The organism is Atopobium fossor DSM 15642 (genome assembly GCF_000483125.1).
In the GTDB taxonomy this organism is placed as follows: domain Bacteria; phylum Actinomycetota; class Coriobacteriia; order Coriobacteriales; family Atopobiaceae; genus Atopobium; species Atopobium fossor.
Window position 1 is genome coordinate 1 of the sequence record NZ_KI519553.1, and the last position, 57,671, is coordinate 57,671.

General features: G+C 45.8%; 45 protein-coding genes, 2 rRNA genes, 1 other RNA gene and 1 pseudogene (1 of these 49 running past the window's edge). 46 read left to right on the forward strand and 3 right to left on the reverse strand.

Annotated features, from left to right (window positions below; all coding sequences use genetic code 11):
• The 33 genes and pseudogenes from G469_RS0102730 to G469_RS0102890 form a co-directional block, all read left to right on the forward strand.
• Positions 1-1,843: ribosomal RNA gene (locus G469_RS0102730) — 23S ribosomal RNA — on the forward strand; the annotation flags it as partial.
• Positions 1,844-1,961: 118 nt separating this feature from the next.
• Positions 1,962-2,077, forward strand: a 5S ribosomal RNA gene (rrf, locus tag G469_RS0102740).
• Positions 2,078-2,468: 391 nt separating this feature from the next.
• Positions 2,469-5,711, forward strand: coding sequence for an AfsR/SARP family transcriptional regulator (locus G469_RS0102745; RefSeq protein WP_028263739.1), 3,243 nt, complete (start codon positions 2,469-2,471; stop codon positions 5,709-5,711).
• 137 nt (positions 5,712-5,848) lie between these two features.
• Positions 5,849-8,408 (forward strand): annotated as a pseudogene (gene secA, locus G469_RS0102750) (preprotein translocase subunit SecA); the annotation flags it as partial.
• Between the two features lie 11 nt (positions 8,409-8,419).
• The gene (locus G469_RS09205) at positions 8,420-8,611 is read left to right on the forward strand and encodes an SEC-C metal-binding domain-containing protein (RefSeq protein ID WP_407637653.1); all 192 of its coding nucleotides are present in this window, start codon (positions 8,420-8,422) and stop codon (positions 8,609-8,611) included.
• 13 nt (positions 8,612-8,624) lie between these two features.
• Entirely contained in the window at positions 8,625-9,758 is a 1,134-nt protein-coding gene (prfB, locus tag G469_RS0102755) for a peptide chain release factor 2 (protein ID WP_028263741.1), read from the forward strand.
• Between the two features lie 44 nt (positions 9,759-9,802).
• Complete coding sequence (locus tag G469_RS0102760) at positions 9,803-10,681, forward strand: YitT family protein (RefSeq protein ID WP_028263742.1); 879 nt, start codon at positions 9,803-9,805, stop codon at positions 10,679-10,681.
• A 130-nt stretch (positions 10,682-10,811) separates the two neighbouring features.
• On the forward strand, positions 10,812-11,891 hold the full coding sequence (gene ftsE, locus G469_RS0102765) for a cell division ATP-binding protein FtsE (protein ID WP_028263743.1): 1,080 nt from the start codon (positions 10,812-10,814) through the stop codon (positions 11,889-11,891).
• Positions 11,839-12,801: a permease-like cell division protein FtsX gene (ftsX, locus tag G469_RS0102770; protein WP_245579113.1), complete on the forward strand. Its 963-nt coding sequence runs from the start codon at positions 11,839-11,841 to the stop codon at positions 12,799-12,801. The genes ftsE and ftsX overlap by 53 nt, the downstream gene beginning before the upstream one ends.
• A gap of 117 nt (positions 12,802-12,918) precedes the next feature.
• Entirely contained in the window at positions 12,919-15,048 is a 2,130-nt protein-coding gene (locus tag G469_RS0102775; protein WP_028263745.1) for a ribonuclease R family protein, read from the forward strand.
• Between the two features lie 38 nt (positions 15,049-15,086).
• Positions 15,087-15,953 carry a tetratricopeptide repeat protein gene (locus tag G469_RS08135; protein WP_051353726.1) on the forward strand — a complete coding sequence of 289 codons (867 nt, stop codon included), beginning with the start codon at positions 15,087-15,089 and terminating at the stop codon, positions 15,951-15,953.
• Positions 15,946-16,416, forward strand: a complete 471-nt coding sequence (smpB, locus tag G469_RS0102785; protein WP_028263746.1) for an SsrA-binding protein SmpB — start codon at positions 15,946-15,948, stop codon at positions 16,414-16,416. Before G469_RS08135 ends, smpB begins: the two co-directional genes overlap by 8 nt.
• Positions 16,417-16,573: 157 nt before the next feature.
• Positions 16,574-16,714: a rubredoxin-like domain-containing protein gene (locus G469_RS0102790; protein ID WP_028263747.1), complete on the forward strand. Its 141-nt coding sequence runs from the start codon at positions 16,574-16,576 to the stop codon at positions 16,712-16,714.
• A gap of 119 nt (positions 16,715-16,833) precedes the next feature.
• Positions 16,834-17,199: a transfer-messenger RNA gene (ssrA, locus tag G469_RS09025) on the forward strand.
• A 165-nt stretch (positions 17,200-17,364) separates the two neighbouring features.
• Positions 17,365-19,569 carry a DUF7604 domain-containing protein gene (locus tag G469_RS0102795; RefSeq protein ID WP_084522281.1) on the forward strand — a complete coding sequence of 735 codons (2,205 nt, stop codon included), beginning with the start codon at positions 17,365-17,367 and terminating at the stop codon, positions 19,567-19,569.
• 106 nt (positions 19,570-19,675) lie between these two features.
• Positions 19,676-21,100, forward strand: coding sequence for a SpaH/EbpB family LPXTG-anchored major pilin (locus G469_RS0102800; protein WP_028263749.1), 1,425 nt, complete (start codon positions 19,676-19,678; stop codon positions 21,098-21,100).
• A gap of 104 nt (positions 21,101-21,204) precedes the next feature.
• A complete protein-coding gene (locus tag G469_RS08140) occupies positions 21,205-22,122 on the forward strand; it encodes a class C sortase (protein WP_035425356.1) in 918 nt (305 codons plus the stop codon).
• Positions 22,115-23,095 (forward strand): class C sortase, encoded by a 981-nt coding sequence (locus tag G469_RS08870; RefSeq protein ID WP_051353727.1) that lies wholly within the window; start codon positions 22,115-22,117, stop codon positions 23,093-23,095. The genes G469_RS08140 and G469_RS08870 overlap by 8 nt, the downstream gene beginning before the upstream one ends.
• A gap of 308 nt (positions 23,096-23,403) precedes the next feature.
• Positions 23,404-24,093, forward strand: coding sequence for a prepilin peptidase (locus tag G469_RS08875; RefSeq protein ID WP_051353728.1), 690 nt, complete (start codon positions 23,404-23,406; stop codon positions 24,091-24,093).
• 278 nt (positions 24,094-24,371) lie between these two features.
• Positions 24,372-24,533, forward strand: coding sequence for a Flp family type IVb pilin (locus tag G469_RS09030; protein WP_084522282.1), 162 nt, complete (start codon positions 24,372-24,374; stop codon positions 24,531-24,533).
• 72 nt (positions 24,534-24,605) lie between these two features.
• A complete protein-coding gene (locus G469_RS09035; protein WP_084522283.1) occupies positions 24,606-24,770 on the forward strand; it encodes a Flp family type IVb pilin in 165 nt (54 codons plus the stop codon).
• Positions 24,771-24,873: 103 nt separating this feature from the next.
• Positions 24,874-25,683 carry a Flp pilus assembly protein CpaB gene (gene cpaB / locus G469_RS0102835; RefSeq protein WP_028263751.1) on the forward strand — a complete coding sequence of 270 codons (810 nt, stop codon included), beginning with the start codon at positions 24,874-24,876 and terminating at the stop codon, positions 25,681-25,683.
• 12 nt (positions 25,684-25,695) lie between these two features.
• Positions 25,696-26,964, forward strand: coding sequence for an AAA family ATPase (locus G469_RS0102840; protein WP_028263752.1), 1,269 nt, complete (start codon positions 25,696-25,698; stop codon positions 26,962-26,964).
• Entirely contained in the window at positions 26,965-28,320 is a 1,356-nt protein-coding gene (locus tag G469_RS0102845) for a CpaF family protein (protein ID WP_028263753.1), read from the forward strand.
• Between the two features lie 9 nt (positions 28,321-28,329).
• Positions 28,330-29,256 (forward strand): type II secretion system F family protein, encoded by a 927-nt coding sequence (locus G469_RS0102850; RefSeq protein WP_051353729.1) that lies wholly within the window; start codon positions 28,330-28,332, stop codon positions 29,254-29,256.
• 10 nt (positions 29,257-29,266) lie between these two features.
• Positions 29,267-30,163 (forward strand): type II secretion system F family protein, encoded by an 897-nt coding sequence (locus tag G469_RS0102855; protein ID WP_028263755.1) that lies wholly within the window; start codon positions 29,267-29,269, stop codon positions 30,161-30,163.
• Between the two features lie 27 nt (positions 30,164-30,190).
• On the forward strand, positions 30,191-30,556 hold the full coding sequence (locus G469_RS08155) for a DUF192 domain-containing protein (RefSeq protein WP_035425358.1): 366 nt from the start codon (positions 30,191-30,193) through the stop codon (positions 30,554-30,556).
• Between the two features lie 13 nt (positions 30,557-30,569).
• Positions 30,570-32,642, forward strand: a complete 2,073-nt coding sequence (locus G469_RS08880; protein WP_028263756.1) for a coiled-coil domain-containing protein — start codon at positions 30,570-30,572, stop codon at positions 32,640-32,642.
• A 56-nt stretch (positions 32,643-32,698) separates the two neighbouring features.
• A complete protein-coding gene (locus G469_RS0102870; protein ID WP_028263757.1) occupies positions 32,699-33,268 on the forward strand; it encodes a TadE/TadG family type IV pilus assembly protein in 570 nt (189 codons plus the stop codon).
• 4 nt (positions 33,269-33,272) lie between these two features.
• Entirely contained in the window at positions 33,273-33,824 is a 552-nt protein-coding gene (locus G469_RS0102875) for a TadE/TadG family type IV pilus assembly protein (protein WP_028263758.1), read from the forward strand.
• Positions 33,824-34,420, forward strand: a complete 597-nt coding sequence (locus tag G469_RS0102880) for a TadE/TadG family type IV pilus assembly protein (protein WP_028263759.1) — start codon at positions 33,824-33,826, stop codon at positions 34,418-34,420. The genes G469_RS0102875 and G469_RS0102880 overlap by 1 nt, the downstream gene beginning before the upstream one ends.
• Positions 34,417-35,916, forward strand: coding sequence for an extracellular solute-binding protein (locus G469_RS0102885; RefSeq protein WP_028263760.1), 1,500 nt, complete (start codon positions 34,417-34,419; stop codon positions 35,914-35,916). Before G469_RS0102880 ends, G469_RS0102885 begins: the two co-directional genes overlap by 4 nt.
• Complete coding sequence (locus tag G469_RS0102890) at positions 35,916-38,054, forward strand: DUF7604 domain-containing protein (protein WP_028263761.1); 2,139 nt, start codon at positions 35,916-35,918, stop codon at positions 38,052-38,054. The genes G469_RS0102885 and G469_RS0102890 overlap by 1 nt, the downstream gene beginning before the upstream one ends.
• A gap of 130 nt (positions 38,055-38,184) precedes the next feature.
• Here G469_RS0102890 and G469_RS0102895 read toward each other — a convergent pair whose 3' ends face one another.
• Positions 38,185-39,804 carry a glucosyltransferase domain-containing protein gene (locus tag G469_RS0102895; RefSeq protein WP_028263762.1) on the reverse strand — a complete coding sequence of 540 codons (1,620 nt, stop codon included), beginning with the start codon at positions 39,802-39,804 and terminating at the stop codon, positions 38,185-38,187.
• Positions 39,805-40,055: 251 nt separating this feature from the next.
• On the opposite strand from G469_RS0102895, the gene G469_RS0102900 reads away from it, so the two are divergent.
• Positions 40,056-42,584, forward strand: a complete 2,529-nt coding sequence (locus G469_RS0102900; protein ID WP_028263763.1) for a ribonucleoside-diphosphate reductase subunit alpha — start codon at positions 40,056-40,058, stop codon at positions 42,582-42,584.
• A gap of 69 nt (positions 42,585-42,653) precedes the next feature.
• Entirely contained in the window at positions 42,654-43,712 is a 1,059-nt protein-coding gene (locus tag G469_RS0102905) for a ribonucleotide-diphosphate reductase subunit beta (RefSeq protein ID WP_028263764.1), read from the forward strand.
• Positions 43,713-43,760: 48 nt separating this feature from the next.
• Here the strand turns inward: G469_RS0102905 and G469_RS0102910 are convergent, their stop codons facing one another.
• Positions 43,761-44,753 carry a Fic family protein gene (locus tag G469_RS0102910; RefSeq protein ID WP_028263765.1) on the reverse strand — a complete coding sequence of 331 codons (993 nt, stop codon included), beginning with the start codon at positions 44,751-44,753 and terminating at the stop codon, positions 43,761-43,763.
• A gap of 247 nt (positions 44,754-45,000) precedes the next feature.
• Here G469_RS0102910 and G469_RS0102915 point away from each other — a divergent pair, with 247 nt between their 5' ends.
• From G469_RS0102915 to G469_RS0102935, 5 genes are all read left to right on the forward strand, one after another.
• Positions 45,001-45,456: a PTS fructose transporter subunit IIA gene (locus G469_RS0102915; RefSeq protein WP_028263766.1), complete on the forward strand. Its 456-nt coding sequence runs from the start codon at positions 45,001-45,003 to the stop codon at positions 45,454-45,456.
• 74 nt (positions 45,457-45,530) lie between these two features.
• The gene (locus tag G469_RS0102920) at positions 45,531-46,973 is read left to right on the forward strand and encodes a fructose-specific PTS transporter subunit EIIC (protein WP_028263767.1); all 1,443 of its coding nucleotides are present in this window, start codon (positions 45,531-45,533) and stop codon (positions 46,971-46,973) included.
• 120 nt (positions 46,974-47,093) lie between these two features.
• On the forward strand, positions 47,094-48,275 hold the full coding sequence (locus G469_RS0102925) for a MalY/PatB family protein (protein ID WP_211225398.1): 1,182 nt from the start codon (positions 47,094-47,096) through the stop codon (positions 48,273-48,275).
• Positions 48,272-50,002: an HTH domain-containing protein gene (locus G469_RS0102930; protein WP_028263769.1), complete on the forward strand. Its 1,731-nt coding sequence runs from the start codon at positions 48,272-48,274 to the stop codon at positions 50,000-50,002. Before G469_RS0102925 ends, G469_RS0102930 begins: the two co-directional genes overlap by 4 nt.
• Position 50,003: 1 nt before the next feature.
• Complete coding sequence (locus G469_RS0102935; protein WP_051353730.1) at positions 50,004-51,488, forward strand: Sapep family Mn(2+)-dependent dipeptidase; 1,485 nt, start codon at positions 50,004-50,006, stop codon at positions 51,486-51,488.
• A gap of 17 nt (positions 51,489-51,505) precedes the next feature.
• Here the strand turns inward: G469_RS0102935 and G469_RS0102940 are convergent, their stop codons facing one another.
• Complete coding sequence (locus G469_RS0102940; protein WP_028263771.1) at positions 51,506-52,504, reverse strand: lipid II:glycine glycyltransferase FemX; 999 nt, start codon at positions 52,502-52,504, stop codon at positions 51,506-51,508.
• A gap of 254 nt (positions 52,505-52,758) precedes the next feature.
• On the opposite strand from G469_RS0102940, the gene rplM reads away from it, so the two are divergent.
• The 6 genes from rplM to G469_RS0102970 form a co-directional block, all read left to right on the forward strand.
• The gene (rplM, locus tag G469_RS0102945; protein WP_028263772.1) at positions 52,759-53,199 is read left to right on the forward strand and encodes a 50S ribosomal protein L13; all 441 of its coding nucleotides are present in this window, start codon (positions 52,759-52,761) and stop codon (positions 53,197-53,199) included.
• Between the two features lie 3 nt (positions 53,200-53,202).
• Entirely contained in the window at positions 53,203-53,598 is a 396-nt protein-coding gene (gene rpsI, locus G469_RS0102950; protein WP_028263773.1) for a 30S ribosomal protein S9, read from the forward strand.
• A gap of 100 nt (positions 53,599-53,698) precedes the next feature.
• Positions 53,699-55,036, forward strand: coding sequence for a phosphoglucosamine mutase (gene glmM, locus G469_RS0102955; RefSeq protein ID WP_028263774.1), 1,338 nt, complete (start codon positions 53,699-53,701; stop codon positions 55,034-55,036).
• A gap of 15 nt (positions 55,037-55,051) precedes the next feature.
• Entirely contained in the window at positions 55,052-56,899 is a 1,848-nt protein-coding gene (glmS, locus tag G469_RS0102960; protein ID WP_028263775.1) for a glutamine--fructose-6-phosphate transaminase (isomerizing), read from the forward strand.
• 18 nt (positions 56,900-56,917) lie between these two features.
• Positions 56,918-57,427, forward strand: a complete 510-nt coding sequence (gene acpS, locus G469_RS0102965; protein WP_028263776.1) for a holo-ACP synthase — start codon at positions 56,918-56,920, stop codon at positions 57,425-57,427.
• Between the two features lie 9 nt (positions 57,428-57,436).
• Positions 57,437-57,671: the 5' end (the start) of a bifunctional ADP-dependent NAD(P)H-hydrate dehydratase/NAD(P)H-hydrate epimerase gene (locus tag G469_RS0102970; protein ID WP_028263777.1), read on the forward strand. It continues 1,424 nt past the right edge of the window; only the first 235 of its 1,659 coding nucleotides appear in the window; it begins with the start codon at positions 57,437-57,439; its stop codon lies beyond the right edge, outside the window.

A 57,671-nucleotide genomic window follows, 5' to 3' on the forward strand; every position in this document is an offset into this window, starting at 1 on the left:
AGACAACCAGGATGTTGGCTTAGAAGCAGCCATTCATTTAAAGAGTGCGTAATAGCTCACTGGTCGAGTGGACATGCGCCGATAATATACGGGGCTAAGCATAGTACCGAAGCGACGGACTAATCTAATTAGTGGTAGGGGAGCTTTCTATTTGGGTTGAAGCTGTGGGATAACCCATGGTGGACTGACTAGAAGTGAGAATGCTGGCATGAGTAACGAGAGAGGTGTGAAAAACACCTCCGCCGTAAATCCAAGGTTTCCTGGGCAAGGCTAATCCTCCCAGGGTCAGTCGGGAGCTAAGGCGAGGCCGGAAGGCGTAGTCGATGCACAGCAGGTAGACATTCCTGCACCACCGAAAGTACGTTATTACCGATGGGGTGACGGAGAAGGGTAGCTTGGCGGGGTTCTGGACGTCCCCGTGAAACCGCGTAGGCTTGAGTGTAGTTAAATGCGCACTCAATTGTGGCTGAGGCGGCCGACGAAGCAATTGTGTGAAGTGAGTAAGCCCATACTTCCAAGAAAAACCTCTAGGGAGCACTGAGGTGCCCGTACCGCAAACCGACACAGGTGGATGGGTAGAACATACCAAGGCGATCGAGAGAACTATGGTTAAGGAACTCGGCAAAATTGCCCCGTAACTTCGGGAGAAGGGGTGCCGAATTTGGTGATGGAATTTACTTCCTGAGCTGAGTTCGGTCTCAGTAAAGAGGTCCAAACGACTGTTTATCAAAAACACAGGACTCTGCTGAAGTCGTAAGACGACGTATAGGGTCTGACGCCTGCCCGGTGCCGGAAGGTCACGAGGAGTTGTCAGGAATTTTTTCCGAAGCAGCAAATCTAAGCCCCGGTAAACGGCGGCCGTAACTATAACGGTCCTAAGGTAGCGAAATTCCTTGTCGGGTAAGTTCCGACCTGCACGAAAGGCGTAACGATTTGGACGCTGTCTCAACCATAGACTCGGTGAAATTGCACTAGTCGTGAAGATGCGACTTACCCGCGGAAGGACGGAAAGACCCCGTGAACCTTTACTGCAGCTAGACATTGGCTGCCGGTTCGTCGTGTAGAGGATAGGTGGGAGACTATGAAGTGGAAACGCCAGTTTTCATGGAGTCACCCTTGGAATACCACCCTCGACGTTCTGGCATCCTAACTTGCGACCATAATCTGGCGTGAGGACCGTGTCTGGTGGGTAGTTTGACTGGGGCGGTCGCCTCCTAAAATGTAACGGAGGCGCACGTAAGGTCTGCTCAGGATGGTCGGCAACCATCCTTTTGAGTGCAAGAGCATAAGCAGGCTTGACTGTGAGACCTACAAGTCGAGCAGATGGGAAACCAGGTTCTAGTGATCCGGCGGCTCAGCGTGGAATGGCCGTCGCTCAACGGATAAAAGGTACTCCGGGGATAACAGGCTGATCTTCCCCAAGAGTCCACATCGACGGGAAGGTTTGGCACCTCGATGTCGGCTCATCGCATCCTGGGGCTGGAGCAGGTCCCAAGGGTATGGCTGTTCGCCATTTAAAGCGGTACGCGAGCTGGGTTCAGAACGTCGTGAGACAGTTCGGTCCCTATCCTCCGTGGGCGTAGGAAAATTGAGGGAGGCTGCCCCTAGTACGAGAGGACCGGGGTGGACGGACCTCCGGTGTATGGGTTGTCAACCAATGGCATTGCCCAGTAGCCGCGTCCGGTGTGGATAACCGCTGAAAGCATCTAAGCGGGAAGCCCGTCCCAAGATGAGTTTTCCTGATTACTAAGACCCCTTGTAGACCACGAGGTGATAGGCTGCAGATGTAAGTGCGGCAACGCATTCAGTCGAGCAGTACTAATAGGTCGAGCTCTTCTTTTTACTTACGTTGTACTAATTGGTATGCGAACTTCTTATATGACACATGATTATCGCGCTGTGCGGTTGTAAGGGTATGCGCACCAGCAAACCTCTTATTGATAACAGAATGCTCTTTGTTGGTCAGCGATTATGGCTAAGGAGGTACACCTGGTCCCATTCCGAACCCAGAAGTTAAGCCCTTAAGCGCCGATGGTACTGCGGAGTAAGTCCGTGGGAGATAAGGACGTCGCTGACCAACAAAGGGTATTTTGCTTTATAAGGACAGTTGCAGCTTTGCAACTGTCCTTTTTTGTTAGAGGGAGGAAGAATTGTTGTTTAAAACTACTCTATCCCTTGTAAGCGGTTGATTTTTGGCTTTAAGTGGTCGTTTATTTTGTTTGAACTTCCGTTCACGGAATTATTTCAATATTAAAAAAATCGCATCTTTATTCATTTTTGGACCACTTGCTGTGGTTGTTTCTATTTTAGACCACAATATATAGTTTTTGACTTTGATTTTATACAAAAATTTAGAAAATGTTGGGTTTTATTCAGAAAAATAAGGCTTATCAAGTCGTAATTTTTTGTTATTTTAATAATGCATTGTCTTCAGGTTGTTTTATATAACTAGTTTGGAGGGATATCTCATGCGTAGGAGGCCCCTGGCTACCCGTGCAGAGCATAGAGGTGCGTATGTAAGTGAAAAGATCAATATTTCTGAGTGCCTTAATAGTGTTCAAATTTTAGAAGGCATTCATATTGGTCAAAGCAAGTTTACAAGTCCAGTTGTGGTGTTCCTTGCGGAGCCAAGTTGTGACTGTGATACATATGCACATCAACTATTATGCGTATGGAATGCCAAAGGTCATCCTACGTATGAGATTAATTGCTTAGAGCTGTCTAAAGATGATTTACTTTCTCAAATAAGACATTATTGCAACGAAGTTGAGTCTGGCAATGAAATTCAACCTTTGATTGTTATTAAAGATCTAATGCCCTGTGACGAGACTCTTGCTAAACGTCTTGGTAAGCTTATTTCTCGTTTAAGTGAGTATCACTACAATTTTGTGATTACAGTCGCTCCAGAGGCCTCTCAGGCTATTTCGCATATCAATAATCCTGCTATTATCCATGGTAGTGATTTAGTAATTAATCGTTCTTGTTTGGGATCATTTTTATCTTTTGCGAGTCACTCACAGCTTGAATCCTTGTTTGCCTGTACTTGTGGAGTGCCGCAATTAATGCGTCCATCTTTGGAATATTTGAGCCACCATGTTCATCAGAACTTACCTGCTGAATCCATATATTGCCTACGCGATGCAACCAAAAAATTTGTACGCGATGGTTTTAGAGAGTCTCTGATTACCGATGATAAGAACATGCGGCTCGCTATGTTTCTTTTGGGATCAGGTACAGTAGAAGACTTAGATAAGGTTATTGGTAGGCCTTGCGGAGATTTGTTTGCAACGCTTTGTGATGCGTCACCATTTTATAATGCTTCGATTGTGAATAAGACTTTTTGCTGTGCGTACTTATCCAGTCACAAGGCTCTTGATGGTATAAGGCATGAATTGAGTTTGCAAGCAGAGCTTGAACCGCAAATTACCAGGCGTTGTATTGAAATTTTACTGGAGCATGGGAAGTATGTTCGTGCGGCTAAAGTAGCATGCTTGTTTTTTGATGAGAAAACATGGCTAGATGTTGCAATGAGTTGGCCGCTGGAGCTTATAAACTCTGGAGAAGGTCAGATAATTCGTAAAGCAGTTCAAAAAAGTTCAGATAGTCTATATGTATTTGAGAAAAGCTGTGCTCAGGTGGCGCTTTATGCAATTGATGGACAATATGAGATTGCGCAGCAGGCGTTTACCCAAGTTCCTATCCCCTTAGGCTCTCGCCAAACAGAGATGTACTACCAGCTGATTTGGATGTTGGAAGCCTTGAAACCTATTTCGGTTTTCAATAATGGAGTATTAGATAAACAAAGTGAAGAGAGTGAAAGTGCATCAAGTACTCCGATGGCAAGACAGCACTCCTTGGACGGTGTTCGGGAATTTTGTAATCTTCCACCCAAGCTTGCAATGGATGGAACATATGGATTAGCACATGAATTTTATGTTCATTGGCGCGTAAAAAACTACCTTTTATGTGGTGATATAAAGAAGGCATTTGCAGAATTATTGCTTCAGGGTGTGCCTTCAAAAATTAGTTCCTTGACGGATGCGCTGCTGGCAATTGATTTTGCAATGGTTCAACGTTTTGCCTCCGATCATGTGTTGAGTGCCGGGTTTATATTGCAAGAGCGCGTAGAAGAGTTTATGAATCAGACGGAGTATGCATTTTTATCGGATCGTCTTAAGGCGTTTTGCTTAGGACTTGATGCATTGGCAGGAGCGTTAAATCAGCTTTCTGAGCTTGAGCGCCTAGTGAATAAAATGGTTGCTGCAAACTTGTTGGTGGAATCTTCAGTTTTGCTAATCTGTGCTTCTATGCAAAGTATGTATGAAGGCTCTCGACTACAAGCATATGTATTGATAGAGCGCGCAAAAAAACTTCTGTCAGGAGCAGATCCATTTTTGATCTTAAAGCATATTAATCACTTAAAAAAGGCGCTAGACGTTTGCATGAATTCGGGTGATATAGATGATGAGAAAATGTTGGAATCAGTGGGATTGGCAAACCATGTAAATGCACTGAACATGGCAGAGACTGAGCTATTGGCAGAGGAGAATTGTGCAGAGTGGCTTCTCGCAAAAGCCTATTTGGGAGAGAAGTCAAAGCTTGTGATTGCAGCAAATAGACTCAAAAAATATGAGTTGCCCGAGATAATGGTGCCCTTGATGGCCGTACTTGTTAAAACTTGTGGAAAATTGTCTCAAACGCTCGCCGATGCAATGCCCACTGCTTGGAAAAACAAGATTGATCGGTTTGGGATTGACCGTCGAGATATGTTAGAAAAGCATAAAAGCGATATTCTGCTTGCGGACATTAAGCCTCATGAATTGAATATTCGAGTCTTGGGTGAACTATCGGTATATATTGATGATATTCCAATTGCTGAGACATCGTGGAAGCGTCATATGGCAAAAAATCTTATTGCTTTATTGGCGGTAACGCCAGGTCATGCGCTTACACGTTTTCAGTTGACTTCTGCTCTATGGCCAGACTGTAGCTATAACCAAGCACGTGACCGTTTGTATGTCACACTTACGGCTGCTCGGAGAGCTTTGAGCGTAGAAGGAGGAGGCTGCCCGTTTATCCGTACGGGTAACGGTAGGGTTTGGTTAGCACCCGATTGTGTAAAAGTAGACGTTGATGAATTTATCCATGCTTGTCAGAAGGTTTTTTCGGCAGAGTATTCAAACAAGCGGGTATTACAAGAAGTCATAAGGGTTTCGGCGTTGTATACCGGAGCGGTGAGTGCTTTGGACGATGCGTTGGGTATAACGCTGGCGGCTCGACAGGATACATCAAAGCGTTTTATTGATTTGTGTTTGCTGGGGGCTCGAGCGGCGCTGACAGAAGATGAGTTATCTCATGCAGAATGGTTGGCAGACATGGCGTATCGTACAGATGACTTGCGCGAAGATGTGCTGAAAGTGTTGTTAGAGGTATATGTAGCGCAAAGCCGGATGGTGGATGCCAAGGCTCTGTTTACCAAGTATGCGCGTAGACTTTCTGAAGTTACGGGTCTCTCACCATCTCGTGAGCTTAAGAGATTATTGCAGTCCATGTACAAGGACTTAGGTGTTGAAGGTAGTGCAGACGAGCCTGACAAGGGAAGTCATGACACTAGGTCAAATGGAATACTTGGAGCATGTAAGAATGATCAGCAGGATAAGAAGGGTAAGAAGGATAAGAAGGGTAAAACGCCTAGGAAAGCTGCTTCGTAAGCTTATATGACGGTCTGCGTATTTATAGTGATGGGTTCTATCTTGCACAAGGCTTTGCTTGAGGATTGATAAAGTTACAGATTGAAGAACTATGTGTAAAGAATTATCCAAAGGTTGTACTCAGGCAAGGAAGTAACATGCCAGGTTTCTTTTCTAAACTACTCTCAATTGGCTCCGATAAGGAATTGAAGGAATTTGAGAAGGTCGCAGCACGTGTTGAGGATTTGAGCAATCAGTTTGCGGTTTTAAGTGAAGCTGAACTTAAAGGGAAGACAGCTGAGTTTCGTGAGCGTTATACCAATGGTGAGTCACTTGATGACATGATGCCTGAGGCATTTGCTGCGGTACGTGAAGCGTCCGGACGAGTTTTGGGTATGCGTCACTTTCCTGTTCAGCTTATTGGCGGCGCAGCCTTACATCGTGGTATGATTGCCGAGATGAAGACAGGTGAAGGCAAGACACTTGTCTCGACACTTGCAGGTTATCTCAATGCAATTTCTGGTGATGGCGTACATATTGTTACCGTAAATGATTACTTGGCTAAGCGAGATAGCGAGTGGATGGGTCAGCTATATCGTTATATGGGTATGAATGTTGGTTTGTTGCAAAATGGTATGCCCCTAACGTTAAAAAAGCCAGCCTATCAAGCGGATGTTACCTATGGCACCAACTCAGAGTTTGGCTTCGATTACCTGCGTGACAATATGGTTACACGTGCTAGCATGCGTGTTCAACGCGGTCACAATTTCACGATTGTGGATGAGGTTGACTCCATCTTGATTGATGAGGCTCGTACGCCACTCATTATTTCTGGTGCTGGCTCTAAGTCTGCAAGTACTTATAAGGATTTTGCTCGTGCTGTTCGTGGTCTTATTCCTGAAGAAGATTTTGAGATGGATGAGGCAAAGCATACTATCGCAACTACGGAGCAAGGTCTTAAAAAGGTTGAGCGTGCTCTAGGTATTGATGATTTATACGCAGATATTTCTGGCCAGTTGGTTAACCATTTGCAGCAGGCACTCAAGGCTCAGTATATGTTCCACCGTGACCAACAGTATGTTGTTACGGATGGGGAAGTCAAGATTGTTGATGAGTTTACTGGTCGTATCATGGAGGGTCGTCGCTACTCTGAGGGTCTGCATCAGGCAATTGAGGCCAAGGAAGGCGTGTACGTTCGCGAGGAAAATCAAACGCTCGCAACTATTACATTGCAAAACTACTTCCGCCTCTATAAGAAGCTTTCTGGCATGACTGGTACTGCAATGACTGAGGATGCCGAATTCCGTGAGATTTATAGCCTGCCTGTTCAGTCAATTCCACCTAACAGGCCTGTTGCACGTATTGATAATGTTGACCTAGTGTATCGCACTATTGACGATAAGTTTAATGCGGTTGCACAGGATGTTATTGAACGTCACAAGGCAGGACAACCAGTTTTGGTTGGTACGGTTTCTATCGAGAATTCCGAGCGTTTGTCACGTTTGCTTAATAAGCGCGGTATTGCCCACAATGTGCTTAATGCTAAATTCCATGAGCGTGAGGCAACTATCGTTGCACAGGCTGGTCGTGAGGGTGCAGTAACCATTGCAACCAACATGGCTGGTCGTGGTACGGATATCTTATTGGGTGGTAACCCTCAATTTTTGGCTGACGATTTACTTCTTGAACAGGGCTTTGATCTGGAAGAGGTAACTGAGCAACAAAAGACAGCTGCACTAGAAAAAGCACGTGAAATTTGTGCAATAGAACGCGAGCACGTAAAGGCTGCTGGTGGATTGTGTGTCATTGGTACTGAGCGACACGAGTCTCGCCGCATTGACAACCAGTTGCGTGGTCGTTCTGGTCGTCAGGGTGATCCTGGTGAAACGCAGTTTTATCTTTCACTTCAGGATGATCTGATGCGTCTATTTGGCGGCGATCGTATGGATAAGATTGCGGAGTGGATGGAGCGTGCGGAGATGCCTTCCGATGAACCCATTCAGTCTAAATCTGTCTCCAGAGCCGTGGAGGGTGCTCAGCGTAAAGTTGAGGAAATTAACTTCTCCATGCGTAAGAATGTTCTGGATTACGACGATGTTATGAACAAGCAGCGCCAAGTTATCTACGAAGAGCGCAATAAGATTCTGGACGGTAAGGATCTAACAGATCACGTTGAGGAAGTTACTTACGATACTGTTGAGCGAGAAGTCCAAAACTATTGTTCTGCGGCGGTCTCTGCAGAGGATTGGGATATCGAAGGTCTTCTCAAGTGGCTCGAAGAGCTTACTGGTATAGAACAGAGTGATTTGCCTGAGATTACTATCTCTATGGATAGCCAAGAGATTGTCGACGCTGTTGCTGAATTCGTTTTTGGTGCATATACCAACAAGGCTGCCCGTATTGGTGATGACATTATGAGTGCTTTGGCCACTCAGGTTATGCTGCGAGTTATCGATACGCGTTGGATGGCATACCTACAGGAGATGGATTATCTCAAGACGGGTATAGGCTTGCGTGGTTTTGGTCAGCGTGATCCATTAATGGAATATCGCAGTGAAGCATACCAGGCATTCTCCGAACTAGTTAGCACTATGTATGAGGACTTTATCCGTACGGTTTTGCGCATGGAGTTGGCTGTTGCACCTGCTGCACCAGTGGATGATGGTCTATCTCAGGCAACCTATTCTGGCCCAACAGAGGTAGATGGTGATCAAGGTGCAAGATCTGCAATGGGTCAAGCTCGTGTGCGCAACCCTCAAGCCGTGGTAAATGCAGCAGGTAAGCAGGTCGTTGCCGGTCAGGATAAGGCTCAGACGTATATTAAAGCGCAAAATGATCCTTATGCAGGTGTTGGTCGCAATGATCCTTGCCCCTGCGGAAGTGGCAAAAAATTCAAGAATTGCCACGGCAGGAACCGTTAAATAGGAACTATTAATGATTGAAGTAACACTAGGCTTGCTGCATGAGTTAGAAGAACGTCTAACTCATGCACAGGCATTTTTGCACATAGATACTTTACAGCAAACAGTTGCCGAGCTTGAACGTGTGAGCTCGGCTACTGACTTTTGGAATGACGCAGACGCTGCCCGCATAACTATGGAAAAACTTGCACGAGCTAAGCAAACCATCTCTCAAGTTGCGGATATTAAAGCTGGTCTTGAAGATGCACAAGTCGCTTTGCAACTTTTGGACGAGACGGGCGATGAAGCATTTACGATAGAAGCTTCTGTTTGTGTTGAGAAAATCGAGCAACAACTATCCGAACTTGAATTGACTAGTTGGTTTACGGAAGAATTTGATTACGGAGATGCGATTGTTACGGTGACACCTGGCCAAGGTGGGCTTGAGGCTCAGGACTGGACGGATATGCTGTTTCATATGTATCTTAAGTACTGCGCTTCTCGTGGATGGAAAGTTACTATTAATGATGCACCAACTGCTGAGGTAATTGGTATTGATCGGGCAACCTTTACTGTCGCCGGAGAAAATGCTTATGGCATGCTTAGGGCAGAGCAGGGCGTTCATCGTCTGGTGCGTATTTCTCCAACGGACGATAAAAAACGACGTCAGACTACCTTTGCTGGTGTGGAAGTCATTCCTGTTTTGCCTGCAGACGTAGATGTGCAGATTGATCCAAATGACCTTCGTATTGATGTATATCATGCATCCGGTCACGGTGGTCAAGGCGTAAACACCACAGATTCTGCCGTGCGCATTACCCATATTCCAACTGGTATTGTGGTCACATGCCAAAATGAACGCAGCCAATTGCAAAATAAGGCATTTGCCATGCAGATCTTGCGCAGTCGTCTTTATGAACTAAAAAAGGCGCAGCGAGATGCGGAACTTGATGAGATTCGCGGACCCAAGCATGACATTTCGTTTGGCAATCAAATCCGGAGCTACGTGCTGTATCCCTATCAGATGGTTAAGGATTTACGCACAGGTGTGGAGACAGGCAAAGTAAACGCCGTTTTAGAGAATGGTGAACTTAATGAATTTATTATTGGATATCATCGCTGGGTAGCTGCTGGTAAACCTGACTCTGGCATTTCTGATAGTGAATAAAGTAAAATCATTCTCCTAATTCATACAAAAGCAGAGGAGGCACAATGAAGCGTCATGTAATAAGTCGCGGAGATGTTCGCGATGCATTTTTAATTATTGTGGGCTCTCTGTTTTTTGCGGTAGGAATTGATTGCTTTCAGGTCCCCAATGGTTTGGCAGCCGGTGGCGTAACTGGTCTAGCAACCATCATTCATGCGCTGGGTGCACAGGCAGGACTGGAAATACCCGTTGGCGCTCAGACGCTTCTTGCTAATGTTTTTCTGCTCATTCCCGTAGTAAAAACAGGAGGCAAGCGCTATTTGATTCGAACTATCGCAGGTATTGTGTGTTCTAGTATCGCATTGGATGCCATGGCGCCTATTCTTCCTGTTTTAAGCAGCGATGATTTGCTATTAGCAGCTATTTGGGGTGGCGTAATTGCAGGTTTTGGTCTTGGATTGGTATTTCGCTCTGGTGGAAATACAGGCGGTACAGATATTGTGGCGCAAATTATTGCAAGTCACAGTTCTCTTTCGGTAGGTACAGCATCAATCATTATTGATGCAGTGGTTATCATAGCGTCTATTCCGGTTTTCTCGCTCAGCAATGCTTTGTACGCAGTGATTTGCATGTTTATTGCTGGTCGCGTGCTTGATTATGTGGTGGATGGTCCTTCAACTACGCGTGCTGCCTATATTATTTCCGAGAAGCACGAGCGCATTGCCAATGCGATTATGTACGAAATGAAGCGTGGCTGTACAGAGATTCAGGCTCGTGGTGTATGGTCCGGAAATAGCAAGCCAATGTTGTTTGTGGTGCTTAGCCGTGGGGAAATTAACTACCTCAAATCTATTGTCGAGGGGGTAGACCCTGAGGCAGTGGTAGTTATTTCTGAAGTTCACGAAGCATTTGGCGAAGGATTTTCTGAGCTGGGTGTCAAATAGAGCCATTCAAACAATGTTATGTGGCTACACGTAGGTTTTCTCTGCAGACAAAGTGGTGGATGTATAAGCCGTCGATGGCTTTGGTAAAATAACTTTTGTATCTGTACCTTAAACGCAGTAAGGAGCTCTTGTGGCAAACCATTTCGTCAGCGATGAGCGACGAGATGACGTAGCCGGAGCAGCTGTTCCAACCCCGTCCGTGGTTTCTGACACCGCGGCTGTGGACGCAGAACAAGTAAATGGCTCTGTACCACAGGCTACTCATCAGGTTCCTGCACCCCCAGCAATTGAGGATGCATCGAACATCGTTATTCCAAATACAAATACAAGTGCAAATGCAAGCGAAAGCGCCTCGGATGTGTCAGACATGTCATCAGCAGATGTTGATCAGTCTGAAGCAATCAAGGAGGCTCAGCGCATTGCAACTACCGAAGGTTTTACCACAGCTTTTGCCCCCATTACATCAAGCAATGAGCCTACGGAGCCATCGGTACCACGCTCTTCCAAACCTGTTATTTCCTTGCGTAATGTCTCCAAGGTATATCCCGCTCAGCCTCAAAAGCCAGCTTTGCAGGATGTAAGCTTGGATGTATACGCAGGTGAGTTTGTGTTCTTGGTAGGTCACTCTGGTTCGGGTAAGTCCACGTTTTTGCGCCTACTTACGCGTGAACTTAAGGCAACTTCTGGTCAGGTAATTGTTGCTGGTCAGGATCTTACCAACATGCGCAACTGGAAGGTTCCGTATCTCCGCCGTCAAATTGGTTGTGTATTCCAGGACTTTAAGCTACTTCCGGGCAAGACTACGTATGAAAACGTAGCTTTTGCTTTGGAGTGCATTGGCAAGCCGCGCTCTGTCATTCGTGCGCAGGTACCTGAGGTGCTGCGCTTGGTCGGTCTTGGCGATAAGATGGACAGCTACCCCGATCAGCTTTCTGGTGGAGAGCAGCAACGTGTTTCTGTTGCTCGCGCTATGGTTAATCGTCCACCTCTGTTGGTATGTGATGAGCCTACTGGCAATCTTGATCCTGCAATTTCTTTGGGCATTATGAAGTTACTTGAGCGTATTAACCGCACGGGTACTACTGTTTTGATGGCAACACACGACCGTGAGATGGTTGACTCTATGCGCAAGCGTGTTATTGCCCTTGAAGGTGGACATGTTGTCCGTGACCAAGAGAGGGGAGGCTACGGTTATTATGGGTCTATCTAATATTGGGTATTCGCTGCGTGAGGCCGGCAGCCATTTTCGCCGTAATTGGTCTACTGTATTTGGCGCTATCGTAACAATTTTCCTGTCCTTGTTTGTCATTGGCCTGTTTGCACTGGGTTCTTCCATGTTGTCAAATATGGTGGGTAACGTAGAGGACAAGGTAACCATCCAGGCATTTTTGTCGGACAATGCAGATCAAACAGCTGTCGATTCTCTCAAGACCAAGATTTCTGGTTGGGATAATGTTGCGTCTGTTGACTACAAAAGTAAGGAACAGGCTCTCCAGGAGTATAAGGAGACCATGTCCAACAAAAATGCTGAGGCTGCTGTAGCTGCACTTGATGGCACCAATCCTGTTCCTGCATCGCTGGTAATCAGGTTGGACAATCCTAAGCAGGTTAAGTCAACTGCCGATAAACTCATTGCAGATTCTGACTTTGCTGAGCTGGCTGACGATAAAAACTCTGAAGCTGCTGTTGTTTATGGACAAGGTACGGTAGAAAAGCTCTTCTCGGTAACCAACTATATCCGCATTATCACTTTGGTGCTGGTTGGACTACTGGTATTCGTGGCCTTTGTCTTTATTAACAATACGATTCGTCTTGCTATTACTGCTCGTCGTCGTGAGATTGCTATCGAGCGTTTGGTTGGTGCTTCCAACGGCTTTATTCGAGGGCCATTCTTGATGGAAGGCGTGCTTGAGGCGTTGTTGGGTGCCGCTTTGGCAATTGGTGGATTGCAAACAGTGCTTTCCTATGCAGTGCCGCGACTTGAGTCTAATCTGTCGTTCCTTAACTTTACGGTATCGCATACGGTATTGCTGCAGATATATGGTGGTTTGCTTGGTATTGGCATTATTATTGGTTTGTTTGGTTCACTTATTGCTATGAGGCGTTACCTCAAGGTTTAGTATTGAGCATGGTTGGGTGGCTTTAGCTTTACGGTCACAAAATCTGCCAACATAAGTACGTTTTAAAGCGCTGCACCCCTGTTGGTGTGGCGCTTTTTAAAAAGAGAAAGGGCTCTTGTGGGTCGAGGTAAAAAGAAACGCTATGGCCGTAGGCAGGCAAGCTATACCAAGCGTAAACTACGCCCAACATTACAGGGAACATTGCGGGTTTTGCGACCGGGTGTTGCACATATTGTGAGTGACGAGGGAACGTTTGTGGTTGCGCGCCGCGGTTTGCGCGAGGCTATGGACGGAGATTTGGTGGCCTTTTCTCTTATTCATAAGGGTCCGAGTGATGTTCAGGCATATGTCCAATCTGTTATCCAACGCGGTACCGTTACTTTTTTGGGCAGCTATGCGGATTTGGCACCTTTGGGTGTTGTGGTTCCTATGGACGAGCGTATTCAGCGTGATTTTCTCATCCTGCCCAGCGACCATTCCGCTCGCAAACACAAGGTTTCCGAAGGTGATATTGTATCTGCGCGCATTATTAGGTACCCCACGCGCAACGAGCCCGGTATTGTGACTATTGCTAAACGTCTTGGTTCGGCCACAGAGCTTGATTTGGACATGGAATCTGTGGTTGCTTCCTATGGCTTGGCTGTGGCGTTTCCCGAGGCAGCGCTCAAAGAAGCACGTGCCATTGCGGTGGATGTGGAACAGGCTTTGGCTACCGAGAAAATCCGTCAGGATTTACGGAATCTTGTGTGTGTAACCATTGATCCTGCTGATGCACGTGACTACGATGATGCTGTTTCTGTTCGCGAGCTTGATGGCGGCCAGATTGAGCTGGGTGTACATATTGCAGATGTAAGCCATTATGTACCTTGGAATTCTTCTCTGGATGTGGAAGCTCGTCAACGCACGTGCTCGGTGTATCTAGCAGATCGCGTGATTCCCATGCTTCCGCACGAGCTTTCCAATGATGCTTGTTCACTCATGCCTCAGCAAGATCGACTTGCCATGAGCGTGCTTATTCGTTTGGATAAAACAGCTCATGTGTTGTCTTGGAAGGCATTTCCATCTGTTATTCGTTCTCGCGCGCGCCTTACCTATGAACAAGTAGATAGTGTGCTGGCAGGTAAACTGCATTGTTCGCAACTTCCATGCGAGCCAAAACTAGCGTCTATTATTGAGAAAACTCTGCATACACTTAATTGTCTTTCTCATCAAAGACAACAAGTTCGTGCCAAGCGCGGTTCAATTGATTTTGAATCCGTGGAATCCCGCGTGGTATTGGACGAGAATAACCGTCCCATTGGTGTGAGTGTACGTCAAAAAACGGATGCAACATCGCTGGTAGAAGAGGCAATGTTACTGGCAAATGAGTGTGTTGCGCATACCCTCAATGACGCTAAGCTGCAGTGTGCGTACCGCGTACACGAGGCTCCACAGGCAGATGCTTTGTTAGGTGCTGTAGCCTTGTTACGTGAGTTAGACATTGCTAAAGGTGCGTTAGGAGACCGTATTTGCGCTGGTGACCCCTATGCAATTCAGCAGGTACTTTCCAGTGTAGCGGGTACGCCAGAGGAGTACCTGGTGAGCTCACTGCTGCTTCGTGCGCAATCCAAGGCGGTATATGCCCCTTATAATCAAGGTCATTATGCACTGGGTGCTACGGCGTATTGTCATTTCACGTCTCCTATTCGTCGTTATTCAGACGTATTGGTGCATCGCGCGCTTAAGGCGTTGCTTAAAGGAAAAACCTTTGAAGCAGTGGAGTTGGTTTGCGCAACACAGCCCCAAACTACAGCAGCCCTTGCGTCAGATGCTAAGTTTGCACGTGCTGCACGAGTGTCTTCTGCGGTTCATACCTCACAAAAGAAGACGGACTTGCTGCCTCAGCTTTGTCGTACCTGCTCCGAAAAAGAGCGTACAGCAGATGCAGCAGCACGGGCTTCTCAACGAGTAAAGATGGCACAATACTATGATCAGCGCATTGGCGAGAAAACCATGGCTACTGTTACAGGGTGCGAGCGTTTTGGGGCATTTGTTACGCTTGATACCACCTATGCAGATGGTCTGATTCCCATGAAGCTTTTAGGTGATGAATGGTTTGTCTTTGATGAGGCACACATGTCGCTTACAGGAGAGTCAACCGGAGTAGTATTGCGTCCGGGTAGTCGTGTTGCGGTGCAGGTGCGTAGCACCAACATTCCTCGCGGACAAATTGATTTGGCGCTCATATCTAAAGACGAGCTTGGGTAATATAGTGGTTGCGTTAATCTAACACGAAAGGAGCTCTTATGAGCCAAACACGCATGATAGACGAGCTCCTTCGAGCGGAAGGTCTTCTCGTCGAGGGAAATTATGAGCAGGCAGATGCTCTCTTATCTGAGCTGGCAGAGGATGCAGAAGAGTATGTAGATCGTAACTGCAAAACCACTGATGAGGTGCAATATTTTAGCTTTCCAACACTGTTTGAGCGTCTAGCATATCGTCGTGTAGAGAATGACCCGCGTGAACTTCGCGAGATGAATGAGCCTTTGGATCGTTTGTATTCTGATTTGGCTATTGCTTGTGTACATGAAGGTGATTATGCACGTGCAACCGAGGCGCTTAAACAGGCAGTTCGCTGGAATCCTATGGATTGTAGCCATCGTTTGAACCTGGCCGATCTATATCGTACTAACGGTGATATAAATGAGTACCTTGGCCTGACGTACTCATGCTTCGAGCGTGCAAGTGAGGCTGCTCATCTGGTACGTGCTTATTTGAACTTTGCTGGTTTTTTTGAAAGTACCGATCGCCCTAAGCTGCAGGCAGCTTGTTTAAGATGTGCGCGCAGGTTGGATATGTCTTCTTCTGCGCTTGATGGTGCTCTTGCTATGGTTGCGGGTACGGATGCGGATCCAGACACCATTACGGATGAACAGGCTCGTGACCTGCTGGAACAGGAAGGTCTACCCGAGGGCGCCAATGCAGAGATTGCGGTAAGCATGCTTATGGTTGCATCGGATGCTGCCGCAACAGGTCATAAGAATTTGGCAACTACGTTAACGGTCCGTGCGCGTGATTTAATTGGAGCGTCTGCTGCTGCCGCTCTTATTGAGCTTATCCATCAGTCTGACTCGGATTCCGCATCTTCCGCAAACGGAGAAACTCATGTCTAAGCGCGAGAAGAAAACCATTGCAAAGAATCGCTCGGCCCGCTATGAGTACTTTATTGAGGAAACCTTCGAGGCGGGTTTGGTCTTGCGAGGCACCGAGGTTCGTAGCTTGCGTGAGCGTGCCTGCCAGATTACAGACTCATTTTGTCTTATCCGCGATGGTCAGTGCTGGCTGCATGGGGTGCACATACATCCTTACAGTCATGGTAACGTGTGGAATGTAGATCCCGATCGCAAACGTCGGTTACTCTTACACCGTCGCCAGATTGATTACCTGGATAGCAAGCTTCGTACTAAAGGCACTGCGCTTATTCCACTGGAGTTGTACTTTGACGAGAATAACCGCGTAAAATTGCTTATCGGTTTGGGCGTAGGTAAAAAACTGTACGATAAGCGTGCGGATATGGCTAAACGTGACACAGATCGAGAAATTGCCCGTGCCCTTAAGGAACGTAATCGCTACTAGTAAGCTGCTAGCTGCGGAAGTAAACGTTACCTAACAAACAACATATATACACAAATAAGGTCGAATCTCAATTTGACAACTAACTTTTTGTTGGCGCATGGATATACTAAAGCTATAAGTTCTCAGAGGAGAGGACTACTCAAAGAAGGAGAAAATTATGGCAGATGAGCAGACTTACACGTTTCGTTGCACTGTTTGTGGCTATGAAGTAACTGTCAATACCCCCGAGCTTCCTGAAGATTACGTATGTCCTGAGTGTGGCGTTGGTCCAGAGATGTTTGAGCTGGTAGAGGATTAAGCCTATATTTTTTTGCCAACTCTTGTACTTGTGGCAGGAAAGGGTATACTTCGTACACACATCTACGACAGTACGTTAGTGGATAGTACTTTGACAATGGTGGCCATTGGTCCCCGTTTGGGGGCGACTGGTTTCGACAAGGTAGTTCTGAGGTGGGCAGCAAGCCGTGGTCTCCTCGCCACGCTAAACAGGGGTACCGTCAAATTGAATTGACAACAACTCTTATCAGGGCTCTTATGCCCTCGCTGCTTAATTTATACAAGTAGCCGTCAAACTAAGGATTGCTTCCGTTTTTAGCGCGACGTCATTTTAGGAAGATGCTCCTGCAGAGGTAGTTGGTATACTGCAGGCTAAGATTAAACCAGCTGGAACGAACACGCGGGTTACTGGGTGTAGTTCGTTTAAGACGTAACCAGCAACTGAGCTTGGAGACACCTGCCAGGGAAGTGCTTTGGACCGGAGTTCGATCCTCCGCGCCTCCACCATGACATTACAAGCGTCTATCAGCATTTGAGCTGGTAGACGCTTTATTTTTTGAAAAATATTTGACTTAAAGCTAAAAAATCAAGAAACTTTTATCTTAAAAAGAATTTTATGTTAAAATTCATTCTATAATTATATATTCGAGTTAATTTATATGTTGGTTGCACATGGAACATACAAGTAAAAAAGCGTTTGCAGGAGTTTGCTCGCTCGTAGTTTTAGCTGCGGTGTTGTTGTGCATGCTGTTTGTACCAACAAAATTATCTGCAGATGATAGCGCCCCTCCTGTACACAGCAAAACACTTACTCCTAATTCAGATGGAACCTATACTCTTTCTCTTGATGTGACAGGAATTTCATCAGAGTCTTCCATAGCAAACTATAAGCCTGCGGATATTGTGGTTGTGCTTGATCATTCGTGGAGTATGACTGCTTATGATGTAAATGGCAGGACCTATTGGGCCAATGCAAAAGAGGCAATTAACACCTTAGCTAACACGTTGCTTACACAAGAAAATGCAAGTCGTCCAGCTGATAAACAAGTACAAGTCGCGCTTGTTGGCTTTGAGGACAATGCTCGAGTTTTGAATAGCTGGACTGCCTCTAAAAGTGATATTTCAAGTGCAATGGAAAGAGTCTCTCCTAGAGGCTCTACCAACTGGGAAGACGCCATAAACTTTGCAAATGCGCTTGATACTGGGCGTCCTAATGCAGCAAAATACGTCATCTTTATCACTGATGGTGATCCAAATGTGCATATCAACTATTACGTATTTAAAAATGGCTCAGAATCAAGACATGTTTCTTCGGATGAATTTGTCCAGTACTATAACGATCCACAATGGGAGTTTGTTCCCAAAAGTGGACCCTATGGAGATACAACGCAAAATATAGTTGATATTGAAGATTATTCACCTGAAGCTTTCCAGGCTGCTGTTGCCGCAGCAAATAGGCGTAATCCTAGCGATAAGTTCTATTGCATTTCCGCTCAAGGTAAAACGATGCATCTTGAAAGTTTTGCAACAAAGACAAGCTCGATGTATCTGGATGGAAGTGACTATACCAAGCTAAAAGCTTCGTTCCAAGAAATTACCGATATGCTGGTAATTGATAAATATCGTTATGTTGACGTATCTATTAAGGATGTGCTTTCAGATAACGTTGAATTTGCCGAGGGCGATAACCCCACATTCACGGTGACTAAAACTGCTGCGGATGGCACCATTACACAGTGGGCAGATGGCACTGTTACACATACAGACAATGCTGTTACTTGGAGTCTTGGCTCAGATTATGTGCTCGAAGAGGGAGCAAGGTATACCTTAAGCTTTAAAGTTGTACCCAAACAGCTTGTATATGATGCTCTCTACGATCCGGCTCCAGATGTTGGTGCAGGTAGATATGCTGGATTGACTGGTTTTTATACTAACGATACGGCTGAGCTAACCTATCGCAACCGTAAAGAAACAGGAGGCTCATCTACAACAAGTGATGAGCGTATTAAGGACTATGAAGACAAGCCAGTTCTTATGCCCGAACTCTCGGAGTTGACCATAACAAAGAAATGGCAAGGTCATGATGCTACTAAAACCTCTATTCAGGTTCAAGTAACTGACGAAACGGCAAATCGTTCACAAATCGTTACGCTTACTGCTGATGAAGGATGGACAAAAACCATTAAAGTTCCCGCTGGACCATCCGGTCACGTGTATACCGTTTCCGAACGCGAACAAGATTCTGATTGGGTTGCTAGTTATGATGTAAGTGTTCCTGCTCATTCAACATCACAAAAACTAACCTCACGATCAGTGATACTTAAGGGTATTACCCAACAGAGTGCTACTTTTTCGATTACAAATACCCGTGCACCCTATGCTTTTATTATCAATAAGCAGGATAAGACGACTCATACTCCACTTTCCGATGCGGGGTTTGCACTATATGTTGATACCGATGCTGATGGGCAATTTACAGATGCTGACCAGCTTGCACAAGGTTTGTATAAGGACTCTGATTTTATAGAGGCAATTACAGGAGAAGAAAAGACAGGTTCTACAGGTTCGCTTGCTTTTTACGGCATCCAGCCTGGTACATACTGGGTAAAGGAAACAACTGCGCCCGCTGGATATCAACTTCTAACAGAGCCTCTAAAGTTAGTCATTGCAGCGGATGGTTCATTTTTGCTTAATGATGCTCCAGTAACGGTTCAAAATCGTGTTGGGTCAATTACGGTTGAAGACGAACGCATTCAAACGCTTCCCTCAAGTGGCAGCTCAGGTACCGTTCTTCTTACCATTGTGGGCAGCCTTGCTATTACAGGTTCGTGTACCTGGTTGTTTGGCAGAAAAAGAGCTGGAAGCGAGGCGGCATAAGCACGAGGACTTAGCAATTCTTTAAAACTCATCTCACGTTTAGAGATTGTTTGTACGGTATCACTTGGTAAGTTAATCGCTGCAAAAGTCAGCAAAAGGAGGAAAAATGTTACGTTTGATGCAAGGAAAGGTCAAAGGTATGCTTGCTGTCACGGCAGCGATACTCTTGGCTTTTATTATGGTTGTTACGCCTGCACTGGCGGATGACTTTGATGTAAATGCTGGTAAGCTTACCGTTGCTGGTCTTAAGGATGGCGATCAGGTTAAGATTTACCAGGTAGTTGTTACAGAGTATGATGCCGCCAAGAATACTCTTTCAAATAAGTTTGCTGATGCTGGCAACTACGGTGGCATAGATTTTACGGCTTACTCCAAGATGGGTAATGATGCAACTGGCTTAAACGAGACGGCAAACAAGATTGCAACTGCTGTTGCTGGTGGCGCTACTACTGCAAGTACCCAGGAAAAAACTGCTACAGGTGCTTCGGTTGAGTTCACCAACCTCAAGGCTGGTCAATATCTTGTAGTTGTAACTAATGCCAATGACTCTACTCGCGTGTTCCAAAACACCATCGCTTCAGTTGAGCCTACTGTTCAAAACGGTGCCTATGCTTGGCCTGCAGACAATACCATTACTGTTAAAAGTGGCACCCTTGATCCTAACGATCCTTCTAACACTGGTGTTAACAAGAGGGTTAATGGTGCAGATAACATCGACACCATTACTAAGGGCGATACTGTTAATTACACCATTGACGCCACCTTGCCTAAATATGCCGTTGGTGCCACAGATCGTGTTTATACCATCGCCGATACAGTTGCTAGTGGTCTTACCCTCAACGATGATATTGTTGTAAAGATTAACAATACCGTTGTTAATGCGGGTGCAGAGTACACTATTAACAAGGATATTGCTGGTGGTACCTTTACTATTACCGTAAGCAATGCAACACTGCTTGCATCTGGTGGTCAGCCCATTCACATTGAATATACAGGTAAGGCTGCCGATACCGTTACGTATGCTACTGCTGGTACTAATGAGGCAGAGCTCACATTTTCGAGCGACTCCACTACAAATACTACTAAGAAGCAAAAAGATACTACGCACACAACGTTCTACAAGATTACCTTTAAGAAGGTTAATGCTGCTGCAATTACCGAAGGCATTTCTGGCGTAGAGTTTGATGTATTCAAGGCTGATAATACCAAGGTTGGTCATCTGGTAACTGGTACAGATGGTGCTGCTGAGTTTGATGGTTTAGCTGCAGGTGCTTACTATCTTGTTGAGACCAAGGTCCCTGCTGGTTACGACCTTGATCAGACTCCCCATAATTTCACGGTAACTTCTGACGTACAGGCAAATACGTTTGCTGGTACTGTTCAGGCTATTGATAACATTACTAATAACAAGAGCAATTCCCTTGGCTTGCCTATTACCGGCGGTCCTGGCACTATTGCCCTTACTGCCGGTGGTTTGGTAATTATGGTTGGTGCCATTGTTTACCTTGTTCGTGCTCGTCGCAACGACTAAAACTCTATGGTTACTGCAGCTATAAAGGTGCAGCATACATAGTAGATATGTATTGATTGAAGCACGGAGGACCAAAGCGGTTCTCCGTGTTTTGTTGGAGGGATATGAGAAGCAGTACAAAGAAGACACTCATTGCAGTGCTCACCCTATGCCTTGGCTTGGGTATGCTTCTTTATCCATATGTAAGCAACGTTATTAATCAACGGCATCAGTCACAAGTTGCAAGCAATCAAGAGCAAACAATTGCTTCATCTGGTGAAGGTGATCTGACAGCCGAAAAAGAAAAGGCGTTTGCGTATAACGCAGCACTACTTAATGGTCGTGCAGTTGTTACGGATCCTTTTGATCAAGCAGCCTTGCGTCCAAATGCGGAGGATTATACAAATGCGCTCAACATTGCTGGCGATGGCGTTATGGCAACGTTGCATGTTCCGAGCATAGGTGTTGCCCTTCCTATATATCATGGCACCTCGGATGAAGTTCTTCAAAAAGGTGTAGGTCATCTAGAGCGCACCTCATTACCTATAGGGGGAGAGTCATCGCATTCGGTTCTTTCGGGCCATACGGGCCTTCCTACCATGCAGGTTTTCGATAAAATCGATCGCCTTAAAGAAGGGGATTGGTTTATCATCCGCGTATTGGGAGAAGATCATGCTTATAAGGTTACAAGCGTCGAGACAGTTTTACCAGAGCAGACGGAAAGCCTTACTATTGTGCCTGGCAAGGATGTGGTGACGCTTGTTACTTGTACGCCTTATGGTGTTAACTCGCATCGCCTATTAGTGCATGCGGAAAGAATTGATGTGCCCGCCGAATGGGAGGATGCACAAAAAAGCGAATACGCTCCCATAGGGTTTAGGCTTGAGGAAAATTCTCTTATTCCCTTTACTTTTATTGGTATTGCTATTGCAGTAGGCGTTGTTTTAGGTATTTGGTTACGCCGCAGTCGTGAAACGGAAGAGAAAACGTTAAAGGCATTGCAAGAAAAGCTGGCAAATAGGTGGCGCGGGCCTCATGAGTAAAAGCAAGAGTTTCTCTGTAGGACGCTTTTACAGTAGCTCTCACTCACGTAAGGCTTTGCCGTTTATTTTGAGCGGTATAGCTTTTCTTATAGGAATTACACTGTTTATTTGGCCGAGCGTACAAGCATACCGCGCACAGTTGCAATCTCGTGAGCGTATTGCAGCGGCATTGGGCCCGGCAGCGGGTGCAGATGCTGCGCCAACGGATTCCACAACGCTTACACCTCAAAAACGTTCAAAATCAGATGATGCTGCCTACGCATATTTGCTTGAGTACAACGAAAAAGTTCGTACTGGTAGGGTAAGCGCCGCAAATGATCCTTGGAGTTTAGATTCTGAATCAGAGCAGCTAAGCGATGTTGGTCTTGCGGATGGAATAGTAGGATCACTTTCGGTTCCTCGCATGGGAATCGTCACTCCTATTTATTTGGGCGCAACTTCTCAGAACATGCTAAAGGGATCTGGTGTTGTATTTGGTACATCCGCACCGCTTGGGCACGTGGATTCAAACTGTGTTATTGCTGCACATCGAGGCATGTTAGAAGGTTTCCGAAATATTGAAGATGTGCAACTGGGTGACATTCTTACTATCGAGACGCCCTGGGACTCGTTGGTATATCGCGCGGTGGAGATTAAGGTTATCGAACCCAATGATTTTGATGCTGTAAAGGTGCATTCTGGCCACGATATGGTAACGCTTCTTACATGTCATCCCTACGGGCATAACAATCACCGCTATTTGGTCTTCTTTGAGCGCGTGAGTAATGCAGGAAATGTTTTTACTACAACTCAGATTGCAAGCGCCTTTGACCCAATCTTAGTTTTGAAGCAGGCACTCACTGCTTCATCTTCGCCCGAGCTTGTTGCAGAGCGTTGGATACGTGCTATTGGAATGTTGCTTATAGTAACGATGCTCTCGGCACTCGTAGCTAATCTAGTATGGCGTTTGATAGTACGAATTGTGCATAGGTAAGAGAACTATGCATTACTAATGCTTTAACCCTCGTGGAATTGAATGAACGCTGAGGTTTTGCAGAGAAGTTCTAAGAATAAGATTAAATCTATCTATTACTCAATAATTGGTCAGTTGACTTTTTATGATTAATTTAAACATATTTTAGCTTTCTTAAAAATAAACTTACCTTTGTAAGTTTTTATCCACAATTGACGCCGAACATAGGCTATTTTTCTTCCATTAGTCAATTTTTGCTCGCTATTGCCAAAACAAGATATATAATATCCGAACCAAATTGAACAAGATTTGATTTATTGGGGGTGGCAATGCTGAAAATGCTGACACTTTGTACAGCCATGTATGGAATCGGTTTTTCGCTTTTTCTGCCACGCCTGACAGAACTGCTGGTCGATTTCAAGCAGGCACAACGCGAACGCGAGATTATTGCAGAGAACTCTAAGGCTGCATTTATTGCAGCGGGGGTTATTCATGCAATGTTCTGTATTGCGTGTGGCATTTTGTTGCCTGTACAGCTTGCTATACCAGCATTGCTTCTTGCGACTATTTGTACGGTAAGTTCATTAGTAGATAACATGCTTCGCATCATTGCTAATGAAGTTGTATTGGCAGTATTAGCTGTTGGTGTCATTTACCGTGTTTTAGAGGGAGGGTTTATCTCCCTCTTTAGTGGTCTTGCGTGTATGGTTGGCGTTGCTGCAATGTTCTTTTTAGCAATGGCAATTACAAAAGCAAGAAGTGGATCTCGTGGTGTAGGTGCAGGAGATATTAAATTGGCCATGGTGTCTGGCTTTATTGCAGGATGGCCAGCAGTAGCCTATTTTCTCATGGGCTTGGTTGTTTCATCCCTTATTTATTTTGCTGTGAAATGGCTCATGAAGAACTTTACCTTTATGTCTTATTTTCCTATGTGCTCTTTTATTTCTTTTGGGCTTGTAGCGGCGATTTTATGCCCATATATCCCAGGCTTTACACAGGTTTTTGGAGTTGCATTGTAATGTCTGTACCTAAACACACAATGAGAAGTTTAGAAATAAATCGCCTTATGAGGTTGCTGCTTGATGAAGAATCGGGTCAAGCGTTCCTAGAGTATGTTTTAGTGCTTTGTTTTGTTGCAATTATCTGTATTGGATCACTTCAAGCAATGGGGGAGGCTGCAAAAAATCCCCTCAAATTATTTGTCGAAAATCTGAGCAAACCAAGTCATCCATGATGCTCAGTTTCGAAATAGTTAGTTCTGTAGGGTAAGTCAATTGCGTCTAGAAAGGAAAACATCATGAACAACGCAATTACCTGGTTTAAGAACGAGGAGTCCGGTCAGGGTCTTGTAGAGTACGGTCTAATCATTGCTCTTATCGCCGTAGTCTGCATTGCTGCACTCGAGGCTATGGGCACTGGTGTAAGGGGCAAGTTGGAGCAGATTACTAACAAGCTCTAAGCAAAAGCATTAACAATATTCTGATAACTATGTTGTTAAATTCTATGCGTTAAAAACAGAAAGGAAAACATCATGAACAACGCAATTACCTGGTTTAAGAACGAGGAGTCCGGTCAGGGTCTTGTAGAGTACGGTCTAATCATTGCTCTTATCGCCGTAGTCTGCATTGCTGCACTCGAGGCTATGGGCACTGGTATTCTTGGTAAGTTCACTAAGATTAACGAAAAGCTCCAGTAACGTCGCATTAACTTTGGTGAAAATCAAAGGGGTCGGCAGCTTTGTCTGCCGACCCATTACTCCTTGTTTTGTTGGATATAATACGAGTATATGAGAGGCATAGATGGCCGGTATATCTGTTGATAAGAAAAAGCAGCTGAGGACTATTGCTGCCGTTTCAGCTGTTCTCATTATTGTGTTAGTCGCCTACCTCTTGGTGTTCTCGAGAAGACCTCAAAGCGGCACTAAAGAAGATGAGTCCATTCGTACCGTTGTGGTCGTTAAGAGTTCAGTCCCTGCGTATACTCAGATTAAATCCGACATGCTGGAAGAGAAAAAAGTGCCAGCGACAGAGCAAAATGCCAATGCAGTTAAGTCTATTAAGGATGCAGAGGGGTCTTACGCACTTGTGGCAATGGTTCCTGGCGAGCCAGTCTTAAAAAATCATATTTCAAGTCCTGATCAAAACGGCATGGGCTCTGGATTAGGTATTAAGCTTGCCGAGGGTACACGCGCTATGACCCTTAAAGTTGACGATGTATCTGGTATTGCTGGGCTGCTTAAGGTTGGTAACCATGTAGACATTATGTTTGCTATTAGTGCAGATAAGTCTGCTACTTCAGGAAGTATTGCTAATGAAGTTAAAAATGATACTACTGCGGTATATCTAGTTCAGGATGCCCCTATCTTGGCTTTAAACAGCAATCTTACTTCGGAAAATAGTTCTTCTGGCAGCGATGCTTCCAAGTCTTCTTCGACAAATGTTTCAGCCTATTCGGTCGTAACTTTGCAGCTTACCACCGAGCAAACTCAGCAAATGACAGCTGCAATGGCATCGGGTGGCAAGCTGTATTTAGCATTGCGTCCCCAGGATGCTGGTGATGCAACAGTGCAAACTGCTCCTATCAGCACCAGCGATATCATTCTTAATTAGTGGGAGGTCATCGTGGCAACGAACGTATATTTGTATGGTGACGAGTCCGCTTGTAAATCGGTGCTCTATCCAATTTTTACGGGCGAGGAGGACTATAAGATTGTAGGTGCTTGCTCGCGTGAAACTGACGTACTTCGCAGTGTAAGTGGCGCTGGTGCTGATGTATTGGTTGTGTATGTAGATGGCTCTGATGCGGTGCTTCGTGGTGTTCAACAGGTTTATGCGCTTAGACCGGGCATTATTATCGTAGGTATTGTTGCACAGTCTGCACTTCAGGATGTGAGAACCTTATCAGCTGGCATTCAGTATGCTTATGATGAGCGTTTGTCCAAAAAGCAAATTCTTGAGCAACTACATGTTGTGCTTACGGTAGAGCGTAGCCGTATGGAGGCCTTGTCTGGTGCTATGGTTGTTGCAGACACCAAGTATATAAGTTTTGCTTCTGCAAAAGATGGTGTAGGTAAAACTACTGCGCTGGTAAATATGGCAGTTGCATTAGCTAAATGTAACAAGAAGGTTGTAGTAGTTGACTGTGACATGCTCTATGGCGATTTGGGTTGCTACTTTGGTATTGACGCTGGTAACCACGATATTGGTGAACTTCTTCAAGAAGTGGGAGAGCCCACCATTGATGATATTCGTCAGCATTTGGTTATCCATGAGTCTGGTGTTAACGTTCTTTGTGGTCCTAGAGGTCCAGAAATTGCTGAAAAAATTAGTCCTGCACAAGTGTCACGCGTTTTGATGGCTTTGCGCGGTTACTATGATTATGTTTTGGTAGATACAGGCACGGCTATCGATGACACTTTCATTGCTATTTCTGAGGCTGTGGGAGAGATTTTGGTTTGTGTACGTCCGGATATTGCGGTACTTAAACATACCAAGACGCTGCTTTCCTTAATGCATAGCTTGGGTATGGCATCAAAAATAAACCTGATTATTTCTTTTGCAAGTCCAGATACACGTATTGCAAGTAATGATGTAGTACGCGTTCTTAAGACCAATCTTGCTTTTGAGATTCCATACGATTGGGTAGGTTGCTGTTCTGCTAACAATAATGGCGTACCCATTGCACTTAGTGCACCTAAAAATCCTGTTTCTCGTGCTGTAGTAGATCACGCTGTTCGTATGACAGGTAGTGCCGCAGCTTCTTATGGACCACGCCATAAGAAGAGTAAAAATGGATTTGGCAATCCAGCTGCTCCACCCATTACAGATGGAAGTAATCAGCAGGAAAAGGGTAAACGTCGCGGATTTTTTGGCTTGAAAAAAGGGATCTAAATGGGTCTTATCGAACGTCTTGAGCAAGCACGCACTGGTACAGTAGATATGAGTGCGGGTTCCATGAGTTTCTCGTCAGCAGATGCTCCTGTAGCAGCACCTGTTACCAATCGCTATGCCATGCTCAAGAAGAGCGTCCAAGCAGAGGTAATCAGGCAGGTTAATTCACAAGAACTTTCTGTGGATGTGGAGACCGAAGAAGGCATGCGTGAACTCATTGCACGTATCCTGATTACTGAGGCTGCAGAAGTCCCGCGTGCGGATCGTTCTGCTATTGCAGATGAGGTGTATTCTGAGGTCGCTGGTCTAGGTCCTCTTGATCGCTTGATGGAAGATACATCCATCTCCGAAATTATGGTAAATGGTCCTGATCGTGTATACATTGAGCGTAAGGGTAAGCTGATTTTGAGCAATGTTACGTTTGAAGACAATGCTCATGTTATGCGTATTTTGGATCGTATTGTTAGTAGGGTAGGTCGTCGCGTTGACGAAGCGAACCCTATGGTAGATGCTCGTCTGTTGGATGGTTCTCGTGTTAATGCCATCATTCCGCCTATTGCGCTTAATGGAGCTTCTATTACCATCCGTCGTTTCTCATCTGCACCTTTGAAGGTTTCTAACTTAATCGAAGGCGGTTCAATTAACTATGCTATGGCCTCTTTTTTGGAGGCATGCGTAAAAGGTAAAGCCAATATGGTTGTTTCTGGTGGTACAGGTTCTGGTAAGACCACCTTACTTAACATTTTATCGAGCTTTGTTTCTGGTGACGAGCGCATTGTTACTATCGAGGATGCTGCCGAGCTTCAGCTTGAGCAGGATCACGTAGTATCGCTGGAGTCACGTCCTGCTAACACAGAGGGTAAAGGCGCTGTTGTAATTCGTGACTTGGTAAAAAATGCTTTGCGTATGCGCCCTGACCGAATCATCGTAGGTGAGGTACGTTCTGCAGAGACCTTGGACATGTTGCAGGCAATGAACACTGGTCATGAAGGTTCTTTGACTACAGTTCATGCCAACTCCCCACGCGATGTTATTTCTCGTATGGAAACCATGATTTTGATGGGTGGTATCGAGCTGCCTGTTCGTGCTATTCGTACTCAGATTTCTTCTGCTTTGGACATTATTGTTCAACAGGCACGTTTCCGTGATGGTTCACGTAAGATTGTGAGCATTTCCGAGGTGCTAGGTATGGAAGGCGACAATATTACCTTGCAGGATATTTTTGTATTCCAACCCGATGGTTTGGATGCGGGCGGCCGCATTAAAGGCCATTTTGTGGCTACAGGTATCCGTCCCAAGATTTTGAAGAAGTTTGAAGAATCTGGCATCATGATTCGCGACGAGTGGTTTGTCTAGGCGGTAGCTATGGATACAATCGTCATCTTTATAATTGTTGTCTGTGCGCTATTACTAGGATATTGTGCTTATCTGTTGCGTTCTTCCAGCACAATTCTAGAACGTTTGGAAGAGATAGAAAACTCGGATAATGATAGTTATGCACAGCGCCCAGCTGATAAAAAAGAAGAGCGTAGACGCATTAAAATTAATATCCAAGCGTCTGACCGCATAAAGGAAGAAATACGTAATTCAGGTATTCAGGTACGTGTTGAGGAATTTTTGCTCTTTTGGATTACGCTATCGTTCGCCATTGGTATTTTAAGTATGTTGCTCACGCGCAATTTGCCCATGAGTGCCATAGCTACACTTGCAGCATCGGCATTGCCTCCGCTTGGTTTGCGCATTGCGCGTGCTCAGCGCTTAGCAAAGTTTGGTCTGCAACTCTATGATGCCGTAATGCTTTTATCAAATGGTCTGCGTGCAGGATTTTCATTTGAACAAGCATTAACTTCCGTTGCAACCGATATGCCAGATCCTATTGGTGGTGAATTTGCACGAGCGGTTGCAGAACTACGTTTGGGTACGCCACTAGAAGATGCTCTTGAGGGTATCTGTGATCGTACTAATAACGGAGATATGCGTCTTATGACCTCAGCAGTAATGGTTCAGCGTCGTGTTGGTGGCAATCTGTCTCAGATTTTGGATAACATTGCCAGTACCATTCGTGAACGAGTGCGTTTGCGTAACAAAATCAATTCGCTTACTGCGCAAGGTCGTATGTCAGGCATGATTATCGGAGTTTTGCCCGTAGCTATGTATTTCATTATTTCGGCGATGAATCCGAGCTATATGCAAACTTTTTTTACTTCTACATTGGGTATTGCTCTATTACTCGGTTGCGTAGTCCTTGAGCTTGTAGCATTTGTTCTTATTCGTAAGATTACAACGATTTAGGAGGTGAACAGTGGAAGGCAGTATTTTTTTCATACTCATTCTGGCTGGGGTGTATATCGTTGTATTCTTAGTACTCTCCAAGCGTTTGAAGCATAACCGTATTGCGGATCGTCTGGAGTCCATCGAACAGATGGATGCGTCAATGCTTTCAATGCCCGCAGAGACACCAAAAACGTTTTATCAGCGCGTCTTTAAGTCCTATGTAGACCGTATTGTTAAGGTGTTTGGTAATGCTATTCCGCTGGACGCCAAGTCGCAAGAGCAGTTGACTACTGATCTGCGCAGCGCTGGTGATCAACAGTCTGCTCGCGAATGGTTAGCTCAACGCATCTTGTTGGCCCTTATTATGGGTGCAACGGGCTGGGTATTTTTTAAGCCATTAGTTGGTATTACATTTGCATTGGCTGTATATGTTCTCTCTCGTTTTATTCTTAAGGCACGTATTACGGAGCGTAGAAATCAAATTGAGATGGACATGCCAGGCTCACTTGATCTTCTTAGCTCTTGTGTAACAGCCGGTTTGGGTTTTGATCAAGCACTCCAACATGTTGTAAACCGTACGAACGGTCCACTTTCTGATGAGTTTAAAACAACACTTCGTGAGATTTCTTTGGGCGGCGCAAGACGTGATGCTTTGGCTCATCTATCCGAACGTTGCGGTGTTGAGCCCATGCGTAACTTTGTAACTGCTGTTAATCAAGCTGATAAACTTGGTGTTCCTATTGCTAACATTTTGGTAGCCCAGTCAGTTTCCATCCGTGAATATCGTGCCTCGCAAGTAGAAGAGCGTGCGGCAAAGATGCCAGTAAAGATGATGCTTCCTCTTGTAGTTTGCTTGCTGCCATGCCTATTGATTGTTCTTTTGGCACCGGCGGCTCTCAATATTATTGAAACGTTGCACCTATAGAACAAAAAGGAGAGTGATGCGCGTATCATGACCGTTTGCGTTACCAACAACGAGAAGACCTTTAAGGTCCAGGTAGAAGAGGCTAAAAGTTTTGGCTCTCGTCTGCGTGGTCTTATGTTGCATAAACCGGAAGATGTTCACGGTGGCTTGCTGCTGTGGAACTGTTCGTCGGTTCATTGCTGCTTCATGCGCTTCTCTATAGACGTGGTATACGTGGACCGCAATATGCGTGTGCTCTATAAAGAAGAAATCAAGCCGTGGGGCCTCGGCAAGCTTGTGCGCGGGGCAAAACACGTGCTGGAGCTGCCTGCTGGTAAGGCAGCGTATATAAGCGTAGGAGACACCTTGACAATGGAGTCAGCTGCGCAAATGACGTGCTTGGATGCAATCTAGAAAGGGGTGCGATATGGATAATACGGCTCGCACAATGGAAGATATGCAGAATAATGGTATGGCTAATATGCCATCGGGACAGTTTGATACGGCTGTCTTAGAGGATCCTGAGAGTTCGTGGTTTTTCTCGACACCCGAGGAGTTTGATGTGAGTAAGCTTTCTGATGATGGACGTCATTCACACATGAGTCTCATTGATACATTTGCCAGTGCTTTTGACGAGTCTACCGTAGATAAGTTTTCTACTGGCGATTCTGCCGAGAAGCCCTTTGGTCTTGCAGGAGACAACGGAGTACTGATTTCTGGCGGTGTTCCTACTGCAGATGCGGCTCCTGTTTCTTACTTTGATCCCGCTGCACGTACGGAAGCATCCAATGGTGTTATCGATAATAGTCCTATGAGCTCGATGACCAGTGCTGCTCCTGTAAGTGTTGAGCCTGATGCAGGTGTAGGGACAGGTATGCCTGATTTTAATGTTCCTTCATTTGATCACGATGAGATTTCCTTTTCGGGTCTTATTGATGAGCAGGGTCAGCCCACTGTAGATCTTCAGAGTGTATTGAAGCGTTCTGTTCTTGGAGGTTATTCCAAGGCCAGTGTTCATGATTTGATTGACGAGATTTCTAATTCCGATGCTCAGCTGCGCGCTGGTCTTGAGCGTCAAATTCAGGATCTTTCTCGTGAGGTTGCCAGCTCTACCAGCGAGTGCAAGCTTTTGCGTAGTCAGATGGAGCAAATTGAAGAGCGTCGTGCAAAATTAGAAGCCTCTTTGTCTGATACGTCTGCTCAGCTTGATGCTGCTCGCGACCAAAGCGAGGACAAGGTTGAACAGCTTGCTGCTGTTCGCTCTCAATTGGAGCAGGCAATGGACATGAAGGAAAAGCTTGAGCAGGGGATTGCGGAGCTTGAGGCTCATAAACATGATGCTGTTGCTCAAATTAATCAGCTCAAAGATGAACTTAATCGTGTTTCTAATGAACTTGATCGCGTGTCCAATGAGCTTAATCGTGTGTCTGAAGAGCGTGATAGTGCTTTGAGTCGTCTTGAAGCAATGTCTACAAACGTTGACGACAATGCGGCTTTGCTTAAGGACGCGCAAAGCAAGAATTCCGAGCTCGAACAGCAGATCGAAGCTCTTACAAGTGAGCTATCTGCTGCACAGGAGCAGGTAGCTGGACATGCAGAGCTTATCGATAAGGTCGAGCAGACGGTACGTGAATGCAACGAGTTGTCTGACCATATTGACGAGCTTTCCCAGGTAAATGCTGACCTTATGACCCAAAATAATGAGTTGGCTGGTTTGTGCCAGGACTTTGAGGCCGAGCGCGACACCCTGCTTTCCCGCGCAACTGCTGCCGAGAATGTTGCGGCTTGCGCACAGGATGAGGTTGCTACCGCTCGACAGGTTGCGGCTCGTGCCCAGGATGAAGCAGCTGCTGCTCGCCAGCTTGCCGCTCGCGCTCAAGACGAGGCTACTGCTGCTCGACAGCTTGCAGCTCGTGCACAGGATGAAGCCACGGCGGCTCAGGCAGAAGCTACCCGTGCACAAGAGGAGGCAGTTGCTTCTCAAGAGCGTGCTGCAGAGTACGAGGCAGCACACAGGGCAATCCATCATCGTTGCAATGAACTTACTGCAACGCTGGATGCTGCAAAACAGCGTTATGAGACTTTGCTTGTAGAAATGTCAAAGACTCGTGCGGATAACGAGAAGCTTACCAAGGCTTTGGGCGAAGCCCAGTCTATGAATAATCGTTTGTCTGCTGCATTTGCCAAATCTTATAAGGTTATTAGTGCACTTATGGGTGAGTTTGATGCTGTTTGTGCTTATGCAGATCACGCAGTATCCAACACGGCTGACACTGTTTCTGTTCCAGAAAATGATTATGCTGTAGCCCCTAGCTCTGATTCCACCATCGTAGATGGTGCGCCTAAGCATTTCTGTGATGGGGATGACGTCCCTGCTCAGATTGAGGCCGAGCATGCAGATACTCCTTCTTTTACGCTTGTGAACGAGAAGAATGTTGAGCCTGTAACTCACAAACTGAGTGCAGAAGAGTATTTGCGTCAGCGCAATCCTCAGCACTAGGCTATGGCATCTGTATTAATGATCTGTACCTTACTACGCCCTAAAGGAGGGAAGTCATGAACGTTACAACAAACAAGCGTAATTACGTTCCCGCGTGCCTGCGCGCTCCCTTGCGTTTTATTGCACGCGGTGAAGAAGGTCAGTCCTTTGTTGAGTTTGCTCTTATTGTCTCTGTTATGTGTCTTCTCGCCTTTGTGCCTATTGATCTGGTTCGCTATGCCTCACTTCGCATGGCGCTTAATGATGCAACGGCAGCGTCTCTTTCCAATGTAAATTATGAGTCGCTTACCAATGGTACCTATCAGGATAATATCAATGCATCCTTAAAGGCTGCCGGGCAAGGCAAGCTTAACGACCTTCATGTGGAATCGATTGATCTTGGAGCTGCCGGGCAAGAGTCCTACACCTATCGCGTTTATTCATCGGATAAGGAACAAGAGGGCAACTTTAGTAATCGTTTTGAAGATCGTCCATCCAACTATAGCTACCAAACCATTACGGTACGCACGCAGTGCCAAGGTAGGGCTATTACCCCACTTGGTGCGCTGTTTACAGGTGGCATGGATTGGACTATTACCAGTGATTCCATGAGCCGTAATGTATACGCCAGCGGATATAAGGAGTGATACCATGCAAAAATTCGCAGCGCTCCTTCGCAGAGCTTCTCGGCAAACTCGTCGTGAAGATGGTCAGGCTGTATTAGAGTTTGCCCTAGTCTTTCCTTTGTTTGTACTCCTCATCTTTGCCACCATTGAGCTAGGTTGGGTGGGTTATCAGCATGTAAGTTTTGACTATGCCTGCAGCCATGCTAACTGGGGTTACGTTAAAGATGAGTATAAAGACGCGGGCGACTATGCAGATCAAGCTCCTACCGAGCTGAGCAGTGGCGTAGATACGGTGTTTAAGAAAGCCGTTACGGATTCTAGCTGGTTCGGGATGGATGCGTCTAAGATTGCTGTCACCGATGCACATGTAATACTTACAAGTACGAGTAGTACATTTAATGTGCCTAATTACGATAAAAAGGCGCAAGATGCTACTCAGTACACACGTCATATGCATGCTCATGCAACGATTAGCTACCAGGTAAAACCCCTGGTTGGGTTCTTTGTTACCGAGCATGCGATGGAGCGTACGGTAGATTACGACCAAATTATTGGCCAGCAGAGGCGGAGCTACTAATGAAGTTTGGATTGCAAAATTTGCGCCGACTAGGCGTACATAAAACAGCAGCCCAGGCTCAAGATGAGCGTGGTGACGTGCTGGTAATGTTTGCTGCTGCTCTTGTGGTTATGATCTTTTTTGTGGGTCTTGCTATGGATGCTAGCGTAGTACTTATGGCACACAGCCGCCTAAACGGCGTTTGCCAGCTGGTAGCACAGGATCGTTTGACTTATCAGGATACGGTTCGTTATAGCGAGCAGCCGGGCAGCGATTTTTCTAAGTGCATCATACAAACATTGGGTGCTAACGGTTTTACTGACAAGGGTGAACTTTACTTCACTGAGGATACGCGTTCCGAGAATAAGCGTCATTATAAGGCACGTATTGTCCTTCATGGAAGCTGCGATACCCACTTCCTTAAACTTTTTGGCTTAAAGAAGATTGATTTTGCGGCACAAACAGACTTTGATGATACATATGGCGAGCCCAACGACAATGTTGTTTGGTCTCCCTCGGTTCCTGCATCGTCTTATTCTGGTCACTATACCTTTACCGACGGTGCAGTTACAGGCTTTAATGCAGGTAAGCTTCCTGATGGATGGACTATTGCATGAGTGCTCCTACCCAGCGCAATGCAAGTATGGGTGCCTATCGCAAGCAATACGAGCAACAGCGCAACCGTCACATAAAAGAAATAGTTGCCGCGTCCGTAGCCGTTGTGGTTGCGGCGCTTGTTGCTTTTTCCTTCTTTAATGCCGTAACCATTGTGGTGCCTCAGTCTTTGGGTGGTGCCATGTTTCCGGTGTCGCTTAAGTATGGTTTTACACATTTAAGTGTGGTACACGTACGTACGGTTCCAGATGAAGAACTTACCAGCACTACTCTTGCAGATGTTATGAAGCGTGAGGGCGCTACGCTGTGCATTTGGCCTAATTCCATTAATGACGGTTTAGGTACTACAGACAATTTAGGTGATCTTAAAGAGGTAGCAGCTAAAAACTATCACCGCTTTATGGTTATGCCTTACTCCACTGCGCTTAAGCCTATCGAGGATGCTGCTGATGCTGCAGCTTCTACAGATGCTGCCTCCGATGCGGAAGAGACAAGCTCCTCATATGATAAGGGAATAACCAAGGGAGAGTCCTCGCTTAACTATGACGAACCCGATGGTGCAGAGGCTACGATGAAAGCAATCGAAGCCGCGGGTGGTATTCCTTCTGATGAAGACCTCAAAAATGGCACCGTAAAAAGTAAGGAAGAAGACCAGGCTCTGGAAGTTCAAAAAGCCGAAGATGCTAAAAAAGAAGCCATCAAGGCTGGTGACTCTTCTGCTTATGCACCTGAGTTTTGGGGTGTAGCCAGCATTCCTCTAGTAGGTAATGTAAGTGCATTTATTTATAATCCTGATGCCTTTAGCAAGGCAGAGGCCATTATCCCCCAGACGAGTGAGGGGGTGGTGGCAGTTGGTCATACTTATCCCGAACTCTTCCCTCAGGGTGTAGGCATGTGGGCTGCTTCCGACAACACCATTGCATCGTTGGTATATCTTACGGATTCGCTTGACCAAGGTGATTTGGACTGGTCTGTTGCAACTCAGCGTTACATAAGTGAGCTCTATCTGTGGGAAGCTACCACTGCAGATGATACAACTATCGCTCCTGAGGTTACTTCGCTTCCATCCCGTGAAGAGGTTCTAAACTCGTTTAAAGATGGTAAGCTTGCTGGGTTTATTGGTAGCTCACAAGAGGCAATGGAACTTACAAAGCAGGGTGCTAACTGCGCATTTATAACTATTCCAGGGCCTTCTGACGATAACCCCGCAGTATTTTATCCACGTTATTCTGCGTCTATTTTGCCTGAAGTCGGCGCACGCGAGCTGAATCTTCTTAACTGGTTGTTGGAAGATGATGCTCAAGCTTCCTTAGCACACGATACCAACTGCCTGCAGGCTGCCTATAATCCTGACGAGAATACCACTAAGCCTGCCAATATTTCTTTGCAGCATAAGGCGCGCATTAGCTTGCTGGAGCGTGTGGATGAAGAAGTACGTAAGACATCCATTGATGCCGCCAACAATGCCATCTCCCAACTCAAGGAGGAGGATTCCTGATGTTTAGCCGTCGCTCCGTGTATCCGGTCGTTTTAAAACTTGTAGCTGTATGTGTCCTTGCAGTTGTGGCAGGATTGGCTGGTATTGTGCCGGTTCAGCAAGCATTTGCTCGCGCAGGTTCTACGTTGAATGTCGAGGTTGTGATAGACAACTACGATGAGTTGTCTGATCAATCAAAAAACATAGTCGACAGCAGTGGCTTTTCCTATGATTTTAAGTTCTTTACACGCAGGCAGAGCATATCTCGAAATGTCAACGGTTTTATCCCAGAAGTGGATAATACATCAAGCTTGCAGCTTAAGCGTGGTGCAAATACGATTTCAACTCGCAGGTATGCTCACTACTTCTTTGTAACACCTAATGACCATACTAGTTCTCGTATTAGTTTTTCAAGTATGGAGTTTGGTTCTGGAGCATCTCAGTATTCATATCCAATGACTCGAAATGGCAGTAACTGGGATCTTCCTGGCTATGGTCAGTTCACGAACTCTAGCTATACGGGTACTATCAAGTTGCATTTCCGTTATAACGAGGAACTAGGCCCCGTTAAGCTTCCAAAGCCAGATATTGCTATTAACACAACCAAACAAATTGACTACTTGGGTGATGGTAACCCTAATGCGGATACTCAACGTAAAGGCCCTAATGATTACCGCACCTATTTATCTGCGCAAGCAGCAAATAATTCAAATTTCCCTAAGTATCGTCGTAAGAATTTTATTATTGTGACTGATGTTTCAGGTTCTATGAATGAACGCTATTTACATGGTTCCTCTGAGACTAAAATGGGTTCGCTCAAGCGCAATCTTTCCATGATGGTTAATAAGCTTGGTACCTTTGACCCTAGCAATACGTTTTCAATTCTTGCCTATGCTAATTCGGTACAACCAGTTCTCAATAAGGGAAGTTATAGGCAAGCAGAACATGCAATTAGGAATCTTCAAGCCGGTGGTGGTACCAACACAGGTGGTGCTTTGGTGGATGCACAGCGCTATGTGGATCATAGTCCCGATGTAGATAACGTTTTACTATTGGTAACGGATGGTCTTCCCACGGAAATACCCTATAACCATTTTGGAGCGAGTTATGGTGGTTATAACAATTCAGTTGATGTTGTATTTCCAGCAACGCAGCTGTTGCTTAGCCAAATTCAAGGTATTGACTCGCTCTATTCCATCTTTATTGGTTCTGGCCGAGGTGGATCGGTGTTGCAGTCTATTACCCAGGGTATTACCACGCGTGACGAGAAGGCTGCTTTCTCGGTAACTAGTGATGCTGAGCTGAAGAACATGTTGGATTCGCTCATGATTCGCCTGAGAAATCCCGAGGTACATATCACTATTTCTGCTCAATTAAGTGAAGACGTAAGCCTGTATGGCGACTCCTACAAGCTTGTTGCAACTGGTGCGGATGGTACTACGCGCACGCTTAATTACGGCGTAGATTACACTGTAGCTTATGATGGTGCTACCCGTACGATTACGGCTACCATTGTTAATAAGGTTAACGAGGATACTAAATATCTCTTCTCGTATGACGAGCGAACATCTACGGCGGCTATTAAGAAATGGCTTGCAGCTAATGAAACCTATCCTCATGTGGGCGATGCAGATACTGACTACGATTTGTCCAACCCCACCTCTACCGCCAAACCTGGCTTCTATGATGTAGATAAGGCAGAGGCGCAAGTTCAGTTTGTGGCTCAGGATGGTACCTCCACGGGCGAGACCTTTACCTATCCAAAGCCGGTTGTACAGGTGTACTTCAAGCCTACCAATAAGGGTAAAGTAAGCGCCCACGTTATTCTGTACAACATGAAGTTGTCTCCCAACATGTTCATGTTTGATCTGTTGAATTCAGAGGGCAATGTGATTGAGCAGGCAGGCAATGACCTTGAGGGTAATGTCTACTTTAACGATATCCCGTACACACGTGAGGGTGTATACGTGTACACTATTCGCCCCTCTATTCCCAAACCAGGCCAAGCTGGCTTTATCGAGAATATGCGCTTTGATGATCATACGGTTCCCGTTAAAGTCACGGTAGAAGTTAAGGATGATGACTTCTCTACCTCAGTAGAGTATGACCCCGATAACGTTTATCACGAGAGCTATGGTCTGAAGGGCGTTGTGAACTAACACTTCTTATCACGAAGTGCTTACTGACCGGTGGTTTTCTCGTTACGGTTATTAAGAGGCAAAAGAGCTTCATCAGAGGTAATGTAAAACAGAGCAGGTTGCTTACAAAGGCAGCCTGCTCTGTCGTTTATTAATAGGTACATAAATAAGCGGTATTGCCCTCAAATACAAGTTGTTCATGTACGTTAAAACGATCCCAATCCCTGTCTTTAAAGTAACGTTCGTTTACTTCGGCAGGAACAGAAACATTGGTAAGCTCCGTGCCGTTCATGTAATTGATGAGATAGTAGTACGAGTAAGGAACGGTTAAAATCCTAGCACCCAACTCATAGTTGCCATAGCGTACCTCAGAAAAGAAGCCGGTTGGGTTTTTATCCTCAGTCAGACCAATTTGGGTGACCTGGATACCACTTTGATTCTCATAGTTGCGGATGGCAGCGCCAATAGCCAGAGCTTGTGTGCGGTCAGCCTCGTTGGAAATGTACACGTCCTGAACAATGTCCTGAATGGTTAGGGAAGTGAGTATCAAAAGCGCCATGAGAGCAGTCTTAAGAATGGTAGGCAAGCTCAGCAGGTAGTTGCTTTGCAAGGTGTCCTCATTGTGCCAAGTTACCAACACAAGCAATGAGAGCCCAGCAATAAATGACCAAACAGCTATGTTGCTGCGTGGTGTCAGAAAAATATGAGACTCAATAAGATGTGGCGCAAATGCTGCCAGATACGATAGTACGGTCGTTACAGCAAACAAATTTTTTGTCTGACGAGAAGTGCCACGTAAAATGCGTACTACGCATAGGATAAGTACGATCATAAAAAGTAAAAGTGCACCAGGGGCAAAAAGACCATCCACATTCCAATACAGCTTTACTTGATATGCAATGAGCGCAAGCAAGTTCTTGAGGATGTTTAAGGGCGATAGGTCTGCACCACGTCCAGAATCACCAATAATGTTTAGGCTGAGTAGTATTTTGACGGCTGCAATATTAAAAACTGCACCAATTCCAGCACTTACGCAGGCAGTGATGCCACGCTTAATGGCAGCCTCATCGTCTTTCTCGGCAAGGTATTGAGCAAAGCTACCAAAGAGTACAAGCGTTACATAGATACCAACAAAGCTCTGGTATGAGCCCAGTGCAATAATGAGTAAAACGACTGATCCAAGCTTTGAAGCTATGCTACGAGCAAAAAATAGCTTGACCGAGAAGCCCAGGGTAACAATTCCCACTGCGGTTGGCAAAGCAACTTCTGGGAAGAGAATAAGATCTGTATGAAATACATTAAGCCAACTCAAAGATGATACGACGGCAAGCAAAAGCTTAAGACCAAGCTCGCCGGATTTGGTGGTGGCGGGTTTGCAGAGGCCATAAAATGTGAGCGTAACCACATACGTTGCGATTGCACAGCCAAGGATCCAAAAAGGAATAAGTGCACGCTGGCATAGGATGACGCTAATGCCCAACGTATCGGTTGCATAAAAAATGGCAAAGTTGGTATAACGACCAAGTGAGAGATGCCAATAGGGGGCAATGTAATCTATAAGTTGGTATGAATCGGTTGAAAAGTGATTGCGCCAAAGTAAACAGAAAAACACGAGGGTAAACGTAGTTAAAATAGCAGTAAACAGAAGTCCATTACTATGATTGAGCGCCCTTTCAAAAATCGCTTGTTCAGAGGAGCTAGTCCTCTTAATATCTCGTGCCGCAGAAGGGCGAGCCGTTGGTTGTATAGTTGCATGTTTTGGATTGTGCATAAAAACCTCGGTACGATTGTTGTGCTAAAAATGCGTAGATATTCTACGTTTATGGATGCGTTTCATCTTGTTTTTATTCATTATCTACGCATCATTATGCGCTTATGTGCAAGTATACGTAAAACTAAAAAAGCCGCAAAAATAAATGTTGGTTTTGTTCTAACATTTAGGTCACACTCAACCACAATATCTGGTATGTTTATAGAGCTTCAACCACAATATATTCTACTCATACTACGTCTGAGGTCTACATGAACATTGTTAAACGCAGCGGCGCAACTGAGCAATACGATGGTCAAAAAATCATTCGCGCTATGCAAAAGGTTTTTACAGCTACATCTGAGCACGTTAGTCAGGCAGAGCTCAAGCAGCTGCTAGCTCAAGTGGAGACTCGTGTAGCACAGTCAACAAATCCTGATGAGCCAACGGTAGAGCTTGTTCAGGATTTAGTTGAAGAAGTGCTTATGCGTGCTGGTCATTTTGCACAGGCAAAAAGCTACATCCTCTATCGTTCTAAACGTTCCGAGTTGCGCTCCCAGCGTTTGGAGCTTATCCGCCTTGCGGGAGATGAGGATCTACTTCCCGTCTTGCTGGATATCGAGAAGGACTTTGAGCAGGAAATATACCCTCTGGATATCTGGACTTCTCGCTTTGAAGGTTTAGTTAAGCCAGAGATGGATATTGCTCAGCGTTTGGATACCCTTGCACGTGCGGCAGCAGAGTTGTGTGATCGTGAAGCTCCCCAGTGGAGCTACATTGCCGCGCGCATCATGGCATTTGCTGCTCATAAAGCTATTGCACAAACGGTAGAGGCTCGTGGCATTTCTAACTTGTATGACAAGATTCAGCTGCTTACAGATGCAAATTTGTATGGTGGCTACATTCTGGAAAACTATAGTCGCGAGGAAATCTTGCAGGCACAAAAGCTTCTGGATAATTCTAGGGACAAGCTGTTTGATTATGCTGGTTTAGATTTGGTGTTGCGTCGCTATGTTATCCACTCTCATGAGGGCGAAATTTTGGAGACACCACAGGAAATGTTCTTGGGGGTTGCGCTGCACCTGGCCATGAAAGAGAAGCGCGATGTTCGTTTGTCTTGGGTGGCCAACTTTTACAATATGCTCAGTAAGCTGGAAGTTACCATGGCAACTCCTACGCTTTCTAACGCCCGTAAGCCTCATCATCAGCTTTCCAGTTGCTTTATTGATACCGTGCCAGATTCCCTTGAGGGTATTTATCGTTCTATAGATAACTTCTCTCAAGTATCCAAATTTGGTGGTGGTATGGGTATGTACCTGGGCAAAGTCCGTGCTTCCGGCGGCAGCATTCGAGGCTTTACCGGTGTTGCGGGTGGGGTTATCCGCTGGATTCGCGTTATTAATGATACGGCGGTTGCTGTAGACCAACTTGGTATGCGCGCTGGTGCAGTGGCTGTGTATTTGGATGCCTGGCATCGTGACCTACCAGAGTTTTTGCAGATTCGTACCAATAATGGTGACGACCGCATGAAGGCGCATGACGTATTTCCCGCTGTGTGCTATCCAGATCTATTTTGGAAGCTGGCTCAAGAGGATATGTCTCAAGAGTGGCACCTTATGGACCCGCACGATATTCTCACCATTAAGGGCTATGCGTTGGAAGACTACTTTGGTGAGGAGTGGGAGCATCGTTATCTGGAGTGTGTGGCAGATTCACGTATTGCTAAGCGCAGCATGCCCATTCGTGAGATTGTACGTTTGATTATTCGCTCTGCAGTGGAGACGGGCACTCCTTTTGCCTTTATGCGCGACACGGTTAATCGAGCTAATCCCAATCCCCAGGCAGGTATTATTTATTGTTCTAATCTGTGTACAGAGATTGCTCAAAATACCTCTTCTATGGAGACAGTCTCGCGCGAGATTATTACCAGCGAGGGCGATACGGTGGTGGTTACTACGGTTCGTCCGGGTGATTTTGTGGTATGTAACCTGGCCAGCTTATCTTTGGGCAACATCGATTTGGATGATACACAACACTTACGTGAGCTTACTCATACTGTGGTTCGTGCATTGGACAATGTTATTGATCTTAACTTCTATGCATTACCGTATGCCAAAATTACTAATCGTACATATCGTTCCATAGGCTTGGGAGTAAGTGGCTACCACCATATGCTGGCTAAACGCGCTATCCGCTGGGAGAGCGAGGAACATCTAGCGTTTGTGGATCAACTCTTTGAGGACATCAATCGTTTTGCTATTGAAGCTTCTTGTGATTTGGCTGCCGAGCGTGGTTCATATGGCAAATTTGAGGGTTCTGACTGGCAGACGGGTTCTTATTTTGAGAAGCGCAACTACGTGGGTGTCCAATGGGATGAACTTCGTACTAAGGTGGCCACTAACGGTATGCGTAATGCCTATCTACTTGCTATTGCTCCCACAAGCTCTACGTCTATTCTCGCAGGTACAACGGCTGGTCTTGACCCCATTATGCAAGCATTTTTCTTGGAAGAGAAAAAAGGCATGATGCTGCCACGTATTGCACCCGAGCTTTCCCCGGCAACGTATTGGTACTACAAGGCTGCTCATGCCATTGATCAGCACTGGTCTATTCGTGCCGCAGCAGTGCGTCAGCGTCATATAGATCAGGCTCAATCCATGAACTTATACATTACCAACGAGTTCACCATGCGCCAGGTATTGGACTTATACCTTGATGCCTGGGCCCGCGGTGTAAAGACTATTTATTATGTGCGCTCCAAATCTTTAGAGGTGGAGGAGTGCGAGAGCTGCGCATCGTAAAGCAAGGACGGCAGCCCTTTTATACAAGCATGTAATTGTGAATACTACAGTCTACGAATCGGAGAGAGCATGACTGTTGATAAAAACATCAGGTTGGAACGTAAGCCACTATTTAATCCGCAGGGTGACATTGATGTGCGTGATCGCCGCATGATTGGTGGCAATACTACCAATCTGAACGACTTTAACAACATGCGCTATCAATGGGTAAGCAATTGGTATCGCAATGCTATGAATAACTTTTGGGTTCCCGAGGAGATTAATCTTGCTCAGGACATCAAGGATTATCCTTTGCTATCCGAGGCAGAGCGGACCGCTTACGATAAAATCCTCAGCTTCCTTGTGTTTCTCGATAGTCTGCAAAGTGCTAATCTCCCCAACGTAAGTAGCTATATTACGGCTAATGAGGTCAACTTATGCTTGGGTATTCAAACATTTCAAGAGTGTGTTCACTCGCAGAGCTACTCGTATATGTTGGATACCATTTGTTCTCCCGAGAAGCGCAATGAGATTTTGTATCAGTGGCGCGATGATGAGCATTTGTTAGCTCGTAATACCTTTATTGGAGATCTGTACAACGAGTTTTTGGCAAAGCAAAGTCCCCGCGCACTACTGCGCGTATGTATGGCCAATTATATTCTTGAGGGTGTGTACTTTTATTCCGGCTTTATGTTCTTTTATAACTTGGCACGTAATGGAAAAATGCCTGGTAGTGCTCAAGAAATACGCTACATCAATCGTGACGAGAATACACACTTGTGGTTATTCCGCAATATTATTTCTGAGCTTCAGCGAGAGGAACCTCAGTTATTTGATGAGCAATCCATTGAGGAGCTGCGTGCAATGTTGCTAGAAGGTGTGCGTCAAGAGATTGCTTGGGGTCGCTATGTCATTGGCGATAAGATCCCTGGCCTGACGGGTGATATGGTAGAGGAGTATATTCGCTATCTAGGTAATCTACGCTGGAGCGGTTTGGGCTATGGCCAGTTGTTTGATGATGTGTCTGGCGAGCCCGAGGGCATGGAATGGGTTTCTCAGTATTCCAGTGCAAACATGGTAAAGACGGACTTCTTTGAAGCGCGTTCTACGGCATATGCTAAGTCTACAGCTCTCATAGATGATCTATAAGATTGTGGGCTGACGGTTTTAAATACAGCACATGCGTATAAACCAGCGTTACTGTTTAATGTAGCGCTGGTTTTTGCTTTTTGGCTTATCAGGAATAGTTGGGGCAATAAGACCAAGTTTAAGTGCGGGGTTTAAATAGCTCATTCTTAAGGTATTTCTTGCCTTTACATGTACAAGTTCCATAAGCTGCGTGGGACTATAAGAAACCCCGTACTCCATCACTTGAAGCAGGGTAGAAACCTGTTTGGGTAATGATGTAGTAATGCGGCTGCTTTGTGTAAGAAGTTCCTGCAAGATGTCATTAATTTGCTGCAGCATAAATTCAATAAATACATCTGATGATCCGTGTACATGACATTGTGCAATTGCGTCATAGTATTCAGTTTGAAATTTAGCAATCTGGCTCTCAAGAGGTAAATATTCAAAAAAAGAGTTCCAATTATTGAGAAGTACGGTATGCCACAAACGAGCAATTCGCCCATTACCATCGGAAAAGGGATGAATAAAAACAAATTCATAATGAAAGATGGACGCCATAATAAGAGGGTGAACGATGTCTTTATTGTTACTCATCCAAGTAAATAGTTGCTCCATAAGTTGAGGAACAAAGTGTGGTTGTGGTGCCATAAAAATGCAGGTATCACCATTAAAAACTCCTTCATTGCCCATACGGAACTTTCCAGCATCAGATTGAAGATTCTGAGCCATCAAGCTATGTGCCTTTTTTAGATCGTGCAATGAGTAGGGGTTGTAGGAATTAATAAGCTCATAGGCAGCATAAGCATTCTTAACTTCTTGAATTTCCCGCGCTGGCCCAAGGACAAGATTGCCAGCAATAACATCTTTAACCTGGTCAATAGTAAGAGAGTTAGCCTCAATGGTCAAAGAGGAATGAATTGATTTAATGCGGTTGTTTTTACGCAGATGAGGATGCGTGTGTAAGCTTTGATATATTTCGAGTTTGCCGACCTTCTCGCTAATGGAAGTTGCAAGCATCATCATGTTGGGTGTGATGGAGTACGGTGGCTGATAGTTTTTCATATCGACTCTCTCAAAATATCATACTCAATATCATACTCAATATCATACTCAATATCATCCCTAGATTCGAGCTTCTTCGAATGTGGTCAAAAATAATTTTTGAATAGTCTAGAAATAAAGCCCAGATGAAATAACCTGTCACAGCAGTTGTGACAATTCTATTCTTAACTTTTTGTCTCGTGCATTTAATACTGAGTTCATAGGAGCTATCTACTTGTTTGCAGCTTTAGAAAGGCAAAAAACAGTCATGACACTCTTTTCCAAAGACCACATCTTGGGGACATTGGATGTAGCCAATCAGTCAGAGGTCTTTAAAGTGCTGGCTGAACATGCTCAGCAATTGGGAATTACCAACAACGTACAGGCGATTGTGTCTGACTATATTGAACGTGAAGACGAGTCAAGTACTGGCTTTGGTGGAGGACTTGCTATTCCCCACGCTAAGTCTACGAGTGTTTTCAACGCAGCAGTTTTATTTGCCAAACTCAAAAAACCTATCAATTGGGTTGCTATTGACGATAAACCAGTGGACACAGTGATTTCTTTATTGGTTCCACAGGGGGAGAACGCTACACACCTCAAGCTTTTGTCGTCTTTGAGTCGAAAATTAGTGCACGAAGAGTTTGTTCAAGTGCTTAGAGATGGTTCTATGGATGAGGTTTTTGAACTTATTACTAATGCACTTACAGATAGTGAGGCGTAGTAAAAATATTGTTTTAGTAGGTAAATCCAGCAATAAGGAAGCTGGTAACCATAGCATTAACGAGAGGGGGTCCTATGTCTAAGTCAATTGTTGCAGTAACCAATTGTCCTGCAGGTATTGCTCATACCTACATGGTTGCGGAAGCAATTAAGACAAAGGGCGAGGCGCTGGGATACGAGGTTCATGTTGAAACACAGGGTGCAAACGGTATTGAGGATGCTCTTACAGCAGAGCAAATCAAGAGTGCTGATTATGTAATTCTTGCACTGGGTAAAGGCATGACTGACGATGATCGCGTTCGTTTTGACGGTAAGAAAATCGTAGAGGTTCCTGTATCAAAGGCACTCAAGGATATGGATTCGATTGTGTCTAATCTAGAGACACAAGCTCATGTGTATCGTTCCACTGTTGTAGATTTGGGTGGCCGTGTTGCTAAAGAGGCCTCTATTGGTGGTCTCATGTCCCATCTTATGGCCGGTGTATCAGCTGCTTTACCTTTTGTTATTGGTGGCGGCTTGCTTATGGCTATTGGTTCCATTATGGCTCAGTTTGGTGCCCCCAATGTAGAGCCCAATGTGGAGGCTGGTACCGTTGCATCTTTAGCCTGGGTGCTTAATACCATTGGTGGATTGGGTTTCTCATTTATGGTTCCTGTAATGGGAGGCTATATTGCTCAATCTATTGGTGGTAAGCCTGCTTTGGCACCTGCATTTATCTGCTCTTATCTGGCTAACCGCTCTGATCTTTTAGGTACACCTGCAAATGCAGGCTTCATTGGCGCTGTTGCCATTGGTCTTTTGATAGGCTACTACGCCAAAGCCATGAAGGGTATTAAGCTGCCTAAAAACATGCAAGGCCTTATGGGATTCTTGGTTATTCCTTTTACTGCATTGCTTATCTTTGGCATTTTGACGTACTACGTATTAGGTCCTATTGCTGCTGGCATGATGAATGGCCTAGTAACCATGCTGCAAAGCGTTCCAGAGAGTGCACGTCTGTTTGCCGCGTTTCTTGTTGGCGCTATGCTGGCCTTTGATATGGGTGGTCCTGTTAACAAGGCGGCTTGGTTCTTCTCCTTCTCACTTGTAGCCTCTGGTGTATATGAGTGGTACGGAATTGTTGGTGTAGTAACCTTGCTTCCTCCCGTAGCTGCGGCTATTGCTACATGGATTAAGCCTGCCTTGTTCACCGAGGCAGAGCGTGATGCTGCTTGGCCTGCTCTAATTGTTGGCGCAACTACCGCAACCGAACCTGCAATTCCTTATGCTTTAGCAGCTCCGCTACCCATGATTTCTGCCAATGTTTTAGCTGGTGGTATTGCGGGTGCCCTATCTATGGCGCTGGGTATCCAGCGTATGGCCCCTGGCATTGGTGTATTTGATCCTCTTCTGGGGCTTATCACACCTGCACCACAGTACTACTTTGTATTTTTTGCTGGTCTTGCTCTTAACGTCGCGTTCATTATTGTTTTTAAGTCCGCTTGGATGAAAAAGCGCGATCAGAAGAACAACGCTTAAGCATGTATGAGCCGTGCGCCTGTGAGATACTTTTCATGGGCGCATTTTATCATGGGGAGCTGTCTAGTCATTATTAATATTAATAATGACTAGACATACTTGTATTGAGAAGGTTGTGTCATGCAGCAAGATATGTCACCTTACGACTTTGATGCCCTTGTCGATCGTCGTGGTAGCTACAGTACACAGTGGGATTACAGAGAGGACCGCTTTGGTACTAATGATGTGGTGCCCTTCTCAATTTCAGATTCTGATTTTGAGGTGCCAGCTCCCATAATTAAAGCATTACAACAACGTTTGGCGCATCCCGTATTTGGTTATACTCGCTGGAATCATAATGACTTTAAGCAGCCTATTGTACAGTGGTTTAACCGCCGTGGAGGCGCAACTATAGATCAAGATTGGATTGTGTATAGTCCAAGTGTTATCTATTCTGTGGCAACGCTGATTCGTATGTTCTCCCGTCCGGGGGATGCAGTGGTTACATTTACCCCTATGTATGACGGCTTTTATGGTGCTATTCAAGCAAATAATCGAGAAATTCTTCCCGTGTATATGCCTGCTGCACATGATGACTATGCGTTTAATCTCAATGAACTCCGTTTGGCTTGTGAGAAGCCTCAGGCAAAGCTGCTTTTGTTAACAAATCCGCATAATCCTACTGGTAAAGTGTTTTCACGTCAGGAGCTTACGGATATTGTGGAAGTTGCTCAGCAAACCAACACCTTTATTATTTCGGATGATATTCATCGCGATATCATCTTGGGTGAGACGCCCTACACTCCAATTACGGAAATTGCTACTACTGGTGTTGCACTAGCATGCTCCAGTTCCAAAACATTTAATACGGCGGGGCTCATAGGTTCGTACGTATGCATTCCGGAGGAGAGCGTTCGTAACGAGTTTTTGGTTGAGCTTAAGCAACGCAATGCACTCTCAAGTGCAAGTATTATGGGTATGTACGCACAGATGGCAGCTTATACCAGGTGTGATTATTATGCTGATGGCTTGGCAGAACACACCCGCTTAAATATGCAGCTTATCAAAGACTTTCTCGATTGCAATATCAAGCAAATAGCATTTGATATTCCGCAGGGAACCTATTTGGCCTGGATGAATATTTCTGGCCTGGGTGTAAGCTCACAGCAATTGCAGCAGGCCTGCGTAAAGTATGGACGCGTAGGCATTATGAGCGGCGCAACCTATGGAGATGACCGTTTTATGCGTATGTGTATTGCCTGCCCAAAATCTAAGGTTGAACTTGGACTTATGGGTTTGCTCAAGGGCGTGCAGAGTCTATGAGATTAAATGGTCGAGAAAAGAAGCTCATTCAGCTTTTGCAAAAAAGCCCAGCAACTGGTCAACAGCTAGCAGATGAACTGGGCGTTTCTCGTCGAACCGTATTGCGTGATGTTACGCGATTGAATTCTCTTTTAGAATCATGTGGCGCAGGTCAAATTGAGTCAGGGCTTAATTACCGCTTGCGCGTTGATTCGCAGCGTGCGTTACACACACTTGTACAAAATACCTACGATGAGACTACCGAAGTTTTGCTGGCAATATTAACCTCATCCTCAATTACGGTGGGAGAGCTATCGGAACTTACCTCATTACCACTATCTACGGTGCGAAAGTCGATAGATAAACTTAATATGTCCTATCGGGATATTTTGCATATTACTTCACGCGTTGGTCGTAGACTGGATATGGTTTTTTATAAACTTGGACCAGTAGATCTTCTCGCTGCTCTTTGCGCTCAAAATAGAGCCATTAAGGATGAGGTCGAATTTTTAGCTAATGCAGGTCTTACCGCTTTGGGCTCGTTGGCCCCAGAAGTAGATGAGTATCATACAAAGCTTGAGCCTTGGCTTTCTGGCGTACAGGCAAAAATACAAATCAATGCTGCTATTGCCACAGCCTGTTTTGTGCAGAAAACGCCTGCATCTATTAGTTTATATCGTAGTGCGTTGCAATCATTTATCGACGAGAAGGTGCAGACATACAAGTGGTTGGTAGATAAACGTTATGAGCTTATGGGGCTTGCTGCAGACCTGCTTAATCAGCATGGCGTTCAAGGCATGAGCGCCAACCTACCTAATTTAATTTTTGACCATATCGCTCGCGCTTCTATTTTCCCCACAATTATGGATGATGAGTTTCGTGCTCAGACCGAAGAGTTGCATATTGCGCATCCTTTTGAGTTTGACTTTGCGCGTATCTATTGTTCACGCATTGAACTTATGCACCCAGGTTTACTGTTAGAGCCAGAGCTGTGCGCGCTGTATGTGATTGGTACTGCATCGCGCTCTGATGTGGCACCAACTAGCATTTTGTTACTCAGTGCTCGTAAGTCATTGGATACCGTAAATCGTACCTTGCTCGAGCAAGCCATTGGCGATACCAATATTGTTTCGGTAGACAGTGTTATTGCCGCAATGGATAAGTACCAGACACAGCACTTTGATCTTCTTATTAAAGATGAAGTTTTTTCTGGTTCTGATGCGGAAGCACTTCCATGGAATTTAAGTTGTCGTGGCATTTTACGAGATAAAGACATTGCCTACTTACAGCGTAGCGTGCTGTATGCGTCATATAAGAAGACCTTGTCTACTATGTTGCCAGCGGAAAATTATGTAGCCTTGTCAGTAACTGAATCCAGTTATACAGAAATTCTCTCTTTAGGTCTTAATGTGTTTGTTCAAAGAAGTTGTATGACTGCAGAAGAGGCTGCCGCTACTTTAGCACGCGAGCGCCAGGGCGAGCGTCTTATTTTTAATGGAGTGGCGGTGCCACATTGTGTGACTCATGTGCCATCTAACAGCTTTAGGCTATTTGCGATTTGTCCCACAACAGCTGTGTCTACTCAGGATGAGGATATTACCTTGATTTTAATTGTGCTCGCCAGTAAAAATCAGGACGATAAAAATACGATTTTTTCGTACCTGTATTCCACTCTTTCTTCTGGAGAGCCTGTTACACCAGGAATTATGTATCCAAAACTTATGAATCTTCTTGGTTTGGAGAAATAGTATGTCTTTGCCTCAAAATACAACAACCTACATGTTTCCAAATCAGCCTACACATGAGGAAGTGGAGGCGTTTATTGACAAACACTGGGAACAGATTGTTGCAGATATTGCGCAGGTTGTCTCTATTCCAAGTACGGAGGATCCTGCCACTAAGTCTGACGATAAACCCTTTGGTGAGGCAGTTAATCAGGCGCTCAACTGCGGTATGAATATTGCAGCGCGTTTAGGACTTGAAGCTTATTCCTGTGATGGCTATTTAGTATTTGCGGATCTGCCTACTGCTTCATTAGCATCGAATACTTCTAACGATAGTCATGGTGTTTGTCGGCGTAAGCAAATTGCTACTATTGCACATCTTGATGTTGTGCCCGCTGGGCCTGGTTGGGATACTGACCCTTTTGTCATGCAGCGTCGTGAAGGTTACCTGGTGGGTCGTGGTGTCTTAGATGATAAAGGACCTGCAATCCTTACACTTTGGGTTGCACATTTCTTTACGCAGCCCCAGTTTGCACCAATTCATACCTTGCGCATATTGTTGGGTGGTAATGAAGAAACGGGTATGGCAGATGCTCGATATTACCAAACAAAGCACGAGGCGCCAGACTTTTTGTTTACCCCAGACTCCTCTTGGCCAGTTGTCTGTGGCGAGAAAGGCTCGTATAATGCGCTGATTTCCTTTCCTTTACAGACAGACGGTCGCATTGTATCTATTGAGGCGGGCACAGTCCGTAATGCGGTGGCAGCTCATGCAGAGGCAGTTGTTCGTGCCACTCCAAAGGGTTTATCGGCCATGAATGGTGTTACTGTTTGTTCTGAGGGTGATGGTTTGGTGCGGCTTGTTGTGGAAGGTATTGGTGGACATGCTGCTATGCCCGAGGGAACCTGTAGTGCCATTGGCATTCTTGTTCAGTATCTGCTGGATAATGGTATCTTCTCTCCTTCCGAGAAAAGTTGGTTGGAGTTTCAGCAGCTTATGCACAATGCCTGGGATGGTTCACTCTTGGGCATAGATGCAATGGATGATATTTTTGATCCGCTTACTATTGTGAGTGGTGTTATGCATACCCAATATGGCAAGCTGATTCAAACCGTGGATAGTCGCTATCCCAAATCTACAACACCGGATGCTATTTGCGCTCAACTCCAAAAGGTGTGTGCTCAGTATGGTTTGGAATTTGAAGAGGTTCGTCGTGGCAAATATGTATATGTAGACCCGCAAAGCTTCGAGCTTCAGATACTTCTTGATAGTTATGCGCAGTGGACAGGAGAGCGTAAAAAGCCAGTAACTCTAGGTGGCGGAACGTATGCAAAGCATTTTCCCTATGCCGTAGCTTTTGGTCCCGAAGAGGATTCGAGTGTTGACCAACCTGAGTGGGTAGGTTCTATTCATGGTCCTCATGAAGCAATTAAGGAATCTTCGCTTAAGCGGGCGCTTGCAATTTATATTACGGCACTTGCCAAGCTTCTTAACACTCCGCTGGAGTAATACACGCTTGTATTTTGTTATTTTCGTAATGCCCCACGAATCTTTTTAGCTGTGGTAAGCGTCTTGTAATACATAGTGCGTAGAGGAACATCTCTACCTGCCGCGACAGGGGTAATCTCATTTGTAAATTTGGTCTTAAATTCATTAAGACCCTTGAGCGATGGTGCAAAGTCGCTTCCTATGCCCATGAGGTCGTAGTGTGTGATGCCCATGGCACCAAGCATGCAGCACTCGGAATACAAGAGTTTATCGGTAACATGCATACGCATAACTTCAGAACGCATGCCAGCATAGTAGCGTACAGCAAATGGTCCATTTACGGTAACAATAGACCATCCTACTACGCGATCTTCTATGCGTGCAGCAAATACACGACAGTGGTCTGTGCCCAAGGCATCAAGCATGTCGGTGTAGTCAGACAGAGGTGCAGGGACAAAACCATCACGCTTGCCCGTATCTACCATAACCTCATAGTACTCACTAAAATCCTCGTAAGCGCGTTTGGTTTCATCCGCACATGTTGCGGGGCACTCACGCAGTGCCTTGCGGACATCACGACGACCACGGCTCTTCATACGCTTAAGAATCTCTTCGTCGCCGCCTTCTAGAGGGATGATGACGGTCTGATTATAGGGAACGGTACTCAATACAGGAACGGCTAGGTTGTCATACCAGGTATCTATGCGCATAAATACCAGGTTTTTATCTGTTTGTTTGAGCTGTTCAGCTAGTGTTTCTAGTACTTCTGTTTCCAATTCTTGGCTGGGATGCTCAAGCCATGCGGGCCCATGCATGGAGCGCAGATAGTGATAACCATGAGTTTCAAAATCAATGAGAGAAATAAAAGCAAGAGGTTTGTTGTCTTGTTGAATAATAAAACAACCCCAAGGTCTGCGGCCTTCAATGGTTGCCTGATAGCTTGCCCATACGGCAGTTTGTTCTATGGGAAGTATAAAATTGCAGCTCTGTGCTGCGGATTCTAGCTCGTCTACGCTTACTGTCTTAAGTGTAATCATGCTGCTCCTTATACGTATTAAGCCGCTCTATTATACCGAGCGTCTACCTTATGTCTGTGCCATGGGCTTCTCTGCGTGAAAATTACGTGATTGTTGCGTGTTTAGCTCAGAAAGCCTATGAAGGACGTGACCTTTATTTTTGTGTGGTGTATACTTTTAAAGCTATTTTTGTAGAGCCCCGTAATCTCTGTAAAAGAATTAGCAGCAGTTGTTCGTCCAGGAACAACTACGTATCCGTATGTTGGAGGAGTCAAGTGAACAAGTCGACTCATTACGCCAAGGCTGGCGAAGTCGAGCGCAATTGGGTGCTCGTCGATGCTGAAGGTGCTACGCTGGGCCGCCTTGCTACTCAGGTTGCAATGATCCTGCGTGGCAAGAACAAGCCTCAGTACACCCCTCACACCGACACTGGCGATTATGTAGTAGTCATCAATGCCGATAAGGTAGTTCTTACTGGCGTTAAGGCAGAGCACAAGTCTTATTGGCGCTACTCTGGTTTCCTTGGTGGCCTTAAGACCGAGTCTTTTAAGGTGGCTATGGAGAAGCACCCCGAGCGTGTGGTAGAGCACGCAATCAAGGGCATGCTCCCCAAGACCCGTCTTGGTGCTCAGCAGTATCGCAAGCTTCATGTATACGCTGGTTCCGAGCATCCCCATACCGCCCAGAACCCTACCAAGATTGATTTGGAGGCATAACCGATGGCTGATACTACCGCTGTATACACCGGCACTGGCCGTCGTAAGGAGGCTGTTGCTCGCGTACGCCTCGTTCCCGGCACCGGCAAGGTTACCATTAACGGTCGTGAAGCTCTGGACTATTTTGGTCGTCAGCAGCTTGTGGACAACGCACTTGCACCTTTTAAGGTCACCGATACCGTAAATGCTTTTGACGTTATTGCTCTTTGCGATGGCGGCGGCATCAACGGTCAGTCTGGTGCTCTTCGTTTGGGTATTGCTCGCGCTCTTCTCAATGCTGGTGAGTACCGCCCAGAGCTTAAGAAGGCAGGCTTCCTTACGCGTGATGCACGTGCTGTTGAGCGCAAGAAGTACGGTCTGAAGAAGGCTCGTAAGCGTCCTCAGTTCTCTAAGCGTTAATCTGGTATTTACTTCAGATTCTTTGAAGAGGTTTGTCCTAGTGACAAACCTCTTTTTTATTGGGTTACCATAGTACAAGCCAAAAAGAACGGGAGACAAAATGAAGTATTTTGGGACTGATGGATTTAGGGGTAAGGCCAATGAAGGTCTTAACGTAGATCACGCCTACCAAATTGGTCGTTTTATTGGCTGGTATTATGGTGCTAAACAGGAGCGCAAAGCTCGTGTACTTATTGGTAAGGACACTCGTCGCTCCAGTTATATGTTTGAATCGGCTCTTACTGCAGGCTTGGTTGCTTCTGGTGCCGATGCCTATATGCTGCATGTTATTCCTACACCTGGCGTAAGCTACGAGGTTGTGGATGGCAATTTTGACTGCGGCGTTATGATTACTGCTAGTCATAATCCGTACACCGATAATGGCATTAAGCTGGTAAATAATGACGGCTATAAGATGGAAGAAGACGTCTTACAGCAGGTTGAGGATTATATTGACCACAAGTTTGAGGTTCCTCTAGCTACGGGTAATGCCATTGGTTGTACCGTGGACTACATGCAAGGTCGTAATCGCTATATTGCCCACCTTATTGCAAGTGCTAACTTCTCCCTTCAGGGTGTCAAGGTTGGTTTGGACTGTGCAAATGGTGCCGCCTCAAGCGTTGCTAAGCCCGTATTTGATGCCCTTGGTGCAGATGTGCGCGTTATTAACAATTCACCCAATGGTTTTAATATCAATGTGGATGCTGGCTCTACTCATATTGAGGTACTTCAACGCCATGTAGTAGAGCAGGGTCTAGACGTGGGCTTTGCCTATGATGGAGATGCTGATCGCTGCATTGCGGTGGATGATCGTGGCCGCGTGGTAGATGGTGACCTCATTTTGTATGTGTGTGCCAAATACCTTAACAAGCATGGTCGCTTGGCTGGCGGCACTGTTGTTCCCACTGTTATGTCAAACTTTGGTCTGTTTAAGGCATTGGATGTGGCTAAGGTTGCTTACGAGAAGACCGATGTGGGCGATAAAAACGTCTTTGCCTGCATGCGCGCCAATGGCTATTCCCTTGGTGGTGAGCAATCTGGTCACGTTATTTTTGGTGATATAGAGAACACGGGGGACGGCATTATGACTAGCCTGCGTGTGATGGAAGTCATTCGTGCGGAGCGCGAGACCTTGTCCGAGCTGGTTCGTCCCGTCATGCTTTATCCCCAGCAGTTGGACAATATTCGTGTTATAGATAAACAGGCTGCCATGGGAGCCGCTGAGGTTAAGGCTGCTGTAGAAGCTGCCGAGAAGTTCCTCGAGGGCAATGGTCGTGTGTTGGTGCGAGCATCGGGCACAGAGCCTTTGGTGCGCGTGCTTGCAGAAGCCCCAGACGAGAAGCTCTGTCGTGAGGCAAATGCTCTTGTTATTGCAGCTCTTGAGCCCTTTAAGGCATAAGACGTTAGGACAGCTATGTGCGGAATTGTTGGTTACATTGGAACTAAGCAAGCAGCGCCTTTCTTATTGCAGGGCCTTGCTGCCCTTGAATATCGTGGGTACGATTCAGCGGGTGTGGAGGTATTGTCCAACGATGGTGGCCTGCATGGAGTAAAGTGCGCGGGGCGTGTATCCGTATTGGCCCAGCGCTGCTCTACCGCAAACCTGCTTGGCACCAGTGGTATTGCTCACACGCGCTGGGCTACTCATGGTGCTCCTTCGGATAAAAACTCCCACCCCCATTTGGATTGCTCGGGTCGTGTTGCCATTGTTCACAATGGCATTATCGAGAATTACCGCACCCTTAAAGAAGAGTTGCTTTGCACAGGCCATAGCTTTGCGTCCGATACAGACTCCGAGGTGGTAGCCCATCTGGTAGAGGAGTCTTTGACTGGTCCTGCTCAAGGAGACTTGCTGGAGGCTGTGCGCATTGCAACGGGCCGTCTTGAGGGTTCTTGGGCTCTAGCTGTTTTGTGTGCAGATACTCCCAATGAGCTGGTGGTGGCTCGTAATCGCTCACCGCTAATCATTGCGCAAGCACAAGACGGCGTGTATGCAGCATCTGATGTGTCCGCTCTGGCTGGTAAAGCTTCTAAGGTTATTCAGCTGGACGACAAACAACTTGCTCGACTTTCAAAAAATGGTAGCGTGAGCGTTATTACTTCGGAAGGTTCACTTGTTCCCAAGCCCAATACCTATGCCATTGATTGGGAGGCTTCTGCCGCTACACTGGGTGGCTATCCAGATTTTATGGCAAAAGAAATTGCCGAGCAGCCCGAGGCTCTAGAGCGTTTATTGTGTGGTCGTCTAACCGCTACAGGCATTAAGTTGGATGAACTCAAAATGTCCAACGAGGACATAGCAGCCATTGACCGTATCTACGTTATTGCTTGTGGTACGAGCTACCACGTAGGCCTTATCGCTCGTACTGTTATTGAGGCTTGGGCAAAAGTTCCTGTGGTGGTAGAAACCGCTTCTGAGTTTATTTACCAAGATGCTTTGGTAACAGACCATACGCTGTGTGTCATTATTTCTCAGTCTGGAGAAACAGCAGATACCTTATCTGCTGCTCGTAAGATGCGCGATTTGGGCGCGCGTGTATTTGCTATTACCAACGTGATTGGTTCTACTGCTGCGCGCGAAAGCGATGGCGTGTTGTATATTCAGGCTGGCCCTGAAGTATGTGTATGCTCCACTAAGGCTTATACCGCTCAGATGGTTGCTGCCATTTTGTTGGCGTTGTATCTGGCACATCACAACGGAGCTATGAGTTATGAGCAGGTGCAAGCCAAGTTTACTCAGCTTGCCAAGTTGCCTGATCAAATCCGTGAGGTGCTCAAACGCGGTTGGCAGGACAAGGTTGTATCCAGTGCCTTTGCAAATGCACATTCTAGCCTGTTCCTTGGTCGTGGCGTTCATGCTACAACGGCAGCGGAGGGTGCTCTTAAGCTTAAAGAGATCAGTTACCTTCATGCAGAGGCATATGCTGCGGGTGAGATGAAGCATGGTCCCATTGCGCTTCTCGAGAAGGGCTTCCCAGTTGTAGCCATTGTGCCGCGCGATCGTGTACACGATAAGACAGTTTCCAACATTGAGGAAGTTATCGCTCGTGGTGCAACATGTATTGCAGTAGCTACAGATGGTGATACCGATGTAGCAGCACTCTGTCATCATGTTTTATGGGTGCCACCTATGGAGGAGGAGTTCTTTGTCCCTATCGTGGCTATTGTTCACTTGCAGATGCTTGCTCGGCATGTCGCGCTTGCTCGCAACTGTGATGTAGATAAGCCTCGTAACCTAGCTAAATCGGTAACGGTCGAGTAGGGTAGAGGTGACAAAACAATGGCATTAGCCGGCGTTGGCGTAGATATTTTTGAGATTGCGCGTATGGAACGAGCGCTTGAGCGTCGTCCGTATCTTGCCAAACGTATGTTTACGGTGCAGGAGCAGCAGTATTGCAATTCCAAGGCTCGTCCTGCCCAGCATTATGCGTGCAGGTTTGCTGCGCGTGAGGCAGTGCTCAAAGCTTTGGGCACGGGCTTCTCGCAAGGTATTGGCTTGTCTGACGTAAGTGTCTCGCACGATGCGCATGGTAAGCCGGTGGCGGTGCTATGTAATAAGGCATTGGAAATTGCCCAACAAAATGGTGTACTCGAAGTTGCTCTTTCGTTATCGTTTACCCATGAGCTTGCGGTAGCCAATGCGGTTGCGGTAACGGACCAGGTGCGTCCCAAAAAAGACGAGAAACCCGATTCAAAAGCGCAGCTTGCAGCTTCATTTAAAGAAGCGCGCAGCGTCATAGATGAGCTCGAGCGCGTGCAAATTACAACCAATAGTCTCATCAAGGAGTAGTGATAGTCCATGCAACCAGTTCTTAATGTCGAGGACATTAAGCGTGTAGAGAATAACCTCAATCGTGCGGGAATTAGTGTGTCCGAGCTCATGCACCGTGCGGGCGCTGCTGCAGCAGCAGAAGTGACCCACATGGAGGATGTAAGTTCCGTGCTTATTTTTGTGGGCATGGGCAACAATGGTGGAGATGGTTGGGTTGCAGCAGAAAACCTGCTCAAGATGGGCTTTGACGTTACAGTTGTAT

Bases quoted from the DNA above. Each gene is read 5' to 3' on its own strand.
- G469_RS0102745 (WP_028263739.1), top strand. From the start codon at position 2,469: ATGCGTAGGAGGCCCCTGGCTACCCGTGCAGAGCATAGAGGTGCGTAT.
- G469_RS09205 (WP_407637653.1), top strand. From the start codon at position 8,420: ATGGGTCAAGCTCGTGTGCGCAACCCTCAAGCCGTGGTAAATGCAGCA.
- prfB (WP_028263741.1), top strand. From the start codon at position 8,625: ATGATTGAAGTAACACTAGGCTTGCTGCATGAGTTAGAAGAACGTCTA.
- G469_RS0102760 (WP_028263742.1), top strand. From the start codon at position 9,803: ATGAAGCGTCATGTAATAAGTCGCGGAGATGTTCGCGATGCATTTTTA.
- ftsX (WP_245579113.1), top strand. From the start codon at position 11,839: ATGTTGTCCGTGACCAAGAGAGGGGAGGCTACGGTTATTATGGGTCTA.
- G469_RS08135 (WP_051353726.1), top strand. From the start codon at position 15,087: ATGAGCCAAACACGCATGATAGACGAGCTCCTTCGAGCGGAAGGTCTT.
- smpB (WP_028263746.1), top strand. From the start codon at position 15,946: ATGTCTAAGCGCGAGAAGAAAACCATTGCAAAGAATCGCTCGGCCCGC.
- G469_RS0102790 (WP_028263747.1), top strand. From the start codon at position 16,574: ATGGCAGATGAGCAGACTTACACGTTTCGTTGCACTGTTTGTGGCTAT.
- G469_RS0102795 (WP_084522281.1), top strand. From the start codon at position 17,365: ATGGAACATACAAGTAAAAAAGCGTTTGCAGGAGTTTGCTCGCTCGTA.
- G469_RS0102800 (WP_028263749.1), top strand. From the start codon at position 19,676: ATGTTACGTTTGATGCAAGGAAAGGTCAAAGGTATGCTTGCTGTCACG.
- G469_RS08140 (WP_035425356.1), top strand. From the start codon at position 21,205: ATGAGAAGCAGTACAAAGAAGACACTCATTGCAGTGCTCACCCTATGC.
- G469_RS08870 (WP_051353727.1), top strand. From the start codon at position 22,115: ATGAGTAAAAGCAAGAGTTTCTCTGTAGGACGCTTTTACAGTAGCTCT.
- G469_RS08875 (WP_051353728.1), top strand. From the start codon at position 23,404: ATGCTGAAAATGCTGACACTTTGTACAGCCATGTATGGAATCGGTTTT.
- G469_RS09030 (WP_084522282.1), top strand. From the start codon at position 24,372: ATGAACAACGCAATTACCTGGTTTAAGAACGAGGAGTCCGGTCAGGGT.
- G469_RS09035 (WP_084522283.1), top strand. From the start codon at position 24,606: ATGAACAACGCAATTACCTGGTTTAAGAACGAGGAGTCCGGTCAGGGT.
- cpaB (WP_028263751.1), top strand. From the start codon at position 24,874: ATGGCCGGTATATCTGTTGATAAGAAAAAGCAGCTGAGGACTATTGCT.
- G469_RS0102845 (WP_028263753.1), top strand. From the start codon at position 26,965: ATGGGTCTTATCGAACGTCTTGAGCAAGCACGCACTGGTACAGTAGAT.
- G469_RS0102850 (WP_051353729.1), top strand. From the start codon at position 28,330: ATGGATACAATCGTCATCTTTATAATTGTTGTCTGTGCGCTATTACTA.
- G469_RS08155 (WP_035425358.1), top strand. From the start codon at position 30,191: ATGACCGTTTGCGTTACCAACAACGAGAAGACCTTTAAGGTCCAGGTA.
- G469_RS08880 (WP_028263756.1), top strand. From the start codon at position 30,570: ATGGATAATACGGCTCGCACAATGGAAGATATGCAGAATAATGGTATG.
- G469_RS0102870 (WP_028263757.1), top strand. From the start codon at position 32,699: ATGAACGTTACAACAAACAAGCGTAATTACGTTCCCGCGTGCCTGCGC.
- G469_RS0102875 (WP_028263758.1), top strand. From the start codon at position 33,273: ATGCAAAAATTCGCAGCGCTCCTTCGCAGAGCTTCTCGGCAAACTCGT.
- G469_RS0102880 (WP_028263759.1), top strand. From the start codon at position 33,824: ATGAAGTTTGGATTGCAAAATTTGCGCCGACTAGGCGTACATAAAACA.
- G469_RS0102885 (WP_028263760.1), top strand. From the start codon at position 34,417: ATGAGTGCTCCTACCCAGCGCAATGCAAGTATGGGTGCCTATCGCAAG.
- G469_RS0102890 (WP_028263761.1), top strand. From the start codon at position 35,916: ATGTTTAGCCGTCGCTCCGTGTATCCGGTCGTTTTAAAACTTGTAGCT.
- G469_RS0102895 (WP_028263762.1), bottom strand. From the start codon at position 39,804: ATGCACAATCCAAAACATGCAACTATACAACCAACGGCTCGCCCTTCT.
- G469_RS0102900 (WP_028263763.1), top strand. From the start codon at position 40,056: ATGAACATTGTTAAACGCAGCGGCGCAACTGAGCAATACGATGGTCAA.
- G469_RS0102905 (WP_028263764.1), top strand. From the start codon at position 42,654: ATGACTGTTGATAAAAACATCAGGTTGGAACGTAAGCCACTATTTAAT.
- G469_RS0102910 (WP_028263765.1), bottom strand. From the start codon at position 44,753: ATGAAAAACTATCAGCCACCGTACTCCATCACACCCAACATGATGATG.
- G469_RS0102915 (WP_028263766.1), top strand. From the start codon at position 45,001: ATGACACTCTTTTCCAAAGACCACATCTTGGGGACATTGGATGTAGCC.
- G469_RS0102920 (WP_028263767.1), top strand. From the start codon at position 45,531: ATGTCTAAGTCAATTGTTGCAGTAACCAATTGTCCTGCAGGTATTGCT.
- G469_RS0102925 (WP_211225398.1), top strand. From the start codon at position 47,094: ATGCAGCAAGATATGTCACCTTACGACTTTGATGCCCTTGTCGATCGT.
- G469_RS0102930 (WP_028263769.1), top strand. From the start codon at position 48,272: ATGAGATTAAATGGTCGAGAAAAGAAGCTCATTCAGCTTTTGCAAAAA.
- G469_RS0102935 (WP_051353730.1), top strand. From the start codon at position 50,004: ATGTCTTTGCCTCAAAATACAACAACCTACATGTTTCCAAATCAGCCT.
- G469_RS0102940 (WP_028263771.1), bottom strand. From the start codon at position 52,504: ATGATTACACTTAAGACAGTAAGCGTAGACGAGCTAGAATCCGCAGCA.
- rpsI (WP_028263773.1), top strand. From the start codon at position 53,203: ATGGCTGATACTACCGCTGTATACACCGGCACTGGCCGTCGTAAGGAG.
- glmM (WP_028263774.1), top strand. From the start codon at position 53,699: ATGAAGTATTTTGGGACTGATGGATTTAGGGGTAAGGCCAATGAAGGT.
- glmS (WP_028263775.1), top strand. From the start codon at position 55,052: ATGTGCGGAATTGTTGGTTACATTGGAACTAAGCAAGCAGCGCCTTTC.
- acpS (WP_028263776.1), top strand. From the start codon at position 56,918: ATGGCATTAGCCGGCGTTGGCGTAGATATTTTTGAGATTGCGCGTATG.